Origin of the sequence: Pantoea sp. EA-12 (genome assembly GCF_030053355.1) — a bacterium.
Lineage (GTDB): Bacteria > Pseudomonadota > Gammaproteobacteria > Enterobacterales > Enterobacteriaceae > Pantoea > Pantoea vagans_C.
In genome coordinates this window covers 1-57,671 of the sequence record NZ_JASGBY010000011.1, presented here as the reverse complement: position 1 = coordinate 57,671, position 57,671 = coordinate 1, and the positions used below count along the sequence as shown (strand labels likewise).

The 57,671-nt window shown below is 52.4% G+C and carries 54 protein-coding genes and 1 tRNA gene (1 of these 55 running past the window's edge); 27 read left to right on the top strand and 28 right to left on the bottom strand.

The annotated features are described in order from the left end of the window. Positions 1–559: the 5' portion of a PTS mannose/fructose/sorbose transporter subunit IIC gene (locus QMZ30_RS16810; RefSeq protein ID WP_039335419.1), read on the bottom strand. Its footprint begins 242 nt before the window's first position; 559 of the gene's 801 nt are visible here — the first part of the coding sequence; the start codon lies at positions 557–559; the stop codon falls past the left edge of the window. Positions 560–616: 57 nt separating this feature from the next. After that, positions 617–1,582, bottom strand: coding sequence for a PTS mannose transporter subunit IIAB (manX, locus tag QMZ30_RS16805; RefSeq protein WP_283228253.1), 966 nt, complete (start codon positions 1,580–1,582; stop codon positions 617–619). Between the two features lie 511 nt (positions 1,583–2,093). Here manX and QMZ30_RS16800 point away from each other — a divergent pair. After that, on the top strand, positions 2,094–3,662 hold the full coding sequence (locus QMZ30_RS16800; protein WP_039335421.1) for a TerC family protein: 1,569 nt from the start codon (positions 2,094–2,096) through the stop codon (positions 3,660–3,662). A gap of 259 nt (positions 3,663–3,921) precedes the next feature. Here QMZ30_RS16800 and pdeD read toward each other — a convergent pair whose 3' ends face one another. From pdeD to pabB, 4 genes are all read right to left on the bottom strand, one after another. Then, positions 3,922–5,484, bottom strand: coding sequence for a cyclic di-3',5'-guanosine monophosphate phosphodiesterase PdeD (pdeD, locus tag QMZ30_RS16795; RefSeq protein WP_283228252.1), 1,563 nt, complete (start codon positions 5,482–5,484; stop codon positions 3,922–3,924). A 218-nt stretch (positions 5,485–5,702) separates the two neighbouring features. Then, positions 5,703–7,067 carry an L-serine ammonia-lyase gene (gene sdaA, locus QMZ30_RS16790; protein ID WP_283228251.1) on the bottom strand — a complete coding sequence of 455 codons (1,365 nt, stop codon included), beginning with the start codon at positions 7,065–7,067 and terminating at the stop codon, positions 5,703–5,705. Positions 7,068–7,258: 191 nt separating this feature from the next. Beyond that, a complete protein-coding gene (locus tag QMZ30_RS16785; protein ID WP_283228250.1) occupies positions 7,259–7,828 on the bottom strand; it encodes a CoA pyrophosphatase in 570 nt (189 codons plus the stop codon). Then, on the bottom strand, positions 7,829–9,187 hold the full coding sequence (pabB, locus tag QMZ30_RS16780; protein ID WP_283228249.1) for an aminodeoxychorismate synthase component 1: 1,359 nt from the start codon (positions 9,185–9,187) through the stop codon (positions 7,829–7,831). Positions 9,188–9,297: 110 nt separating this feature from the next. Between pabB and QMZ30_RS16775 the strand changes: the two genes are divergently transcribed. Then, the gene (locus QMZ30_RS16775) at positions 9,298–9,495 is read left to right on the top strand and encodes a YoaH family protein (RefSeq protein ID WP_039335427.1); all 198 of its coding nucleotides are present in this window, start codon (positions 9,298–9,300) and stop codon (positions 9,493–9,495) included. A gap of 12 nt (positions 9,496–9,507) precedes the next feature. Here the strand turns inward: QMZ30_RS16775 and QMZ30_RS16770 are convergent, their stop codons facing one another. Next, positions 9,508–9,852 carry a RidA family protein gene (locus QMZ30_RS16770; protein WP_039335429.1) on the bottom strand — a complete coding sequence of 115 codons (345 nt, stop codon included), beginning with the start codon at positions 9,850–9,852 and terminating at the stop codon, positions 9,508–9,510. 123 nt (positions 9,853–9,975) lie between these two features. Here QMZ30_RS16770 and yoaA point away from each other — a divergent pair, with 123 nt between their 5' ends. From yoaA to rnd, 5 genes are all read left to right on the top strand, one after another. Continuing rightward, positions 9,976–11,886: a DNA repair helicase YoaA gene (yoaA, locus tag QMZ30_RS16765; RefSeq protein ID WP_283228248.1), complete on the top strand. Its 1,911-nt coding sequence runs from the start codon at positions 9,976–9,978 to the stop codon at positions 11,884–11,886. Positions 11,887–11,938: 52 nt separating this feature from the next. Continuing rightward, positions 11,939–12,637, top strand: coding sequence for a tRNA (adenosine(37)-N6)-threonylcarbamoyltransferase complex dimerization subunit type 1 TsaB (gene tsaB, locus QMZ30_RS16760; RefSeq protein ID WP_283228247.1), 699 nt, complete (start codon positions 11,939–11,941; stop codon positions 12,635–12,637). A gap of 59 nt (positions 12,638–12,696) precedes the next feature. After that, positions 12,697–13,293 carry a Slp family lipoprotein gene (locus QMZ30_RS16755; protein ID WP_058969559.1) on the top strand — a complete coding sequence of 199 codons (597 nt, stop codon included), beginning with the start codon at positions 12,697–12,699 and terminating at the stop codon, positions 13,291–13,293. Positions 13,294–13,500: 207 nt separating this feature from the next. Beyond that, a complete protein-coding gene (gene fadD, locus QMZ30_RS16750) occupies positions 13,501–15,177 on the top strand; it encodes a long-chain-fatty-acid--CoA ligase FadD (protein ID WP_283228336.1) in 1,677 nt (558 codons plus the stop codon). Between the two features lie 98 nt (positions 15,178–15,275). After that, positions 15,276–16,397: a ribonuclease D gene (gene rnd / locus QMZ30_RS16745; RefSeq protein WP_283228246.1), complete on the top strand. Its 1,122-nt coding sequence runs from the start codon at positions 15,276–15,278 to the stop codon at positions 16,395–16,397. A gap of 54 nt (positions 16,398–16,451) precedes the next feature. On the opposite strand, the gene minE is transcribed toward rnd, so the two are convergent. Genes minE through minC form a run of 3 tightly spaced genes read right to left on the bottom strand, consistent with a single transcriptional unit; the run spans position 16,452 to position 18,281 of the window. Beyond that, on the bottom strand, positions 16,452–16,721 hold the full coding sequence (gene minE, locus QMZ30_RS16740) for a cell division topological specificity factor MinE (RefSeq protein ID WP_010616394.1): 270 nt from the start codon (positions 16,719–16,721) through the stop codon (positions 16,452–16,454). 3 nt (positions 16,722–16,724) lie between these two features. Next, positions 16,725–17,537 carry a septum site-determining protein MinD gene (minD, locus tag QMZ30_RS16735; RefSeq protein ID WP_034828743.1) on the bottom strand — a complete coding sequence of 271 codons (813 nt, stop codon included), beginning with the start codon at positions 17,535–17,537 and terminating at the stop codon, positions 16,725–16,727. 33 nt (positions 17,538–17,570) lie between these two features. Further along, complete coding sequence (gene minC, locus QMZ30_RS16730) at positions 17,571–18,281, bottom strand: septum site-determining protein MinC (protein WP_039335435.1); 711 nt, start codon at positions 18,279–18,281, stop codon at positions 17,571–17,573. 153 nt (positions 18,282–18,434) lie between these two features. On the opposite strand from minC, the gene QMZ30_RS16725 reads away from it, so the two are divergent. The 3 genes from QMZ30_RS16725 (at position 18,435) to ycgN (ending at position 20,150) form a co-directional block, all read left to right on the top strand. After that, complete coding sequence (locus tag QMZ30_RS16725) at positions 18,435–18,710, top strand: YcgL domain-containing protein (RefSeq protein ID WP_039335438.1); 276 nt, start codon at positions 18,435–18,437, stop codon at positions 18,708–18,710. A gap of 268 nt (positions 18,711–18,978) precedes the next feature. Continuing rightward, entirely contained in the window at positions 18,979–19,638 is a 660-nt protein-coding gene (locus tag QMZ30_RS16720; protein WP_039335439.1) for a fumarylacetoacetate hydrolase family protein, read from the top strand. Positions 19,639–19,703: 65 nt separating this feature from the next. Beyond that, positions 19,704–20,150, top strand: a complete 447-nt coding sequence (gene ycgN, locus QMZ30_RS16715) for a cysteine cluster protein YcgN (RefSeq protein ID WP_034828749.1) — start codon at positions 19,704–19,706, stop codon at positions 20,148–20,150. A 38-nt stretch (positions 20,151–20,188) separates the two neighbouring features. Here the strand turns inward: ycgN and dsbB are convergent, their stop codons facing one another. Beyond that, entirely contained in the window at positions 20,189–20,722 is a 534-nt protein-coding gene (gene dsbB, locus QMZ30_RS16710; RefSeq protein WP_283228245.1) for a disulfide bond formation protein DsbB, read from the bottom strand. Positions 20,723–21,043: 321 nt separating this feature from the next. Between dsbB and fadR the strand changes: the two genes are divergently transcribed. After that, entirely contained in the window at positions 21,044–21,763 is a 720-nt protein-coding gene (fadR, locus tag QMZ30_RS16705) for a fatty acid metabolism transcriptional regulator FadR (RefSeq protein WP_058969550.1), read from the top strand. A 37-nt stretch (positions 21,764–21,800) separates the two neighbouring features. On the opposite strand, the gene QMZ30_RS16700 is transcribed toward fadR, so the two are convergent. After that, on the bottom strand, positions 21,801–23,336 hold the full coding sequence (locus tag QMZ30_RS16700) for a SpoVR family protein (RefSeq protein WP_039335446.1): 1,536 nt from the start codon (positions 23,334–23,336) through the stop codon (positions 21,801–21,803). Positions 23,337–23,839: 503 nt separating this feature from the next. Here QMZ30_RS16700 and QMZ30_RS16695 point away from each other — a divergent pair. Continuing rightward, positions 23,840–25,141, top strand: coding sequence for a D-amino acid dehydrogenase (locus QMZ30_RS16695; protein ID WP_039335447.1), 1,302 nt, complete (start codon positions 23,840–23,842; stop codon positions 25,139–25,141). 21 nt (positions 25,142–25,162) lie between these two features. Further along, positions 25,163–26,233, top strand: coding sequence for a catabolic alanine racemase DadX (gene dadX / locus QMZ30_RS16690; protein ID WP_283228244.1), 1,071 nt, complete (start codon positions 25,163–25,165; stop codon positions 26,231–26,233). Here the strand turns inward: dadX and QMZ30_RS16685 are convergent. The 6 genes from QMZ30_RS16685 to yeaG form a co-directional block, all read right to left on the bottom strand. Continuing rightward, positions 26,226–27,419 carry a multidrug effflux MFS transporter gene (locus tag QMZ30_RS16685; RefSeq protein ID WP_283228243.1) on the bottom strand — a complete coding sequence of 398 codons (1,194 nt, stop codon included), beginning with the start codon at positions 27,417–27,419 and terminating at the stop codon, positions 26,226–26,228. The two genes, dadX and QMZ30_RS16685, sit on opposite strands and share 8 nt — an antisense overlap. A gap of 116 nt (positions 27,420–27,535) precedes the next feature. Beyond that, entirely contained in the window at positions 27,536–29,002 is a 1,467-nt protein-coding gene (wbaP, locus tag QMZ30_RS16680; RefSeq protein ID WP_283228242.1) for an undecaprenyl-phosphate galactose phosphotransferase WbaP, read from the bottom strand. 377 nt (positions 29,003–29,379) lie between these two features. Further along, positions 29,380–29,613, bottom strand: a complete 234-nt coding sequence (locus QMZ30_RS16675; protein WP_058969540.1) for a DUF1480 family protein — start codon at positions 29,611–29,613, stop codon at positions 29,380–29,382. 77 nt (positions 29,614–29,690) lie between these two features. Next, positions 29,691–31,418: a potassium/proton antiporter gene (locus QMZ30_RS16670; RefSeq protein ID WP_039335456.1), complete on the bottom strand. Its 1,728-nt coding sequence runs from the start codon at positions 31,416–31,418 to the stop codon at positions 29,691–29,693. 232 nt (positions 31,419–31,650) lie between these two features. Further along, positions 31,651–32,928 (bottom strand): YeaH/YhbH family protein, encoded by a 1,278-nt coding sequence (locus QMZ30_RS16665; protein ID WP_039335458.1) that lies wholly within the window; start codon positions 32,926–32,928, stop codon positions 31,651–31,653. 90 nt (positions 32,929–33,018) lie between these two features. Then, on the bottom strand, positions 33,019–34,953 hold the full coding sequence (gene yeaG, locus QMZ30_RS16660; protein WP_039335460.1) for a protein kinase YeaG: 1,935 nt from the start codon (positions 34,951–34,953) through the stop codon (positions 33,019–33,021). Positions 34,954–35,360: 407 nt separating this feature from the next. Between yeaG and QMZ30_RS16655 the strand changes: the two genes are divergently transcribed. Together QMZ30_RS16655 and QMZ30_RS16650 are read left to right on the top strand one after the other, a co-directional pair. Beyond that, positions 35,361–36,110: a MipA/OmpV family protein gene (locus QMZ30_RS16655; protein WP_283228241.1), complete on the top strand. Its 750-nt coding sequence runs from the start codon at positions 35,361–35,363 to the stop codon at positions 36,108–36,110. Positions 36,111–36,194: 84 nt separating this feature from the next. Further along, entirely contained in the window at positions 36,195–37,043 is an 849-nt protein-coding gene (locus QMZ30_RS16650; RefSeq protein ID WP_283228240.1) for an aldo/keto reductase, read from the top strand. A 23-nt stretch (positions 37,044–37,066) separates the two neighbouring features. Here the strand turns inward: QMZ30_RS16650 and QMZ30_RS16645 are convergent, their stop codons facing one another. Continuing rightward, entirely contained in the window at positions 37,067–37,942 is an 876-nt protein-coding gene (locus QMZ30_RS16645) for a D-hexose-6-phosphate mutarotase (protein WP_283228239.1), read from the bottom strand. A gap of 73 nt (positions 37,943–38,015) precedes the next feature. Then, the gene (gene gapA / locus QMZ30_RS16640; protein WP_039335472.1) at positions 38,016–39,014 is read right to left on the bottom strand and encodes a glyceraldehyde-3-phosphate dehydrogenase; all 999 of its coding nucleotides are present in this window, start codon (positions 39,012–39,014) and stop codon (positions 38,016–38,018) included. 338 nt (positions 39,015–39,352) lie between these two features. Between gapA and msrB the strand changes: the two genes are divergently transcribed. Both msrB and QMZ30_RS16630 read left to right on the top strand, forming a co-directional pair. Continuing rightward, entirely contained in the window at positions 39,353–39,763 is a 411-nt protein-coding gene (gene msrB / locus QMZ30_RS16635) for a peptide-methionine (R)-S-oxide reductase MsrB (protein ID WP_283228238.1), read from the top strand. A gap of 2 nt (positions 39,764–39,765) precedes the next feature. Beyond that, positions 39,766–40,047 carry a YeaC family protein gene (locus QMZ30_RS16630; RefSeq protein WP_283228237.1) on the top strand — a complete coding sequence of 94 codons (282 nt, stop codon included), beginning with the start codon at positions 39,766–39,768 and terminating at the stop codon, positions 40,045–40,047. 34 nt (positions 40,048–40,081) lie between these two features. Here QMZ30_RS16630 and pncA read toward each other — a convergent pair whose 3' ends face one another. From pncA to sppA, 3 genes are all read right to left on the bottom strand, one after another. After that, positions 40,082–40,690 carry a bifunctional nicotinamidase/pyrazinamidase gene (gene pncA, locus QMZ30_RS16625; RefSeq protein WP_039335479.1) on the bottom strand — a complete coding sequence of 203 codons (609 nt, stop codon included), beginning with the start codon at positions 40,688–40,690 and terminating at the stop codon, positions 40,082–40,084. A 16-nt stretch (positions 40,691–40,706) separates the two neighbouring features. Continuing rightward, positions 40,707–41,720 (bottom strand): asparaginase, encoded by a 1,014-nt coding sequence (gene ansA / locus QMZ30_RS16620; protein ID WP_283228236.1) that lies wholly within the window; start codon positions 41,718–41,720, stop codon positions 40,707–40,709. Between the two features lie 84 nt (positions 41,721–41,804). Further along, complete coding sequence (sppA, locus tag QMZ30_RS16615; RefSeq protein ID WP_283228235.1) at positions 41,805–43,664, bottom strand: signal peptide peptidase SppA; 1,860 nt, start codon at positions 43,662–43,664, stop codon at positions 41,805–41,807. Positions 43,665–43,833: 169 nt separating this feature from the next. On the opposite strand from sppA, the gene QMZ30_RS16610 reads away from it, so the two are divergent. The 4 genes from QMZ30_RS16610 (at position 43,834) to QMZ30_RS16595 (ending at position 47,820) form a co-directional block, all read left to right on the top strand. Beyond that, entirely contained in the window at positions 43,834–44,385 is a 552-nt protein-coding gene (locus QMZ30_RS16610) for an NAD(P)H nitroreductase (RefSeq protein WP_039335485.1), read from the top strand. 153 nt (positions 44,386–44,538) lie between these two features. Beyond that, entirely contained in the window at positions 44,539–45,582 is a 1,044-nt protein-coding gene (gene selD, locus QMZ30_RS16605) for a selenide, water dikinase SelD (protein WP_283228234.1), read from the top strand. Between the two features lie 22 nt (positions 45,583–45,604). Next, on the top strand, positions 45,605–47,527 hold the full coding sequence (locus QMZ30_RS16600) for a DNA topoisomerase III (protein WP_283228233.1): 1,923 nt from the start codon (positions 45,605–45,607) through the stop codon (positions 47,525–47,527). Beyond that, entirely contained in the window at positions 47,527–47,820 is a 294-nt protein-coding gene (locus tag QMZ30_RS16595) for a YnjH family protein (RefSeq protein ID WP_283228232.1), read from the top strand. The genes QMZ30_RS16600 and QMZ30_RS16595 overlap by 1 nt, the downstream gene beginning before the upstream one ends. A 32-nt stretch (positions 47,821–47,852) precedes the next feature. On the opposite strand, the gene xthA is transcribed toward QMZ30_RS16595, so the two are convergent. The 4 genes from xthA to QMZ30_RS16575 form a co-directional block, all read right to left on the bottom strand. Beyond that, positions 47,853–48,659, bottom strand: a complete 807-nt coding sequence (gene xthA, locus QMZ30_RS16590) for an exodeoxyribonuclease III (protein ID WP_039334589.1) — start codon at positions 48,657–48,659, stop codon at positions 47,853–47,855. 167 nt (positions 48,660–48,826) lie between these two features. Continuing rightward, a tRNA-Tyr gene (locus QMZ30_RS16585) sits at positions 48,827–48,911 on the bottom strand. A gap of 144 nt (positions 48,912–49,055) precedes the next feature. Further along, positions 49,056–49,904, bottom strand: a complete 849-nt coding sequence (purU, locus tag QMZ30_RS16580) for a formyltetrahydrofolate deformylase (RefSeq protein WP_039334733.1) — start codon at positions 49,902–49,904, stop codon at positions 49,056–49,058. Positions 49,905–49,961: 57 nt separating this feature from the next. After that, positions 49,962–50,417, bottom strand: coding sequence for a YchJ family protein (locus QMZ30_RS16575; RefSeq protein WP_283228231.1), 456 nt, complete (start codon positions 50,415–50,417; stop codon positions 49,962–49,964). 96 nt (positions 50,418–50,513) lie between these two features. Between QMZ30_RS16575 and rssA the strand changes: the two genes are divergently transcribed. The 5 genes from rssA to QMZ30_RS16550 all read left to right on the top strand — a co-directional run bounded on the left by rssA (position 50,514) and on the right by QMZ30_RS16550 (position 56,026). Continuing rightward, positions 50,514–51,419 (top strand): patatin-like phospholipase RssA, encoded by a 906-nt coding sequence (gene rssA / locus QMZ30_RS16570; protein ID WP_039334594.1) that lies wholly within the window; start codon positions 50,514–50,516, stop codon positions 51,417–51,419. 102 nt (positions 51,420–51,521) lie between these two features. Continuing rightward, positions 51,522–52,538, top strand: coding sequence for a two-component system response regulator RssB (gene rssB / locus QMZ30_RS16565; RefSeq protein ID WP_283228230.1), 1,017 nt, complete (start codon positions 51,522–51,524; stop codon positions 52,536–52,538). A 193-nt stretch (positions 52,539–52,731) separates the two neighbouring features. After that, complete coding sequence (gene galU / locus QMZ30_RS16560) at positions 52,732–53,640, top strand: UTP--glucose-1-phosphate uridylyltransferase GalU (RefSeq protein WP_034828817.1); 909 nt, start codon at positions 52,732–52,734, stop codon at positions 53,638–53,640. 23 nt (positions 53,641–53,663) lie between these two features. Continuing rightward, positions 53,664–55,007, top strand: coding sequence for a UDP-glucose dehydrogenase family protein (locus QMZ30_RS16555; protein WP_283228229.1), 1,344 nt, complete (start codon positions 53,664–53,666; stop codon positions 55,005–55,007). Positions 55,008–55,018: 11 nt separating this feature from the next. Continuing rightward, positions 55,019–56,026, top strand: coding sequence for an NAD-dependent epimerase (locus tag QMZ30_RS16550; protein WP_283228228.1), 1,008 nt, complete (start codon positions 55,019–55,021; stop codon positions 56,024–56,026). A 96-nt stretch (positions 56,027–56,122) separates the two neighbouring features. On the opposite strand, the gene hns is transcribed toward QMZ30_RS16550, so the two are convergent. Continuing rightward, complete coding sequence (gene hns, locus QMZ30_RS16545) at positions 56,123–56,530, bottom strand: histone-like nucleoid-structuring protein H-NS (RefSeq protein WP_039334602.1); 408 nt, start codon at positions 56,528–56,530, stop codon at positions 56,123–56,125. A gap of 415 nt (positions 56,531–56,945) precedes the next feature. On the opposite strand from hns, the gene tdk reads away from it, so the two are divergent. Next, the gene (tdk, locus tag QMZ30_RS16540; RefSeq protein ID WP_039334734.1) at positions 56,946–57,566 is read left to right on the top strand and encodes a thymidine kinase; all 621 of its coding nucleotides are present in this window, start codon (positions 56,946–56,948) and stop codon (positions 57,564–57,566) included. Positions 57,567–57,671 lie beyond the last annotated feature (105 nt).

Sequence of the window (57,671 nt, the reverse complement as noted above, 5' to 3'; positions counted from 1 at the left end):
CACCGGCGATATTCAGACCATTGGTGACGACTTCAGGAATAGAGTTCAGCAGTTCCTGTACCACGCTGGTGCCGACTGAAATCGCGACAATCAACGCAGGGATGGCGATACGCATCGCCTGCAACACCAGGGCTGAAACGTGGATCCAGCTGATGGCGCTCAGGTTACCTTTCTCCGCGGCCTTATCGGCAGCGTGCTGGAAGGCGACGGTAATGGTACGCACGATAATGGTCAGAACCTGACCGGCAGCAGCCAGTGGGATGGCCAGGGCAATACCGGCACCGACGCTCTGTCCACCGGCAATAACCAGAATGGTAGAGATGATGGACGCCAGAGCCGCATCGGGTGCAACCGCTGCACCGATGTTCATCCAGCCCAGTGCGATCATTTCAAGGGTACCACCGATGATGATACCGGTTTTCATGTCACCCAGGACTGCACCGATCAGGGTACAAGCCACCAGTGGACGGTGGAACTGGAACTCATCAAGAATTGAACCCATCCCGGCAATACAAGCCACAATAAATATCAGGATGATTTGTAGCGTGGTTATTTCCATTGCTTTTCTCCTCAGCAAGGTCTCAAGTATTCGCCCGCCAGCGCAGGCAAAAGCGAACTACTGATTGACCTTCGCGATCAGGTCCATCATTTTCAGCCTCGGGTCGTTCGAGACTTTACGCACTTCCAGTTCGATGCCACGTTCATTCAGCTTGCGGAAGGCAACGATATCTTTCTCATCGACGGAAACCGCATTGTTGACCTGGGTTTTACCCTGCTTGAATGCCATACCACCAATATTAACCGACTTGATATCAACGCCTTGTTCAACGATCCGTTCTACATCGGTAGGATTGGTGAACAGCAGCATCACGCGATCGCGGCCATATTTCGGGTTGTTCCACACGCGAATCATCTTATCGATGCCCACAACGTGCGCGGTGACGCCCGGCGGTGCCACTTGGGTCAACAATGTCTTACGCACGGTGTCGTTGGCGACTTCATCGCTGACGACAATGATGCGTGTGACGTTGGTCTCTTTGGTCCAGCGAGTGGCCACCTGGCCGTGAATCAGACGGTCATCAATACGGGCAAGCCCGATCTTCATATGCTCATCTGGGCCGAGTGGTTTTTGCGGTTGGGCAGGGGCTTTTGCCGCGACAGGGGCTGGTGCGGCTTGGGCAGGGGTTTCGGTCTTCAAGGCTTTTACGCCTTCCCGACCGGCTTCCACCGCAATGTGAATCAGTTCCTCCAGTGATGGGTTGTCATCACGCCCCATCAGGGTTTCAACCAGCATCGGGATGTTCACCCCGGCGATGACATCGTAACCCGGCTTGTCCACCACAATGCGGCTGGCCGCGTTGAAAGGACTGCCACCCCAGGTATCGACCAGGAACAGCACGCCCTTGGACGTGTCGAGATCGGCCAGTCGCGCCTGATACTTTTCAATTAGCGTTTCTGCATTTTCGCCGGGCACGAAATCAATCCATCCGACATTTTCCTGCTCACCCAACAACATTTCTGCTGTTTTAAGCAGCTGTTCTGCCGCCCAGCCATGTGTACCAATTACAATAGCAATGGTCACTTGCTACCTCCGTTCGCATGAGAGATTCTCTGGCTTCGCCGGGAATCATTGAGAATTACCGTTGTTGTTTCAGGTGGATCGTTTTGGTCTAAGATGAAGAAACGCATCAATAAATAATCCGAAACTGTCCGCTGCACAGCGATAAGGTCGCGATTTATTTTAGTGTGCGAAAAAATAATTTATGTGATGTTTGTCAGCTATTTCGAGCGTAACCCTGCAAAATTGCATTTAACTGCGTGATTCATGCGTTAGCGCAATTGTTTGTAAATGTAATAAAATTTTTTGACGTGGTTGATGTAACTGATACATTAGCGATCTGTTTAATATTCAGGAGTACCGGGCTTCAGCTCACCTTTATGGACCGTCACCGACGTCGCTCAACTTGTTCTCAGCGCTTTCTGGCGCATGCTTCAACGCTCTTCAGCGTGACCTCAATTGCTAACGATCTTCCGTCTCGCCCTCTGGCGCAGGCTCAGTTTCGTTCGCCCATTTGTGTTGTAAGGAGTCATTGATGGAAATTCTCTTCGACCCCTCAATTTGGGCGGGTTTACTGACGCTAATCGTGCTCGAGATCGTTCTCGGTATCGATAACCTGGTCTTTATCGCTATCCTGGCGGATAAATTGCCGCCGAAGCAGCGCGATAAAGCGCGTCTGATAGGCCTTTCCCTCGCATTAGTGATGCGACTGGGCTTACTGTCCTTGATTTCGTGGATCGTGACATTGACACGGCCCCTATTCAGCGTAGGCGATTTCAGTTTTTCCGGGCGAGATTTAATTCTGTTGTTCGGTGGTTTGTTCCTGTTATTCAAAGGAACCATGGAACTGCATGAGCGGCTGGAAAGCCGGGGCATGGACCATCAGGGCAATAAAGGGTATGCCAGCTTCTGGGCCGTGGTGATTCAGATCGTGGTGTTGGACGCCGTGTTCTCACTCGATGCGGTGATTACCGCCGTGGGTATGGTGAACCATCTGCCGGTGATGATGACCGCCGTAGTGATCGCCATGGGTGTGATGCTGTTGGCCTCTAAACCGTTGACGCGTTTTGTGAATGAGCACCCAACGGTGGTGGTATTGTGTCTGAGCTTCCTGTTGATGATTGGTTTGTCACTGGTGGCAGAAGGCTTCGGCTTCCACATTCCGAAAGGCTATCTGTACGCCGCGATTGGCTTCTCTATCGTCATTGAGTTGTTCAACCAGATTGCGCGCCGTAACTTTATTCGCCATCAGGAACATCGCCCGATGCGCGAGCGTACCGCCGAAGCCATTCTCCGTCTGATGGGTGGCCGCCGCCAGAGTCATCAGCCGGTCACCACCGAAGAAGCCGCTTTGACGCAAGCGATGCCGCAGGAAGCATTTAAAGACGAAGAGCGTTACATGATTAACGGTGTGTTGACGCTTTCTCAGCGCTCTATACGCAGCATCATGACGCCGCGCGGCAACATTTCGTGGGTCGACGTTTCGCGTCCACTGGATGAGATTCGTATTCAGTTGCTGGATACACCACACAGCCTGTTCCCGGTATGTCGGGGTGAGTTGGATGAAATCATCGGTGTGGTGCGCGCGAAAGAGCTGCTCGTGGCGCTGGAGCACGGTATGGATGTTGCGACCTTTGCCGCCAATACGCCGGCAATCGTGGTGCCTGAAACGCTGGACCCGATCAACCTGTTGGGCGTCTTGCGCCGCGCGAAAGGTAGCTTTGTCATCGTCACTAACGAGTTTGGTGTGGTGCAAGGTTTGATCACCCCGCTGGACGTACTGGAAGCGATTGCCGGTGAATTCCCGGATGAAGATGAAACCCCAGACGTGATTGCCGATGGTGATGGCTGGTTAGTGAAAGGCGGAACCGACCTGCACTCGCTGCAGCAGTTGCTGGATTATCATGAGCTGGTGAACCCGGAAGAGGACCATGCTTCCCTGGCCGGTTTACTGATCGCCCAGAAGGGCCAGCTGCCACAGCCAGGTGAAGTCATTGACTTGCCACCGCTGCATTTCCAAATCATTGAGGCTACAGACTACCGCATCGATCTGGTGCGGGTAACCAAAGACAAGCCGCATGATGATGAAGAACATGAAGCGTAGAGATTAAAATAATATCGCTACACGTAAGGCCGTCGAAAGACGGCCTTTTTTATTTTGGGGGGATGAAAGATGTTCGGCCTTTGACTCTCATTGACAACGCGCATGTTGCTTCATAAAGCCAGTAAAGGGGAATGAGGAGTAAAGCGTCCGCCGCAAGGATGCGGCGGTCGAGGCTACAGGGAGGTATTTACGCCGACTTTACGGAACATCCCCTTTACTGGCTGGAACGCACCTGACTAGACAAAATCAGCAACTTTGCTCAAGCACTTAAATGCGCCAAATGCTGTTCCAGCCACACCGGGAAATCCTCAATTGGCATCGGGCGGGCATAGTAGTAACCCTGCAAATGGTCGACACCGCGTTCACGCAAATAGTGAGCCTGCTCAGCGGTTTCAACACCCTCGGCGACCAGCGCAATATTCAAACGCTGTGCCAGGGAAATCACCATATCCGTAACCGTAGCGTTGATAGCATCGGTGCCAATGGCTGCAGTAAAAATCTTGTCAATCTTCAGCACGTCTGGCTTCAGATCCTTAAGGTAGGCAAGAGAACTGTGGCCGGTACCGAAATCGTCAATCGCCAAACGCACGCCAATTTCATGCAGTTGTGACACCACAGACTGATCAATCACCGGTAAGGCATCGCGTTCGGTCAGTTCCACCACCAGTTTCGGTAGAGGATTTGCCGGCCACCAAATACTCTGTAAGTCTTCTACAATCGCGCGGTCGCGGAAATGGCTGGCAGCAACGTTAATGGCGATATGGAAAGAAGGACACTGCGGCAAATTGGGCAACTCATCCACGACTTTTGCCAGAACAAAACGGGTCAAGGGTGCAATCAGATTTTGACGCTCAGCCAAGGGGATAAACACATCGGGCGCGATCCAGCCTTGACGAGGGTTATGCCAGCGCAACAGCAGTTCAATGCCATCGCATTCACCACTTTTTGCATTAATCAGCGGCTGGCAATACACCATAAATTCGTTTGCTGTGATGCCGTAACTGATCTGCCAGCTCAGGCTCATGCGATTAGCCGTAGCCAGCCAGACGATATAACCGATGAGCAAACTCAGCAGCACGGCAAGAGGAAGCTGTGAGGGAAGCGTATTCAATGCCAGACGGGCGGGAGAAGGTCCATACAACGTAATGCTAAACGGATAACGCAGTGAGGCCTGATCGTAGGCGACTTCGTCTTCCGATGGCACCGTGTGTTCAATCAGTGGATTACCGTATTCCAGACTCTGACCGCCCACATTGAAAATGGCACGTTCAACCCAGGGTAATTGCGGCTCCAACAGATAGTTGGTCATCAACTCAACGTTGATCACCTGCAGCAGACCATCGCGGTTATCCAGCGATTTAGGCGTCCACAGCAGCAGCACCGGAGAGCCCTTTAACAGATAGTTATCTGTGGTAAGCATCATGCGCTGGTTATTAATCGCCAGCTCAGGATAAGTCTGGCTAAAGGAAATATTGCGCGGGCCATAAATGCTGGAGCAGTAAATGCTGTCGTCCTGCACCAGCAGGATAGTGCGAACGGTCTGCAACGCCGAGATTTTCTCAATCAGCGGATAGCGCACTTGCGCACAGGGCACGCCAACCAACCCAAGGGTGTTGTTGGCTGACACATCAAGTGGCGAGAACATGCGGTCAAAGCGCTCAATGGCGCGCGAGGCGAAATTTAATGACTGCTGCTCAATACGCGACTTCTCTTCGATATAGCGAAAAGTCAGCGTAAGAATCAGAACCAGCGCTGCGATCACTAACGCAATAAGCAGGCGCTTACGGCGAAATTGACCGACAAATTGCTGGGGAATGAGCATCAGTAACCACCTTGCAAAACAAAGATTGAAGCCAAATTAACGTGTAGGTTATCGGCATAGAGGCGGCCAGGTTTAGCGTGCCCTAATAAATAATTCGGCACTAAAAAACAGCGCGGCCACTAAGGGCCGCGCGCAAATCAATGTATATGGTTTACTCACTCTGAGGTAGAGCAGGATGCAGAAAAAAGTTCAATTGGCGCTTTTTTCATCGTTAACAGTCAATCGCACTGCACCTTAATCGCCAGCCCACCACGTGAAGTCTCACGATATTTTGCATTCATATCTTTGCCGGTCTCATACATGGTCTCGATCACCTTATCCAGGGAAACGCGGGGTTCGCTGGTGCGTCGTAGCGCCATGCGTGCAGCGTTGATCGCCTTCACTGAAGCAATGGCGTTGCGTTCAATGCAGGGCACCTGCACCTGTCCCGCTACCGGGTCACAGGTCAGGCCCAGGTTATGTTCCATGCCAATTTCAGCGGCTACGCACACCTGTTCTGGACTGGCACCCAGCAACTCGGCCAGACCGGCCGCCGCCATTGAACAGGCCACGCCCACTTCACCCTGACAGCCCACTTCCGCACCGGAAATGGAAGCATTCATTTTATACAGCACGCCAATCGCACCTGAGGCGAGGAAGTAACGGACGAAAATGTCCGGTGTGACCGTCTCAATAAAGTGATCGTAGTAGGCGAGCACTGCCGGAACAATGCCACAGGCACCATTCGTCGGCGCGGTCACCACGCGTCCGCCTGCTGCGTTCTCTTCATTCACTGCCAGCGCAAACATGTTGATCCAGTCGATAACGTTCATCGGATCGTTGGAGTGCTTAGTCGAGGAGACCAGTAAACGGCGCAGTGATGCCGCACGGCGTGGCACGCGCAACGGGCCTGGCAATACCCCTTCGGTATTCAGACCCCGATCGATACAGGCTTGCATGGTCTGCCACACATTGCCGAAGTAATCGTTGATTTCGTCACGTGTATGCAAGGCCAGCTCGTTCTTCATCACCAGGCCGGAAAGGGACAACCCGGTTTCACGACAGTGGCTGAGCAACTCTTTGGCGGAGTTAAATGCGTACGGCACAGAAACCTCATCCAGTACCGATTGGCCAAAATGCTCTTCATCGACGATAAAGCCACCGCCAATGGAATAGTAGGTTTTACTAAGGATCAGCAAATCACCCGCGAAGGCAAACACCGTCATGCCGTTTTCGTGCAGCGACAGATTTTCACTGCGGAACACCATGCCCCCTTCGCGCGGGAAATCGACTTCGTGAGTCCCTTTTGCCAGCAATAACCGTTCACGCTGTTCAACGTCTTTAATAAAGGCAGGAATGCTATCGATATCGACCGTAGCGGGTTCGAAGCCGGCCAGCCCCATAATAATGGCGATATCGGTATGGTGACCTTTGCCCGTCAGCGACAATGAGCCGTAGACGTCGACTGAAACGCGCGTGACGTCCTGCAGTTTGCCTTGTTCGACCAACAGATCAACAAACTGCTTGCCCGCTTTCATCGGACCGACAGTATGTGAACTGGATGGGCCAATACCCACTTTGAACATGTCGAAAACACTAATCACCGGTGACACTCCTCACAAATCTTATTTTGCACGGCCAGAGCCGTTTATGCGGCTAATAGTAATCGCCTGCGTGCCGCAACGAACAGCTTTTCGCATGAAATAAACTAATTATAAACCACAGAAATAGTTATCCATTTACTCCGTGGTGAAAGAGAACGAATTGGTCGAGTAAGGTGAACCAGACGGGAAAATCAGGAGAGGGCGATTTGCTGGCCGAGGGCGCGGATAATACCTGCGGTCATGCCCCAGATAAAATAATCTTCATACCACGATAGCCACACCTGATGCTGGCGATGTCCGCGACGCAGCGTCATGCCACTGTAACGACTGATGCGCAACGCTTCGGCTAAGGGCATGGCAAAGGTACTTTCTACTTCATCTGGATTGATGTTCAGCGGCAATCCAGCGGGGATAACACCTACCACCGGTGTCACGGCAAAGCCCGTACTGCTGGTCACCGGCGGCAACACGCCAACGACCCTGACGTGTTTTGGCTGTATGCCCACTTCCTCTTCCGCTTCACGCAGTGCGGTAAAAACCAGTGAATCATCGGTGGCGTCCTGCATGCCGCCCGGGAAGGCCACCTGGCCTGCGTGCTTACGTAAATGCGATGAACGACGCGTCAGCAGCAAACCGGGTTCTGGTCCATCGATCACCGGGACCAGCACCGCCGCCCGTCGCCCACTGATCGCGCTTTTTGGCACGGTGATCGGAGGTTGCATGACAAAACGGTTCAGGAACTGCTCCAGGGTCAAACTCATTTAGACCTCGCCGCTCAGGCTGGGGAGGATGCGATTAACCTTGTGAAAGGTCTCCTGATATTCCAGTTCAACATCGCTGTCCGCCACGAGCCCCCCACCGGCAGCACAATAAAGCTGCTGGTTCTCGGCAATCAGCGTGCGGATCGTAATGCTGGTATCCATACGGCCGCATAAACTAATGTAACCGATGCTGCCACACCAGGCATTACGGCGCTGCGGCTCTAACTCTTCAATGATCTCCATGGCACGGATTTTCGGCGCGCCGGTGATGGATCCACCAGGGAAACAGGCACGCAGAAGGTCCGTCGCCGTGAGATGTTGCGGTAATCGGGCGCGAATGGTGCTGACCAGGTGGTGAACGGCGGGGAAAGGCTCCACCACAAACAGCTCCGGCACGCTGACACTGCCGGGCACCGCGACGCGGCCGATGTCATTGCGCAGCAAATCAACAATCATCAAGTTTTCGGCACGGTCCTTCTCGGAATGGGCGAGTTTCTCTGCTTGCAACCGATCGGCGTCAGGATCAGCAAGGCGCGGCAACGTGCCTTTAATCGGACGGGTTTCAATCTCTTGCTGCTGGAGTGAGAGAAAACGTTCCGGCGACAAGCTCATCAGTACGCTTTTTGGCAAACGAATAAACGCACTGAATGGCGCGCGATTATCACGATTCAAACGCAGAAAGGCCTGCCATTCGTCACCCTGATAGCGCGCCTGAAAACGTTGTGCCAGATTTACCTGATAGCAGTCACCCGCCTGAATGTAATCCTGTACCGCCTGAAAACGATCCGCGTACTGTTCAAAAGTCAGGTTTGACTGCCAGTCACTGGTCAGTGCAAAGGTTTTGGGCTGCGGTACGGCTTGCGCTTGTAGCCAACGCCAGCGTTGTTCGGCATTCACCAGTGAAATAAGGGTTAGGGTGCGCAGTTGATGATCAGCAATCAGTGCCCAGTCATAAATGCCCACAGCCATATCCGGCGTAGTGAGATCCTGCTCGGCACGTTGTGGCAGCGTCTCAAAGCGTCGTCCGAGATCATAGCCAAACAGGCCCAGTGCACCGCCCTGGAAAGGCAGCTCGGGGTGACTTTCAGGCTTAATGCCCAGCTCATCACACTGCTGCTGTACCAGCTGCAGCGGGTCGTCGGCAGAGAGCAGCACTTTACCGTCACAGTCGATCTCAGTGATGTCGCCACGCGTGGTCAGGGTAGCGCGCGGATCGGCGGTCAGAATATCAAAGCGATTATCTGCATGTTCGGCATGACCGGAAGTGAGCAACATCGCCCATGGACGATGGGCCAGGGCAGAAAAACGGTGCAATAACGTATCCGGGGTATACTTCAGGCTAAGCGTGTGTACGGTCATCGGGCAAATTAATCCAGCAAGCAAGTGCGTAGCCTGGCATATTTTTTTGTGGCTGGCACCTGTTTGTTCCGCATGGAATAATGCGCCCCTTTTCGCACCAGGAGTGAATCATGTTTACAGGTCTTCCGGCTTTATCTCATGAACAGCAGCAACAAGCGGTTGAACGTATCCAGGAATTGATGGCAGGCGGTATGGCGAGTGGCCAGGCGATTGCGCAGGTGGCGCAGGAGATCCGCCAAACTTATCAAGGTGAAGGTATTCGGGCGCTTTTCGAAGACGATGAGTCAGAAGAAGAAGCCGACGAGTAACGCCCGAACAAATTACAGTGCGGCGATGATCTTGATTTCGACTTTATATTTCGGGTTCATCAGGCCCGCCTGCACGGTGCAGCGTACCGGTGCATTACCCGGTGATACCCAGGCATCCCATGCACGATTCATCGCCGGGAAATCCGCTTTGTCGACCAGGAAGATGGTGGCATCGAGGATTTTGCTCTTATCTGATCCGACACGAGTCAGAATCGCGTCAATCACCGCCAGCGCATTGGCGGTTTGCGCTTCCGCATCTTCATCCAGATTTTCTGGCACGCTGGTGTAATACACGGTTTCGTTATGTACGACGGCTTCGGACATACGATGTTCGGGATCGATACGCGTAATGGTCATGGTGTTCTCCTATAAATTCGCTGCGCTAGCCTGCCATAACCCATGGGCCGCTGTCATCTGTTGTGGTCGCCTCACGGGAATCCTGACATAATTACAGTGTTTTTGGGCAATCGGTGAGGATGTGTGGCAGACGATTTTGCAACTGATGGCGCGCTAGCGCAGGCGATTCCGGGGTTTAAACCTCGAGCAGCACAGCGTGAAATGGCGCAGGCCGTCACGGAAGCGGTGGGCAATGGCGGAGAGCTGGTGGTTGAAGCCGGCACCGGTACCGGGAAAACCTATGCCTATCTGGCACCTGCATTGCGCGCTAAGAAAAAGGTCATCGTCTCTACTGGCTCCAAAGCGTTACAGGATCAGCTCTACAACCGCGACTTGCCCACCATTGCGCGGGCACTCAAATTCAGCGGCAAAACCGCGTTACTGAAAGGGCGCTCTAACTATTTATGTCTTGAGCGCCTTGAGCAGCAAAATCAAACGGGTGGCGATCTTACCGTGCAGGCACTGGGCGATCTGATCAACGTGCGCAGTTGGTCATCGCAAACCGTTGATGGCGATGTCAGCAGTTGCACCGACGTGGCGGAAGACAGCCCCATCTGGCCTTTTGTCACCAGCACCAACGATAACTGTCTCGGCAGCGACTGCCCGTTGTATAAAGATTGTTTCGTGGTGAAAGCCCGTAAAAAGGCCATGGACGCGGATGTGGTGGTGGTGAACCACCATCTGTTCCTGGCCGATTTAGTGGTAAAAGAGGGCGGTTTCGGTGAGTTGATACCGGAGGCGGATGTCATGATCTTCGATGAAGCCCACCAGTTACCCGACATCGCCAGCCAGTATTTTGGCCAGCAGCTTTCCAGCCGCCAGCTTCAGGATCTCGCCAAAGACATCATCATTGCCTACCGCACTGAAGTGCGCGATGTTCAGCAATTGCAGAAATCGGCTGACCGCCTCGCACAGTGCGCTCAGGATTTTCGTCTTACCTTGGGTGAACCCGGTTTTCGTGGCAATCTGCGCGATCTGCTCAGCGATAACAACATCATGCGTATGTTTACGCTGCTGGATGATGCGCTGGAGCTATGTTACGACGTCATCAAATTGTCTTTAGGACGCTCGGCGCTGTTGGATGCGGCCTTTGAGCGCGCTGCGCTGTATCGCACACGTCTGAAACGGCTGCGTGCCATTGATGAACCCGGGTTCAGTTACTGGTATGAGTGTACCAGTCGCCATTTCACGTTGGCACTGACCCCATTATCCGTCGCGGAACGTTTTCGTGAAGTGATGGATAACCGCAAAGCGGCCTGGGTATTTACCTCCGCTACACTCGCCGTCAATGAGCAAATGAGCCACTTCTCCAGTCGTCTTGGCGTCGATAAAGCGAAAACGCTGATCCTCGATAGCCCATTCGATTATGCACAGCAGGCGTTGTTGTGCGTGCCGCGTAATATGCCTGAACCTAATCAGCCCGGCGGTGCGCGTCAGCTTGCGCGCATGATGAAACCCTTGATCGATGCCAATAAAGGCCGCTGTTTCTTCCTGTGCACCTCACACAAAATGATGCGAGAACTGGCCGCAGAATTTCGCGCTTCCATGACCTTGCCGGTGTTGCTGCAAGGTGAAACCAGCAAAGGGCAGTTGCTGAAGCAATTCCTTGACGCTGGGAATGCGCTGCTGGTGGCGACCAGCAGTTTTTGGGAGGGCGTCGATGTACGCGGTGATGCGCTGTCATTAGTGATTATCGATAAGCTGCCGTTCACCTCACCCGAGGATCCGCTGCTGAAAGCGCGCATGGAGGATTGCCGTGTGCGCGGCGGCGATCCCTTCAATGATGTGCAACTGCCGGACGCGGTGATCACCCTGAAACAGGGGGTGGGCCGTTTGATTCGTGATACCGAAGATCGCGGCGTCTTGGTGATTTGCGATCAGCGTCTGGTTTCTCGTCCTTATGGCGGGTTGTTTCTCAACAGCTTGCCACCCACGCCGCGTACCCGCGATCTCCTCCGCGCTATTGAATTTGTTCGTCGGGCAGAGAATCAGTAATTTGTGCCAGGCTATGTTAAGATGCGCGCCATTTTGACTCTCAGAGGTTGTTATGTCCGCCCGAATTTTAGCCCTGGACACGGCGACAGAAGCCTGTTCTGCAGCGTTGCTTAACCAGCAGCAGATCGATGCCCGTTTCGAAATCGCCCCGCGCGATCATACCCAACGCATATTACCTCTGGTGCAGGAGTTGTTGCAGTTACAGCAACTGGACCTGACGGCGCTTGACGCGTTAGCGTTCGGACGCGGTCCGGGCAGTTTTACCGGCGTGCGTATTGGCATTGGTATTGCCCAAGGGCTGGCATTAGGTGCGAACTTGCCGATGATTGGCATCTCCTCACTCGCCACCATGGCGCAAGGTGCATGGCGCTTGACGGGCGCCAAGCGCGTGCTGGCAGCTATTGATGCGCGCATGGGAGAAGTGTACTGGGCAGAATATCAGCGTGATGAAAATGGTGAATGGCTGGGTGCAGAAACTGAAGCCGTGCTCAAGCCCGAAGCGGCAGAGGCACGCATCGCGCAGTTGAGCGGTGAATGGGCAACAGTCGGCACGGGCTGGCAGGCTTATCCCCATCTGCTGAATGGCTCGGCGGCTAAGTTAATCACCACCGACATCACACTGCCTGCTGCGGAAGACATGTTGCCGCTGGCGCAATGTGCCTTACTGCGCGGTGAAACTGTCGCGGTAGAGCATGCGGAACCGGTTTATTTGCGTAATGAAGTGGCATGGAAAAAGTTGCCTGGCCGCTAAGCGATACGCAACTATTCCGTCACCGCTCAGTCTAACTGAGAAATAACAGGAGAAGTGCTATGCCAATGAGTCGTAAAGGGATGTCTGGCGCTCTGTTAGCCTGCGCGTTACTGCTGAGCGGTTGCGTTTCGGTGCCAGATTCCATTAAAGGGAGTTCTCAGCTTCCACAGCAAGATTTATTACGCGTGATGAATGCTCCACAGTTGTATGTCGGGCAGGAGTCGCGTTTTGGTGGGAAAGTGGTAAAAGTGACGAATCTGACCGGTTTAACCCGCCTGGAGATTGCCACTCAGCCGCTGGATGACAGCGCGCGTCCTCAACTGGGCGCTGCTTCTGTTGGCCGGATCTTTGCCGACATCCGTGGATTTGTCGATCCCGTTGACCTGAACAATCAATACGTCACGGTGCTGGGAAATATCAAAGGCGTTGAAAAAGGTGAAATTGGCAAAGCCAGTTATAACTTTGTGGTAGTGGATGTGCGTGGCTATCAACGTTGGCACCTAACACAGCAAGTGATGACACCGCCTCAACCGATAGATCCATGGATTTGGTATGGTCCGACGCGTCGTCACCCGGGTTACTGGGGGCCTAATCCCTATTGGGGGATGAACATGAACACCGGCCCAGCGCAGGTGCAAACTATCCTTACCGAATAACCCATTATTATTAGATAACGGCCCGGTCGCGGCGCTCGCGACCGGGCTTTTTTATTGGCAGCGCAACCGATGCGCGAAATTTAGTGATGGGCTTCGCAACCTGAAAATGCCGAAACAGGCAAACTGGTACAATCAGTTAAAATATTGTTAACAACACTGATTGCAGAGGCGGCGATGGCTACGCAACAAGAATATCGGGGTGACTCTTTGAATAAGGTTTGGCTCAAACGCTATCCAGCAGACGTACCTGCGGAAATTAATGCGGACCGTTATACCTCTTTGGTCGAGCTTTTCGAGCACGCAGCATTGCAGTACGCCGATCAAACGGCGTTCATTAATATGGGCCAGCCGATGACCTATCGTCAGCTGGATAAGCAGAGCCGCGATTTTGCCGCCTGGCTACAGCAAGGTTTAGGGCTTAAACAGGGCGATCGAGTGGCACTGATGATGCCGAACCTGCTGCAGTATCCGGTGGCGCTGTTCGGCGTATTACGTGCCGGCATGGTGGTGGTGAACGTTAATCCACTTTATACGCCGCGCGAACTCAAACATCAGTTAAATGACAGCGGTGCCAGCGCCATTGTGATTGTCTCTAACTTTGCCCATACCCTGGAAAAAGTGGTCGCGGAGACGCCGATCAAGCACGTGATGCTGACGCGCATGGGCGACCAACTCGCCCCTGTGAAAGCCACGCTGGTTAACTTCGTGGTGAAATACGTTAAGAAGCTGGTGCCAAAATACCATCTGCCGGGGGCGGTTCCGTTCCGTCACGCATTGCAGCAGGGTGCGCAGATGCGCTACCAGCGTCCAACCGTGACCAATAACGATTTGGCCTTCCTGCAATATACCGGTGGCACCACCGGTGTGGCGAAAGGGGCCATGCTCACCCATGGCAACATGCAGGCCAATCTGGAGCAAACCAAAGCGACTTACGGCAAATTGCTACGGGCGGGTAAAGAAAATGTGGTAACGGCGCTGCCGCTTTACCACATTTTTGCGCTGACGGTTAACGGCTTGCTGTTCCTTGACCTGGGGGGGACGAATCTGTTGATCACCAACCCGCGCGACATCCCGGGATTTGTTAAAGAGCTGAGTAAGTTCCCCTTCACGGCCATTACCGGTGTGAATACGCTGTTTAATGCGTTGCTGAATGATGACAATTTCAACAAGCTGGATTTCTCCACGCTGCGGTTGTCTGCAGGCGGGGGCATGGCGGTGCAGAAAGCGGTGGCCGAGCGTTGGGAAAAACTCACTGGGCATTATCTGCTGGAAGGCTACGGCTTGACGGAGTGTTCGCCGCTGGTTTCTGTTAACCCTTATGACATTACCTGCCACACCGGCAGTATCGGCCTGCCTGTGCCTTCTACGGACGTACGCATTGTTGATGATGAAGATAACGATGTGGCGCCCGGTGAACCCGGTGAACTCTGTATTCGTGGGCCACAAGTGATGGTGGGCTACTGGCAGCGGCCGGATGCGACGGAAGAAGTGCTAAAAAATGGCTGGCTGCATACCGGTGATGTTGTTACCGTTGATAGCGAAGGCTTCATTCGCATCGTTGACCGTAAGAAAGACATGATTCTGGTGTCGGGCTTTAACGTGTATCCTAACGAAATCGAAGATGTCCTGATGCAGCATCCCAAAGTCCGAGAAGCCGCGGCGATTGGGGTACCCAGCGATCTCTCAGGCGAAGCCGTGAAAGTGTGCATCGTCAAAAAGGATCCTTCGCTGTCGAAAGAAGAGGTGCTGGATCATTGCCGTCGCCAGCTCACTGGCTATAAAGTGCCGAAGATTATCGAGTTTCGTGACGAGCTGCCAAAGACCAACGTGGGCAAAATTTTGCGCCGCGAACTGCGGGACGAGGCGAAGCGAGAAGGGCAGTAATCTGCTTTTTTCCTTAGGTTAACGCCGGCTCAGTCCGGCGTTTTTATTGCTTTTAACATGGAGCGCTGCGCGAAGTGTGTCGCAGCGAGAATGAATACGTGAATTACACTTTGATCGACCAAGACAGTCAGCTGGCGGCCGTGTGCGAACAGGCGCTTAAGCATGATGCGGTAGCGCTGGATACTGAGTTTGTGCGTACCCGCACTTACTATCCACAGTTGGGCCTGATCCAACTGTTTGATGGTGAACAACTGGTTCTTATCGATCCACTGAATATCAACGACTGGACGCCGTTTATCGCGCTGTTGCAAAACAAGCAGGTGTCCAAGTTCCTGCATGCGGGTGGCGAAGACCTCGAAGTGTTCCTGCACCGTTTTAACTGCCTGCCTGACCCGATGGTGGATACCCAGATCCTGGCAGCCTTTGCCGGACAACCGCTGTCATGGGGTTTTGCCTCTATGGTGAATCACTTTAATCAAATCGAGCTGGATAAAAGTGAAGCCCGAACCGACTGGTTGGCGCGTCCGCTGACAGAGCGTCAATGTACGTATGCGGCGGCGGATGTGGCGTATTTACTGCCAATTGCGCATCAACTGGTGGAGCAAACTGAAGCTGCGGGCAATATGGCGGCGGCACTGAGTGAGTGCGATAACCTGTGCCAGCGTCGCCTGGATGTGCTGAAACCCGAAGATGCGTGGCGCGACTTCACCAATGCATGGCAACTGCGCCCGCGTCAGCTGGCGGCGTTACAGCGCCTGGCCGCGTGGCGTTTGACCATTGCCCGTCAAAAAGACATGGCAGTAAACTTTGTGGTGCGCGAAGAGAATCTATGGAAAGTGGCTCGCTTTATGCCGGGAAGTTTAGGCGAACTGGATCATCTGGGTCTTAACGGTCACGAAATTCGTTTTCATGGCAAAGCCATGGTTGCTCTGGTGGCTGAGGCACAAGTGCAGGATGAAGCAACATTACCGCCACCTTTGCCTAATCTGATCGACCATCCGCATTACAAACAGGCATTTAAGGCAATTAAAGCCTTGGTGGTGCAGGTCAGTGAAGAGACCGGTTTTAGTCAGGAGTTACTGGCTTCGCGTCGTCAGATCAACCAAGTGCTGAGCGTGTATTGGGGCTTAAAGAGTGGCTGCCGCACACCGGAACTGCTGACCGGCTGGCGAGGAGAGTTACTTCAGGCACGTATCGACGAGATCCTGCAGGCGCTGTAAGCGCTGCATTTTCCCCTGCGCACGACGCAGGGGAAAATCAGGAACCTGCTGCTGTCATTTAGGAACGTCTTCCGTCTCCGGCAACGTGACGTTCAGTTCCAGGATGGAGATATCGTCCCCTTTCTGATCCAACTGAACGGTCACCATATCCGGGTCTATTTTCACGTACTTACAGATCACTTCCAAAATATCGCGCTTGAGCTGCGGCAGGTAATGGGGCTCACTGTCGCCCCTTCTGCGCTCGGCCACGATAATCTGCAGCCTTTCCTTGGCTATATTGGCTGTGTTCTTCTTACGGGATAAAAAGAAATCAAGTAATGCCATTGGTTATCCCCCGAACAGGCGTTTCAGGAAACCCTTCTTCTCTTCTTCAATAAAGCGGAAGGGGCGTTCTTCGCCAAGCAGGCGATCTACGGTATCAGCGTAAGCTTTACCGGCGTCAGAGTTAGCGTCGAGGATCACTGGCTCACCTTGGTTAGAGGCACGCAGCACAGATTGATCTTCTGGGATCACACCGACCAGTGGAATACGCAGAATTTCCAGCACGTCTTCCATGCTCAGCATGTCGCCACGGGTTACGCGGCCCGGGTTGTAACGGGTCAGCAGCAGGTGCTCTTTCACCGGGTCCTGGCTGTTTTCTGCACGACGTGATTTGGACGAAATAATGCCGAGAATACGGTCTGAGTCACGTACGGAAGAGACTTCCGGGTTGGTAGTAATGATTGCTTCGTCGGCGAAGTACAGAGCCATCAGCGCACCGGTTTCGATACCTGCTGGCGAATCGCAAACGATGAAATCAAACTCCATCGCGGCCAGGTCGTTCAGCACTTTCTCCACGCCTTCGCGGGTCAGTGCATCTTTGTCGCGCGTTTGTGAAGCAGGCAGAATGTAGAGCTGCTCAGTGCGCTTATCTCGAATCAGCGCCTGGTTCAGCGTGGCGTCACCCTGAATGACGTTGACGAAATCATAGACCACACGGCGTTCACAGCCCATGATCAAGTCAAGGTTACGCAGACCGATATCAAAATCGATCACAACAGTCTTTTTGCCCTTTTGCGCTAACCCTGTGGCGATGGCCGCGCTTGACGTGGTCTTGCCAACGCCCCCTTTACCCGATGTAACTACAATGATGCGTGCCATAAATGTTGATTTCCTTAACGAAAGAAAAGGGGCCTAATAAAGTGTCTGGATGGTGAGCGCGCCTTCTTTAAGACACAGGCGCGCGGCTTTACCAAAGAATTCCGCCGGGATTTGATCCATGATCCAGTATTCACCGGCAATAGAAACCAACTCGGCTGCGAGGTTGGTGCAAAAAATTTGGCTGTCACGTGCGCCGCTGGCTCCGGCCAGCGCACGGCCACGCATCATGCCGTAAATATGAATGTTGCCGTCGGCAACCAGTTCGGCACCGGCGCTGACGCTATTGGTGACGATAAGGTCAGCATTGCGTGCGTAAATCTGCTGACCAGAACGTACCGGTGTGTTGATGATGCGGGTTTTGCCGGCACCTTCAACCACTGGAGCAGCAACCGGTAACGCGGTTTCTGCCACGGGCGCTTCTGCGCGTTTACGATTCTCTTTGCCTTCTGACAGCACGGGCAAACCGGCGCGTGCAATCATTTTTTTCAGGGCTTCATCTTTGCAACCGCTGACACCGACAATGCGCAAACCTGTCGCGATGACGGCTTGCTGCATCTGCTTCCAGTTAATGTCGCCGTTCAAAGCAGAGACATTAAGCACCACCGGGGCATTCTGCAAAAACGCAGGGGCCTGATCGATTTTGTCCTGCAGTGCCTGACGAATCACCTCGGGTTGCGAATGGTGCAGATGAACGACTGACAGGGTAAAACTGCTTCCCTTGAATTCGATTGGCGTTTGCGACATCTGTCCTGACTCAGTCCTGTTTTACGACCCTAAGATGTCCAGCGATAAAATCGTCATTAACATCAAACGGTCAATATTCGAAGTTCTGCAAGCATGTTATAGTTACTGCTATATTCAGGCAAGTGACGCCATCGGTTAATTCGAGTAAAAAATATGTTTTGTGTGATCTATAGAAGCCCGCAACGCGACCAGACTTATCTTTATGTTGAAAAAAAAGACGATTTTTCGCGCGTTCCTGAAGAGTTGTTGCGTGGCTTTGGTAAACCCAAGCTGGCGATGGTGCTGTCGCTGGACAAACGCGACAAACTGGCTAATGCTGATATCAATAAAGTTAAGCAAGGATTGAGCGATAACGGCTATTATTTACAGATCCCACCGCCGGTCGAAAATCTGCTCAACATTCATCGCGAACTGGGTAAAAAAGATTAATTCGGATTCATCTGTAAATATATCCTGTAAATATCCTCAGTGTTATTTGCATTAATTAATTGCCCGCGCAAAAGCTTAATTGCGGGCATTTAATCCTACATGTCTTCGCCGTTTCTGGTGAACAATTAACGACTTTTGACAATTTCCGCCACGCCTGACGCGATAAAACCGCTAATATAATCCTCCTCAGCATGCCGCGTTCCGGCACTGAACCTGACTCATCCGCCAGCACAGCTGGCATCAAACACAACACAAGCAGGGGAAAAGCATGTATCAGCATCGTAACTGGCAAGGCGCTTTGTTGGATTATCCCGTCAGCAAAGTGGTTTGCGTGGGCAGCAACTATGCGAAGCATATCAAGGAAATGGGCAGTGCAACGCCAACTGAGCCAGTCGTCTTTATCAAACCAGAAACCGCCGTGTGTGATTTGCGCCAGCCACTCTCCATTCCGGATAACTTCGGCGAAGTGCATCACGAAGTCGAGCTGGCGGTGTTAATTGGTTCGACGTTGAAGCAGGCGACCGAAGAGCATGTGGCAAAAGCGATTGCCGGCTACGGCGTGGCGCTGGATTTAACGCTGCGTGATGTACAAGCAGGCTTAAAGAAAGCGGGCCAGCCGTGGGAAAAATCCAAAGGGTTCGATAACTCATGCCCGCTGTCAGGCTTTATCCCAGTGGCTGAATTCAGTGGCGATCCGCAAGATACTGAGTTGAAACTGGTGGTCAATGGCGAAGTGCGTCAGCACGGTTCCACCGCCGATATGATCCATAAAATCCTGCCGTTGATTGCCTACATGAGCCAGTATTTCACGCTGCGCGCAGGTGATGTGGTGCTGACTGGCACCCCTGAAGGCGTGGGCCCAATGCGTTCTGGCGATAAACTTGAAATCTCGCTAGCCGGTCACGGTATTACCACGCGCGTACTGTAAAACTTGCATCACCGCACCTGAACCTTTATAAGGTGCGGTCTTGTTGCACAACCCGGACCGCCATTATGACTGAACAACCTTTCTGGCAAACAAAACGCCTTGACCAAATGGACGACGCAGAGTGGGAATCGCTGTGTGACGGCTGCGGCCAGTGCTGCCTGAACAAGTTGCAGGATGCGGACACCGACGAAATTTACTTTACCAACGTTGCCTGCAATCAACTGAACATCAAAACCTGTCAGTGCCGTAACTACGAGCGCCGCTTTGAGTATGAAGAAGATTGCATCAAGCTGACGCGCGAAAACCTCACCACCTTTAACTGGTTACCGCGTACCTGTGCCTACCGCCTGTTAGGCGAGGGTGGCACACTACCGGCCTGGCATCCGCTGGTGGCGGGTTCGAAGAAGGCGATGCATGCGCAGCGTATTTCTGTGCGCTATATCGCGGTGCGGGAAAGTGAAGTGCGCGACTGGGAAGACCATATTATCGATCGACCCGATCGTAACGGATAAGAAAAACAGGCAGCCTTGGCTGCCTGTTTCATTTGGGCTTAACGACCGAAAAGATCGCGACGTTTAGGTTTTAACGGTTGTGCGATTAACACCAATGCCCCCACCAGCAGGTAAGCCGCGAAGATCACAATCATCCACTGCGGCATGCTCCATGTCAGGAAGGTCCAGCTACGTTCAGCGCAATCGCCACTCGCAACAAACACTGACGGCAACCACTTATCCAGTGGCAGCCAGCTTGGGAAACGGGCAGCGAAATCACAGGTCACAAACGGATTAGGATGAAGCTGAATGTTGGTGTGCTCAATGGAAAGCATCAAACCTTTGTAGGCACTGTAGAGCCAAATCAGGATCGCTGCCCAACGCACGGGCAAGCTTTTAGGGGCAAACGCGCCGACAATGCCTGCGCCCATCACGCCAAATAAGGCACAACGTTCATAAATGCACATCACACAGGGTTTTAGCCCCATGACGTGTTGAAAAAACAGTGCGGTGAGTTCAAAAGCCAGAGCTGTAAGAGCCAACAATAACCATGCTCCGCGACCTCGTGAGCATTGATTTAAATATCGCAACATATTGCTTATCCTGTAACCGTTAATGCTTCGCAGTGTAAACCAAAAGCGTAACCGTGCCAGCCAGGTAAGGGGAAAAAATCATGTACAAAAATGACTTAAGCCTGATCCAGGCCAAAAATAATGGCATTTTCTCCCCACGTAAGAAGTGACACGTGGACACTACAACGCAAACGAGTGCGTTTTTACCGTCACCACGAGGATGACAAGACTGAATTTTTGCGCCAGCGCGCGCTTTTAATCAGTTGTCAGGCTATTTACGCTATAGCCCCTCTGGTATGATGAGTGCCATTACGACAAAGAAAGCAATGAGAAATAAATGCTATGGTGATTAAGGCGCAAAGCCCCGCAGGATTTGCTGAAGAGTATATTATTGAAAGCATCTGGAACAGTCGTTTTCCGCCGGGGTCGATCCTACCTGCCGAACGTGAGCTTTCTGAACTGATTGGCGTCACCCGTACCACGCTACGAGAAGTACTACAGCGTCTGGCACGTGATGGTTGGCTGACCATTCAACATGGTAAACCGACGCGCGTGAATGATTTCTGGGAAACCTCAGGTTTAAACATCCTGGAAACCCTGGCCCGCCTTGATCATGATAGCGTGCCCCAGTTGATTGATAACCTGCTGTCAGTGCGAACCAATATCGCGTCGATCTTTATCAGCCGCGCACTGCGCCACCATCCTGATAAAGCGCGCGAAGTGTTAGAAAGCGCGTTAGCGGAAGAGGATAAGGCAGAAGCCTACACCGAACTGGATTATCGTGTGTTTCGTGGTTTAGCGTTTGCTTCGGGCAACCCCATTTATGGTTTGATCCTTAATGGGCTGAAAGGGCTGTATACCCGCGTTGGACGCCACTATTTCTCCAACCCAGAGGCGCGTCAGCAGGCACGCAATTTCTACCGCCAACTGGCAGACTTGTGCAGCGTTAATCCGACGCAGGATCAGATTGTGGATTGCGTGCGCGAATATGGACGTCGCAGCGGCGAGATTTGGCACAGTATGCAGAAGAGCATGCCGGACGATTTAGCCAGCAAGCGATAAAAAAAACCGGACCTCATCAGTCCGGTTTTTTTATGCCTTACAAGGCGGGGCCGCGAGTCGGCGCGCGATCAAGCAGTTCGACGCTACCATCCTCATTCTGCTGTTCCAGAATGACATCGAAGCCCCACAAGCGATTCACATGCTTCAGCACTTCCTTGCGGCTTTTGTCGAGTGGTGCACGCTGTTGTGGCACATAGCGCAGCGTCAGCGAACGGTCACCACGCAGATCGACGTTGTACACCTGAATGTTCGGTTCAAGATTGCTGAGGTTGTACTGCGCCGACAACTGCTGTCGTATCGCGCGGTAACCGGCCTCATCATGAATCGCGGCAATTTCCAGGAAATTATTGCGATCGTCATCCATTACCGTAAACAAACGGAAATCACGCATCACTTTCGGCGACAGGAACTGACTAATGAAGCTCTCATCTTTGAATTCACGCATGGCAAAATGCAGCGTCTTCAGCCAGTCAGAACCCGCGATGTCTGGGAACCAGTAACGATCTTCCTCCGTCGGTGACTGGCAGATACGTTTGATGTCCTGGAACATGGCAAAGCCAAGTGCGTACGGGTTGATGCCGTTATACCACTGGCTATTATACGGCGGTTGATACACCACATTAGTGTGACTGTGCAGGAACTCCATCATAAAGCGTTCCGACACCTTACCTTCGTCATACAGGTGATTCAGGATGGTGTAATGCCAGAAGGTTGCCCACCCTTCGTTCATCACCTGGGTCTGTTTTTGCGGGTAAAAATACTGGCTGACCTTGCGTACAATACGCAGCACTTCACGCTGCCAGGACTCCAGCAACGGAGCATTCTTTTCCATAAAGTACAGCAAATTTTCCTGCGGCTCAGACGGGTAACGTGAGGCCTCAACGTGCACCGACTCCTTCTCTTTACGCGGCAGGGTACGCCACAGGGTATTCACCTGGCTTTGCAGATACTCTTCACGGCTTTTCTGTCGGGCCTTCTCTTCCTGCAGTGAGATTTTTTGCGGGCGTTTATAGCGATCCACGCCGTAGTTCATCAACGCATGGCAGGAGTCGAGCAGACGTTCGACCTCCTCGACGCCGAATCGCTCTTCGCAGTCGGAGATGTAATTACGTGCAAACAGCAGGTAATCGACAATGGAGCTGGCATCGGTCCAACTGCGGAATAAATAGTTATTTTTGAAGAAAGAGTTGTGGCCGTAACACGCGTGCGCCATCACCAGCGCCTGCATGGTCATAGTGTTCTCTTCCATCAAATAGGCGATACACGGATTGGAATTGATTACTATTTCGTAAGCCAGCCCCTGCTGGCCATGCTTGTAGCGCTGTTCAGTTTCAATGAATTTCTTCCCGAACGACCAGTGTGCATAGTTGATCGGCATCCCTACGCTGGAGTAGGCATCCATCATTTGTTCGGAGGTGATCACTTCGATTTGATGCGGATAGGTATCAAGCCCGTAGCTTTTCGCCACGCGGTCGATCTCTGCCAGATAGACATCAAGCAATTCGAATGTCCAGTCTGGCCCATCACTGAGTCGTTTACTGCTCCGGGTTGGCTCGTCAAAGATTGTCGTCATAGCGCACCTCTGTTTTGCAAGCGGCAGGCAACGGATTGTCACCTGTCACGATCGTTTAAGGCTTCATCCTGAGAAAGACGGCCCAAAAAAACTGAGCGAACACTTCAATGATAGTCCACTGTCGCTTATCCGAAACCGGAACTCAAACGAATTCTTTTTGGCACAAAATCATTCAAAATTCGCTGCTTAAGGTTTTGCTAATGACAAATGCGGGTTTTGATTTTAACGGCAGGATAAAATGCTGTTTATAAGTGCATTATATGACTGTGGCGCTTTGTCCTGAAAAAAGATAAAAGCACTGCCGTCCGCATAATAAATCGCTGGTTAATGGTTTTATGGCATAAAAAATCCTGATTTTTGCACTGCCTCATGATTTATGTGTGCAGGAACGTGAAAAACATGTGAAATGTATCTGTCGAATGTAAGATTAAATCAGTCGTCTGGTTATGCTAATGCAGGCGGTATTCATAGTTGATTATGCTTTTTGCCGCGACGAGGGGCTTATGCGCGTAGTGATTCTTGGAAGTGGGGTTGTCGGGGTGGCGAGTGCCTGGTATCTGGCACAGGCGGGACATGAGGTCACGGTGATCGATCGCCAGCCCGCTGCCGCGCTGGAGACCAGTGCCGGTAACGCCGGGCAGATCTCCCCCGGCTATGCTGCGCCTTGGGCGGCACCGGGTGTGCCCTTGAAGGCTGTTAAATGGATGTTCCAGCGTCACGCGCCTCTGGCGGTTCGCCTCGATGGCAGTAAATTCCAGCTGGAGTGGATGTGGAATATGCTGCGCAATTGCGATATGCGTCACTATCAAGAGAACAAAGGTCGCATGGTGCGGATTGCGGAATACAGCCGTGATTGCCTGAAAACCCTGCGCGCCACCACTGGCATTGCCTATGAAGGTCGACAAGGCGGTACACTGCAACTCTTCCGCACGCAGCAGCAGTTCGACAGTGCCAGCAAAGATATCGCCGTGTTGAAAGACGCTGGCGTGCCTTACGAGCTGCTGGAAGCACACCAGCTTCACAGTGTTGAACCGGCGTTAGCTGCCACCGCCCACAAACTCACTGGCGGTTTGCGTCTGCCGAATGATGAAACCGGTGACTGCCAACTCTTCACCCAACGCTTAGCGGATATGGCCGCCGCCGCAGGCGTGACCTTCCGCTACAACATGGAAGTGGATCAGTTGCTGCGCGAAGGTAATCGGATCTACGGCGTGAAGTGTGGCGACGAAGTGATTAAAGCCGATGCCTACGTGGTGGCCTTTGGTTCCTATTCGACTGCGCTGCTCAAAGATATTATCGCCATCCCGGTTTATCCGCTGAAAGGCTACTCACTCACCATCCCGATTAAGAATCCTGAGGCCGCACCGGTTTCCACTATTCTCGATGAGACCTACAAAGTGGCGGTAACGCGCTTCGACGATCGTATCCGCGTCGGTGGTATGGCGGAAATTGTTGGTTTTAACACCAAACTGACGCCAGCACGACGTGAAACGCTGGAGATGGTGGTCAGCGATCTTTATCCTGAAGGCGGTTTTGTTGAACAGGCCACGTTCTGGACCGGATTGCGCCCTATGACGCCAGACGGTACGCCGATTGTTGGGCGCACGCCGCTCTCCAATCTCTATCTCAATACCGGTCACGGTACGCTGGGATGGACCATGGCCTGTGGTTCCGGTCAGCTGTTGGCCGATTTGATTTCTGGCCAGAAACCGGCAATTGCTGCAGACGATCTCTCCGTGCTGCGCTATCTGCCAGGTTTCGAAGCCCATTCGTCGCCGTTGCGCAACGCTAACGCAGCGCGTTAAGACTTCAGGGAGAGCATACGCATGTCACGTCCTATTGGCGCCACCATCAATCAACAGGCGCTGAGCCACAATCTGACGATTGTTCGTCAGGCGGCACCACAGTCGCGAATCTGGTCGGTGGTGAAAGCCAACGCTTACGGACACGGAATCACCCGCGTTTGGCAGAGCCTGGCGCAGACTGATGGTTTCGCGTTGCTGAACATGGAAGAAGCGATTCTGCTGCGCGAGCAGGGCTGGAAAAAGCCGATCCTGCTGCTGGAAGGTTTTTTCCATGCGGAAGATCTAACGCTGATTGATCGTTACCGTCTGACCACCAGCGTGCACAGTAACTGGCAAATCCAGGCGCTGGCCAAAGCCACGCTCTCAGCACCGATTGATATCTATCTGAAGATCAACAGCGGCATGAACCGCCTGGGTTTCCGACCTGAACAGGCCCATGCGGCGTGGCAAAAACTGCGTGAACTGCCAAATGTTGGCGAGATGACGCTGATGGCGCACTTCGCCGATGCGGAAAATCCAGAAGGTTTGATTGAGCCAATGAAGCGGGTAGAGCTGGCAGCAGAAGGTCTCAACTGCCCACGTTCTCTTTCCAACTCGGCAGCAACGTTGTGGCATCCGGAAGCGCATTTTGACTGGGTACGGCCGGGCATCATTCTGTATGGTGCCTCACCAAGCGGTGACTGGCAGGATATTGCCAGCACCGGCTTGCAACCGGTGATGACGCTGAGCAGTGAGATTATTGGCGTACAGCAACTTACTGCCGGTGACGGGGTGGGCTACGGCTATCGTTACCATGCCTCAGCTGCGCAGCGTATTGGTATTGTTGCCTGTGGCTACGCTGATGGTTATCCACGACATGCGCCAACGGGCACGCCCGTGTCTGTTGAGGGTATTCGCACCCAAACGCTGGGCGCGATTTCCATGGATATGATGATGATTGATCTTGAACCTTGTCCGCAGGCGGGAATCGGCTCGAAAGTGGAGCTGTGGGGCAATCAGGTGAAAATCGATGAAGTCGCGAAAGCCGCGGGAACGGTGGGCTACGAGCTGATGTGTGCGCTCGCGCCCCGCGTGCCGGTTAGCGTTATTTAAGCGCGGTCACACTGCCGTGCATTTTCTTACTGCAGCGCCAGGCAATCAGAGCCAGCGCTGCACCTAATAACATCATCAATGCCAGTGCTGATTTCTCCGCGACCGGTAATGCGACAATGATTAGACTGCCGCCTGCTCCACATGCCATCTGAATAAAGCCCTGTAAAGCAGCTGCCACACCGGCCTGCTGTTGATACGGCTCCAGCGCATAGCTGGTGGCAGGTCCGACCGTAAAGGCTAAGCCCGCTACCGAGACGGCTACTGGAATCATGTATAACGCCCAGTGAGTCTGCCATGCAGCAGGGAATAGATGCATTCCAGCCACCAGTAAGATGGCGCCCACCAACATGGTGAAAAAGCCCATCGCCAGACAGAAAGGCCGCCCGGCTTTACGGATGGTTTTATTCACAAACGCACTGACCAACATGATCCAGAAACCGTTGGCACCAAAGGCAAACGAGAACTGCAGCGGCGTGAGGCCACCTTCGGTCATCAAAACATGCGGCGCGAGCGAAACATACGTCAGCACCATGCCCAGTGCACCGGCATTCGCAAAGGCAAACGCGAGGAAGCGCGGTTTGCGCGCAATCGCGGCATACTGTGCCAGCGGTAAACCTTTAACTCGCAGGGTATCCGCAGGGCGTGTTTCCGGCAGGAAGAACAGCACTATCACGCCAATCGCCGCGGCATAACTGCACAGGAACCAGAACGGTGCACGCCAGCCGTAGGCTTCGGCAAGGATACCGCCGAGCAGCGGAGCCAGCGCCGGAACAATATTTAACGCGCCATTGAGAAAACCATAGGCGCGCGCGGCCTCATCGCCGCTTAAACGGTCGCGTACCCCACTAAAGGCGACAACCGCACTGCAACATACGGCACATCCCTGAATGAGTCGTGCCAGGAAGAAGATGGGCCACGCTGTGGCCGTCGCCGCAATGGCGCTGCCGATGATATAGAGCGCCAGCCCAATTAGAGCGATCGGCTTACGTCCATAATTATCGACCAAAGGCCCAGTGACCAACTGACCTATGCCCATCACCAGCAAAAACAGGGGAATAGTGGTCTGAATCAAACTGACCGGGCTGTTAAGGCCTTCAGCAATTTGCGGAAGTGTAGGGAGATAAAGATCAATGCCAAGCGGCGCCAGCAGCACCAGGCTTAAAAGTAGCAGGGTAAATTTTTGCATTACGAACCAGAAACAACCTGTTAAACAAGCGGGAAGGGTAAAGAGTTAGCAGAGAAAAGGGAAGGAATAAAAAAAGAGATGTCTGCCGCTCGCGCACAGACATCGCCTCGGGGGGATTAGTAAGCGCCGTCGCGACGCAAGACTACGCCAGCCGTTTTAAACAGAATGGCGATATCAGTCCACAGTGCCCAGTTTTTCACATACCAGGAGTCGAAATAGACGCGGGTATCGTAGTCAATATCGTTACGTCCACTAACCTGCCAAAGGCCGGTCATGCCCGGTTTTGCCATCAGATAATAATCCACATCACCTGCATAGCGTTCCAGTTCAGCTTCAATCACCGGACGCGGACCGACCAGACTCATTTCGCCGCGAATCACATTCCACAGTTGCGGCAGTTCATCCATGCTGGTTTTACGTAAGAAGCCACCAATTTTGGTGATGCGTGGGTCATTCTTCAGTTTGAAATCACGATCCCATTCCGCACGTGCTTCCTCGCTGGTCGCCAGTAGATTCTGCAACACTTCTTGCGAGTTGGTGACCATCGAGCGGAATTTCAGGCATTTAAATTTCTCGCCATCCTGTCCAACACGTTCGTGACCATAAATCGCATTTCCCCCATCGCGTTTCACCATGGCGCACAGCAGGCCGAACACCGGAGCAAGGAACAGCAGCAACAGGGATGCCACCACAATATCGAAGGCTCGCTTGAGGAAACGAGATGAACGCTTGGCCAGGTTGTTGCTGACGCGCAAGATCATCACTTCATGGCTGAAGATGAAGGACATATCCGTGCCATACAGGGGCACGCCGCGCAGAGTAGGGATAACGGAAATTGAACGGCATTTCATTTTGGACAGGAACTTCAGCCATTTATCGCGCACCACTTGCTGTTCAAATTCAGTAGCGACGATAAATTGCGTGTTGTCACGGTCCATGGTTTGCCAGTTGATATCTTTCCAGGTAATCACCGGCACGCCATTAACATTGTCAGGACGGTTTTCATCTTCCAGTGAAATGAACGCCTGCACGTTATAGCCAAGGATCTCTTCACTCTGCAACGCAGCGTAAGCTTCCATGGCATTTTTACCCGAACCAATAATGATGGTTTCTTTCTGCCATTGACCCGCACGGTTTATGGCGCGTTTCACCACGGCACGCATCAGTGGCAACAGCAACAGCGCGTAAGTCCAGCTAAACACCCACACCATGCGCGAGAAATCCCATTTGGAGAAGGCGATCAGTGCCAAATCCAGCAGTGAGAACACGAACAGGGTTTTAACAATTTCTTTTAACTCGAACCAGAAGGGTTTGCGATAAGTGTAATGACGCATACGCACCCAGAACCAGGCTGTGCAAAGAACCGATAGCCCGAGTTGTGCGATAAAGCGATATTCGATTTGCTGCGGCGGAATAAAGGTGTCCAGTTCTCCCCAAATACCCTGAACGGTGGCCGCAGATAAGAACAATGCCAAATTTAATGCAATTAAATCTGAGAAACTTAAAGCGACTTTCGCGATGAGATTTTTACGCAGTCCGCTCCATGAGCGGGTTGCATTATTCATTACCAATGTACTTGCCATAAAACCTGCTCTCTTTTCTTAAGTAAAAGATGGCCTGACCAGAATCAAGTACGCGCTCAGGTGTGGTCCGCTGAAATAGGAAAGAATTTATTTTTCAGCGCGATATGAATCAAAACTGCCACAAGCGCTGCACCGAAAGGACCGTTTGAGACGTGAATTGCGTCACAAAAAGCTGCAGCAACGTTTAAGAGTATGCAGGAGTTATTTGACAGAGTTAATATGGAAATAGTCTGAAAAGGAAATAAATGACTAAAGAAATTATGAGCTAGCGAATTGAATTATAAGGTTAAAAGTAAAAAATCCGACGATAGAACGCTTCATTTTAAGACTGCTTTTAGGAATGACCGCCAAACGAAGCGGATGGCGGTATGGAAAAATCAGGCAGGTTTTTTTAATACCCAGCGGTCTTGCTGCTTGTCATAGTGTCCGATCGCCAGATCGATGGGTTCGCCATCAATCCACGCCGGCACACTTGTGTCATGATCCCAGCCGTCGAGTTGGTAACTCAGGCCGGGGTTGGTATTGCAGGGAATGCTGACGGTCTCTAAATTTTCAGCATTCAGTTCTGCATCAACGATCTCGTAACGACCAATCTTTACCACGTGTCCCATCCTATTCTCCCGTTTCTGCTGGGTGGAATAGTGATCATAGTCGCTCACGCGCAGTTTGGGGGCCAAAGCGCTTCGGATTACTCTTTGTCTTCCATGACGCGCACACCAATTTTGACGATTTGGTTATCTTCTTTTTCGGCAACGGTCCAGGTCAGTTGATTCCACTCCACCTGGTCACCCACCACCGGCGTGCTGCCAAGTAACCCCATAACGAGTTGGCCGAGTGACTGCTGATCGTTGGTCTCTTCGTCTAACTCTAAACCGTAAATCTGCGCCACATCGCGCAATCGTGCCTCGGCATCCAGAATGAAGTCTCCGAAGAAGCGTTGGTCGAGGGCTACAGGCGGTGACTGACTAAACATTTTGCCTAATGCGGGTAAATCTCGTTCGCGACCAATCACGCACAACACGTCGCCCTCTTTGAGACGCGTGCTGCCATTCGGATGCATCAGCGCATTGTCGCGGAACAGCGCAGCGATGCGCGTCTCACGTGGCATCTGCAGGTCACGCAGCGCTGCACCGACACACCACTTGTCTGCACCAAGCTGATAGACAAACTGCTCCCACGGGTTTTCCGGATGGATATCCAGCCCCACACGGCTAATCGGCGAAGCGGTAGGGGGCACCACGACTTTGGCGCGTTTAGCGGCATAACCGAGAGACGTGCCCTGCAGCATTAATGAAACTAACACCACGAAGAAGGCGATGTTGAAGTAGAGCTTGGAATTTTCCATGCCCGCCATCATCGGGAACACCGCAAGGATGATCGGCACCGCGCCGCGTAACCCCACCCAACTGATGAAGATACGCTCACGTCCGGTAAACCCTTTGAATGGCAGCAGACCGACCAAAATAGAAAGCGGGCGCGCCACCAGAATCAGCCACAGTGACAGAATCATCGCGGGTACCGCGATGTGCCACAAATCAGAAGGGGTGACCAACAAACCGAGTACGATAAACATGCCAATCTGACTAAGCCATGCCATTCCATCGAAGGTTTGCAGAATGCCGTGACGGTTGCGGATTGGGCTATTGCCTAACAGGAAGCCACAAAGGTAAACAGCCAGAATGCCGCTGCCTTCCATCACCGTGGTCAATGCAAATACAATGATGCCGCCGCTGACGGCCAGCAGAGGATATAAACCCTGTGCCAGATTAATGCGGTTAATTAACTGCTGCAGTGCCCAGCCGCCGCCCAATCCCAGCACAATGCCAAGACCAAACTGCTGCACCAGGTGCACCACAAACATCCAGCTTAAACCGGTCTGGCCCTGCTGAATCATGTCGATCAGTGTGATGGTGAGGAACACTGCCATCGGATCGTTACTGCCCGATTCAATTTCCAGCGTTGAGCTGACACGCTCATTAAGCCCTTTATCGCCCAGCAGCGAGAATACGGCTGCGGCGTCGGTAGAGCCAATGATGGCGCCAATCAGGAAACCTTGCATCAAATCGAGCTTAAACAGCCAGGCAGCCGCCACACCGGTTAAGCCCGCGGTGATCATCACGCCAACGGTGGCTAATGACAACGCTGGACCCAGAGCGACCTTGAACGAACTGGCTTTGGTCCGCATGCCGCCATCCAACAGAATGATGGCCAGCGCAAGGTTGGAGACCAGGTAGGCCACGGGATAATTATCAAAGGCGATGCCGCCGATACCGTCAACACCCGCCAGCATGCCAAGCGCGAGGAATATCACCAAAATCGGGATGCCAAGACGAGATGAGAACGAACTCAGAAGAATACTTGCTGCAACCAGCACGGAACCAATAATGAACAAACTGTAAATCATGCTGGCATTCAACGGCGTTCTCCTGCGCTAACGGACGGATAAAACAAACTGCGGGGATAATCACACAGACAAGCTGAAAAGATAATGCCTTATCAATAGCTTGTCAGCGCTTAATTCAACATTTTTTCAATCTACCGAGCACTATCCCATAGATGGTTAAGTTTGTGTGAAAAATCAGCGGGAGTTTCAGGTAAATGAGAGGGGGAGCGGAAAAGAAAAAGCCGGTCAGTGACCGGCTGGGATATCAGGCTTCAGCAACCTGTTTGTGGAAAAGTTCTCTAAATACCGGATAGATGTCTTCGGGCTCACGGATGTGCTGAATCGCGAAGTTATCGAACATCGCCTGCAGATGTTCATACTCACGCCATAGCGTTTGATGCGCACGGCGGGTGATTTCGATATAGCTGTAATAACGTACTACCGGCAAAATATGCTTGGCGAGAATCTCGTGGCACAGGGGAGAATCGTCCGCCCAGTTATCGCCATCCGACGCCTGCGCCGCGTAAATATTCCACTGTGCTGGGTCATAGCGCTCTTTCACCACCTCATCCATCAGCTTCAGCGCACTGGACACGATGGTGCCGCCGGTTTCCTGCGAGTAGAAGAACTCCTGCTCATCCACTTCTTTCGCCTGCGTGTGGTGACGGATGTAAACCACCTCGACATTTTTATAGGTCCGGCTCAGGAACAGATAGAGCAGAATATAAAAACGCTTGGCCATGTCTTTGGTGGCCTGGTCCATCGACCCGGACACGTCCATCAGGCAGAACATGACTGCCTGGCTGGAGGGTTCCGGCCGTTTTTCAAAGTTTTTGTAGCGCAGATCGAAAGTGTCAATAAAGGGCACACGCTCAATACGCGCACGTAACTCGGCAATCTCTTTACGCAGGCGCTCTTCTTCCAGCAATTGCGCCGGCTCACTGTTTTCTACTTCAGTCAGGGTGGCTTCCAGCTCATGCAGCATACGACGCTTACCAGCGGTCATCGCCGTGCGGCGTGCCAGTGAGTTTTGCAGTGAGCGGACCACACTGATGTTGGCGGGTACCCCATTCGAGGTGAAGCCAGCACGATGTGTCTTGTATTCATTCAACTGCCGATGCTGATTTTTTTTCAGGTTAGGCAGGGCCAGGTCCTCAAACAGCAGGTCAAGATATTCATCTTTTGAAATCTGGAAGACGAATTCATCCTGGCCTTCACCGTCCTGGCTGGCATTGCCTTGACCACTGCCTCCGCCGCCACCGCCACCTTGCGGACGTTCAATGCGGTCATTCTGCACAAAATGGTCGTTCCCAGGGTGAACACGATGGCGACTGCCGCCGCGCCCCTGGTGGAAAATCGGCTCATTGATGTCATCAATAGGAATCGAGACCGATTCGCCGCTCTCCACGTCGGTGACCGAACGCTTGTTGATGGCCTCGGAGATCGACTGCTTGATTTGCGACTTGTAACGGCGCAGAAAGCGCTGCCGATTGACGGCGCTTTTGTTTTTACCGTTCAGACGCCGATCGATGAAATAGGCCATAAAACTCCCCCAAACTACAGCGCAAGCCAGGCCGGAATATTCCGGCCTCCTGTTACGGCGCCGCAGCGCCGCATAGCTTACAGGTAACGATTATGACGATTTACGCACGCGCAGATACCATTCACACAGCAGGCGCACCTGCTTGCGGGTATAGCCTTTCTCCATCATGCGGTCGACAAAATCATCGTGTTTTTTCTGTTCGTCCGTTGAGGTCTTGGTATTGAACGAAATCACCGGCAACAGCTCTTCGGTGTTTGAGAACATTTTCTTCTCAATGACCGTGCGCAGTTTTTCGTAACTGGTCCAGTTAGGATTACGTCCACTATTCTGCGCGCGAGCACGCAGCACAAAGTTGACGATCTCGTTACGGAAATCTTTCGGGTTACTGATCCCGGCAGGTTTCTCAATCTTTTCCAGCTCGGCGTTCAGTGATTCGCGGTCAAATAGCTGTCCGGTATCGGGATCGCGATACTCTTGATCCTGAATCCAGAAATCAGCGTAGGTGACATAGCGGTCAAAGATGTTCTGACCATATTCGGAGTAAGATTCCAGATAAGCCGTCTGAATCTCTTTACCAATAAACTCGGCATATTTCGGGATCAGATAGCCTTTCAGGTGCTCAAGGTACTTCTCAGCCAGATCCTGCGGGAACTGCTCACGCTCAATCTGTTGCTCCAGCACGTAGAACAGGTGTACCGGGTTGGCGGCCACTTCAGCGTGGTCAAAGTTAAAGACGCGCGACAGAATCTTAAAGGCAAAACGGGTCGATAGACCGTTCATGCCTTCATCTACACCCGCGTAGTCATGATATTCCTGCCAGGATTTCGCTTTCGGATCGGTATCTTTCAGGCTCTCACCGTCATATACGCGCATTTTGGAATAGATGCTGGAGTTTTCCGGATCTTTCAGGCGAGACAGGATCGAGAAACGTGCCAGAGTTTCCAGTGTGCCTGGGGCGCAAGGTGCGGTGGTCAACTCACTGTGATTAAGCAGCTTGTCGTAAATTTTGATCTCTTCCGACACACGCAAGCAGTACGGCACTTTGACGATGTATACGCGGTCAAGGAAGGCTTCGTTGTTCTTATTATTGCGGAACGTCACCCACTCAGATTCGTTGGAGTGCGCCAGGATGATGCCATTAAACGGCAGGGCAGAGATGCCCTCAGTACCGTTATAGTTACCTTCCTGAGTGGCGGTCAGCAGCGGATGCAGCACTTTAATCGGTGCTTTGAACATCTCAACAAATTCCATGATGCCTTGGTTTGCCCGGCACAGTGCGCCAGAGTAGCCGTAAGCATCCGGATCGTTTTGCGCGTGGTTTTCCAGTTTGCGAATGTCGACTTTACCGACCAGCGCAGAGATATCCTGGTTGTTCTCATCACCCGGTTCCGTTTTGGCAATGGCGACCTGTTCCAGAATAGAAGGCCAGACCTTCACTACTTTAAAACGGGTGATATCGCCACCAAAGTCATGCAGGCGTTTCGCCGCCCACGGAGACATAATGGTGCCCAGGTAACGCCGCGGTACGCCATACTCTTTTTCCAGAATATTGGCATCTTCCTGCGGGTTGAACAGGCAAAGTGGATGGTCATTCACCGGGCTACGTTCGCCTTCGGCACTCAGCACGTAAATCGGAACGCGCTGCATTAACGCTTTCAAGCGCTCGGCGAGGGAAGACTTACCGCCACCGACCGGTCCCAGTAAATAGAGGATTTGTTTCTTCTCTTCCAGGCCTTGCGCAGCATGTTTCAGGTAAGAGACGATCTGTTCAATCGCTTCCTCCATACCGTAAAACTCTTCGAAGGCGGGATAGCGCCCCATGACGCGGTTAGAGAAGATTCTGGAAAGGCGTGGCTCTTGCGCCGTATCAACCATTACTGGCTCACCGATAGCCATCAATAGTCGTTCTGCAGCGTTGGCGTATGCACTGCGATCCTGCTTACAGACAGCAAGGAACTCCTGCAGTGTGAACTCTTCGTCCTTGGCAGCTTCATAGCGCTGACGATAGTGATCGAATATATTCATAGCGATGCCCGTCCTTTCGTTTTTAGCACAGGTAAAGGAGCGAAATTAGATACGTTTGCAGCTCCCGGAAGATATTCTTTATTGAGTACAGCAACCCTTATGCCAACCTGACGTTTTTTTATCGGGATACACAATTCTTATGGTTACTCTGCTCGAACTAAAAGTCTCGTCTTACTTTTAACTGTAGAAGGCATTCAGAAAACCTGCAGCCACTTTTCACCTTATTTAGCGATATATCAATAACAAAGTCTCATAAGCGCTAAGGCAATCCGTTGGTACGTGCTGGCTGATGAAATGCCTCAGACAATTCCGCTGGGGTGATAAACATCCCTGATTTAACATTAACCCAAAGCAAAAAATTGGTTAGACTCTGCGTGTGATTGTTATATTTATGGACTGAATAAATTGTGAACCATTTCAAACTTAAAGCGCTTGCTCTCGCTGTTCCTTGTTATTTTGCGGCGTTCAGCACTCATGCAGAACCCTTATCTCTTGGTGCCTCGGTTATTTATGCCCAATCGCCATACCGTGGTGGACAGGACCGTTATCTGCCGATTCCTGTCATCAACTATGAGGGCGAAAACTTCTGGTTCCGCAGTCTGCAAGGCGGTTACTACCTGTGGAAAGACCCGCAGAACCAGCTGTCTCTAACAGTGCTGGGCTCACCGCAGCAGTATGATCCAAAAGACAACGATCTGGGCGATATGAAAGCGCTGGACAAGCGCCGCATGACCCTGATGGCGGGCGCCAGTTATCGTCATGTTGCTGACTGGGGCATCGTGCGCACCGTACTGCTCGGCGATGTGCTGAACAACAGCAACGGCATGATCTGGGATCTTACCTATCTGTATCGCTTCGATTTTGGCGCATTCAGCCTGACGCCGGGTATCGGTGCGATGTGGAACAGCGCCAATCAGAACCGTTATTACTATGGTGTTTCATCGCATGAGAGCGCCAGAACGGGCATCGCGCAGTATCAGCCGGACGACAGCTGGTCGCCTTATGTTGAAATGAATGCCAGCTATCAGATCAGTGATAGCTGGAACGCCAGTTTCTCTGGGCGTTATACCCGTTTTGACAGTGAAATCAAAGACAGCCCAATGGTCGATAAGAGCGGGCAGTTCACGGTCTGGACCGGTATTAGCTACAGCTTCTGATGATTTGAATAAACGCCTCGCCAAGAGGCGTTTTTTTTACATTGCACCAATACAGTGCCCACAAATGGCGCAACCGGAGGCGTAATGAAAACCATTCAGTTTCGTGATGAATCACCTTTACCTGCTATTGGACAAGGCACCTGGTACATGGGCGAAAATGCTGCGCAACGCAATGCCGAAGTCGGCGCACTGCAGGCGGGTTTGGAGCTTGGCCTCAAACTGATTGATACCGCCGAGATGTACGCAGAAGGCGGCGCAGAGGAGGTTGTGGGTGAGGCATTGCGCGGGCGCCGCGAGCAAGCCTGGTTGGTGTCAAAGGTCTATCCGTGGAACGCAGGTGAAATCGATGCCATTGAGGCCTGTGAACGCAGTTTGCGGCGCTTGCAGACCGATTACCTTGATCTCTACCTGCTGCACTGGCGCGGCAATGTGCCGCTGGAAGAGACGGTGCGCGCCATGGAGACGTTGCAACAGCAGGGTAAAATTCGCCATTGGGGCGTGTCGAACTTCGATACCGAAGATATGCAAGAGTTGTGGGGTGAAGCGGGCGGAGAGGGCTGCTTAACCAATCAGGTGCTTTATCATCTGGCATCTCGTGGCATTGAATATGATCTGCTGCCAACTTGTCAGCAGCGTAGCGTGCCGATTATGGCCTATTGCCCGCTGGCACAAGCGGGACGCTTACGCCAGTCCCTGTTTGATGAGCCGCATCTCCAGCAGATTGCACAACAGAAGGGCATCAGTGTGGCGCAACTGCTGTTGGCATGGGTTATTCGCGACCAGGGTATTATCGCGATTCCTAAAGCCAGCAGCATCAAGCATGTGAAGGAAAATGCCGCCGCCCTGTACGTTACGTTAACGGCAGAGGAGTTGACGATTATCGACCGGGCGTTTCCGGCACCGCAGCACAAGACCGGATTGGATGTGGTGTAGCGGCGCGAGCGCGCCGCACAGAGTTATTTGTTACGCACGCGCAGCGTGGTACCGAGACGTGCAGGGGATTCACCGGCGCTTTTCATCGGCTTATTAATGCGCGCTGTCTCCACGCAAACCATGGTTTTGTAGCCTTCGTTCGGCATATCCGCCATGCTGCATGACAGTTCCGGGCCCGGATTCCAGGTGACAACGTCACTTTGATAGTGATGATACACTTCGATTTGACGCTTGCCGCCTTTATCGTGGATCACGCTGCAATCTTCTGCAGCGGTGTGAATACGATCCACGCGGTCGGGATAGGTTTGTTTACCATCATCGGAATGGCCCACGGCATTCGCGTTCACTTTATCAACGTAGCTGTTGCCCAAGCCACTCACTTCAACCTGCGCGATATCGGCAATCTGGAAGTAGGTATGCAGCGCGGCAGTGGCTTCATAGTCGCCCCAGGCTTCAAGCTCGATTTCGCAATGTTCGGCGATACGGAAGCGGGCGAGCAGGGTGAAGTCGTGTGGCCAGAGCTTTTTAGTTTGGGCATTACTCTCCAGCGTGAAGGTCAACATCACCGCATCTTCGTTTTCATCGTGCGCGGTGAGCGTCCATGGTTGATTACGTGCAAAGCCATGCGCCGGCTCGCCAGCCGGGCCAAACCACGGCCAGCAGACAGGTACGCCACCGCGAATTGCCTTGCCCGTAGTGAAGGGCGTCTTCTCACTGAGCCAGATAACCGGTTGCTGCCCACTCGGTTGCCAGGAGAGCAGATGAGCGCCTTGCAGTGCGATGGCGGCACGCACCTTAGGATGGCTGATCACCACTATCGGCAGATCCCCCAGTTGGCGCTGTGACAGGTAAGGGGTGATCTGATTCACCACCGGCAAAGCATAAATTTTATCTTGCATCGTCAGACCTTCTCTTCTTCCAAATGAAAAAAAAGGGGCGACCGAAGTCACCCCTTGTCTTTTCGCCAGTTGCTTACTTAGCAGCAACCAGTGCAATCAGATCCAGAACTTTGTGTGAGTAACCAGTTTCGTTGTCGTACCATGAAACCAGTTTCACGAAGTTGTCGTTCAGTGCGATACCAGCTTTAGCATCGAATACTGAAGTCAGGGTTTCGCCGTTGAAGTCGGTAGAGACGACGTCGTCTTCGATGTAACCCAGAACGCCTTTCATCTTGCCTTCAGATTCGGCTTTGATAACGGCACAGATTTCTTTGTAAGTTGCTGGTTTTTCCAGACGAACAGTCAGGTCAACAACAGACACGTTCGGGGTAGGAACACGGAACGCCATACCCGTCAGTTTACCGTTCAGCTCTGGCAGAACCACGCCAACTGCTTTCGCAGCACCGGTAGATGAAGGGATGATGTTCTGAGCTGCGCCACGGCCGCCGCGCCAGTCTTTGTGAGACGGGCCATCAACAGTTTTCTGCGTTGCGGTAGTTGCGTGAACGGTGGTCATCAGGCCTTCAACGATACCGAAGTGATCGTTGATAACTTTAGCCAGTGGAGCCAGGCAGTTAGTGGTGCAGGATGCGTTAGAAACGATATCCTGACCTTGGTATTTGTCGAAGTTTGCACCGCGAACAAACATTGGGGTCGCATCTTTAGATGGACCAGTCAGAACAACTTTCTTCGCGCCAGCCTGAATGTGTTTACGAGCGGTTTCGTCGGTCAGGAAGATACCGGTTGCTTCAGCAACAACGTCAACACCCACTTCATCCCATTTCAGGTTAGCCGGGTCTTTCTCAGCGGTAACACGGATTTTCTTGCCGTTAACAATCAGCGCGCCGTCTTTAACTTCTACGGTGCCGTCGAAACGACCGTGCGTAGAGTCATATTTCAGCATATAAGCCATGTAATCCGCGTCGAGCAGGTCGTTGATTGCAACGATTTCGATGTCAGAACGCTGCTGTGCAGCACGGAAAACGATGCGACCGATACGGCCAAAACCGTTGATACCTACTTTGATAGTCATATATTCCACCAGCTATTTGTTAGTGAATAAAAGGTTGGCTGTAAAATTACAAAAACCTTACCAGGCGTCAAGCGGAATCGTGTCAATTGTTGCGACAGGTCAATTCCAACGCCAGGAATAATTCGTTGCGCAATCGCTTACGCAGCACCCTTATTGCGCGCCTATGTTACGCCGAATACCGACCGAAAAGGGATGACTTTTGCAAAGGGTGATCGACGTCACAATTTTGCGCTGTGGCAGTCGTGTCGAATGGGTTCGCACGAAAAAAGACCATGAAGATGTTGTTCGTTTGTTAGAATACTAGTCGATTTTTACAGAATGACACTCCGGAACTCAAAATGGCTAAAGACACCGCACCCGAGGCAAAAATCGCGCAGCTTTCAGAGATGCAGCGTTATGTCACTCAGCATCGCGGCACGGAACCGCCTTTCAGTGGCGCACTGCTGCATAACAAGCAGGAAGGCATTTACCACTGCTTAGTGTGCAATTCACCTCTGTTTCTCTCCGACTCCAAATACGATTCAGGCTGTGGCTGGCCAAGCTTTTATCAGCCTTACAGCGATGAGGCTATCCGTTATCTGGAAGATGATTCGCATGGCATGCACCGTGTGGAAATTCGTTGTGGCAATTGCGATGCGCATCTCGGCCACGTCTTCCCGGATGGCCCACAGCCTACCGGTGAGCGCTATTGCGTTAACTCCGCATCGCTAAGCTTCAGCGATGAGCAGGGCAATCAGCAAGAGGGCTGAGCATGAAACAAGAACTGGAAGCGATGCTGGCAGCGATGACGCCGGAAGTGTACGAGCGTTTGGCCAGTGCCGTGGAAACCGGCAAATGGCCGGATGGTGTGGCGTTAACGCCGGAACAGCGTGAAAACTGTCTGCAGCTGGTGATGCTGTGGCAGGCGCGTCATAACGACGATCCACAACATATGACCATCGGCAAGGGTGGTGAAATGGTGATGAAGTCGAAAAAGCAGTTGAAGGAAGATTTCGGCATTGAACCGGATGTGACACGCATCAACCTGCACTGACAGGCAAATGGGCTGGTTTTCACCAGCCCATTTTTCAGATTATTACCGCACCCTGTGCTTCCATTTGGGCGATGGCAATTTCACTGTCATCGGGATTGAGGTTCACCCCACGGCAACCCTCTTTGACCACTTCAACGTTGTAGCCCAATTCCAGCGCATCCAGCACGCTGTACTTCACGCAGTAATCGGTGGCAAGACCCAGCACCACCAGGTCGCTGATGTTCCGTTCACGTAGCCAGCTGTCCAGCTCAGTTTTACGGCGATGGCCGTTGTCAAAGAATGCGCTGTAACTGTCCACCTCGACGTCACCGCCTTTGTGGAACACCGCGTCAATCAGGCTACGGTCAAGATCGGGATGAAAATCGGCACCGACCGAGTTTTCAACCCCATGATCGGGCCACCAGATCTGTGCCAGACCGTTTAATTCACCCAAGGTGTAAACCGGTTCGCCTGATACTGAGGCGAAGCTGCCATGATTGGCTGGGTGCCAGTCCTGTAATGCCACAACGCATTCACCCCGATCACGGAATTCACGTGCGTAACGATTGGCAACGGCAACCGTTTGATCACCTTCACGCACCGCCATAGGGCCGCCGGGGCAAAAATCGTTCTGAATATCGATGATTATCAATGCCCGCTTCATTACATCTCGCTCCGTATCAGTCGTCGGTCAATTCGCCGCGTAAATTCTGTTGCATTTTGGCACGAATTTCAGCGCTGGTGAGATTTTGGCTCAACAAAAAGTGCAGTTTTGTTAACGTAGCCTCAACGGTGAGGTCAAAACCACTAATAACGCCTGCATGCTCAAGGGCGTTACCGGTGGCATAGCCGCCCATATTCACTTTGCCCGACATGCACTGCGTGAGGTTCACTACCACAATGCCGCGATCGCTGGCCTGATGAAGCTCAGCTAAAAACTCGGCGTTTTGCGGCGCATTCCCCACGCCATAGGAGCGAAGAATCAATGCTTTCACCGGCTGGCGCAGGAAATTGCGCACCACATCCGCGGAGATGCCCGGATAAATAGTGACCACACCGATGGGTTGCGGCGTAATGGGATGCACGATCAGGTCGCCTTTGCCTTGCGGTGCCGCAGGGGTATTCAGCTTGCGAATGTGAATACCGGCTTCCAGTAGCGGTGACAGGTTAGGTGAAGCAAACGCATTAAAGCCATCGGCGTGGGCTTTGGTGGTTCGGTTGCCGCGGAACAGCGTGTTGTTAAAGAACAGCGCGACTTCACTAATGGGATAATTCGCCGCGACATACAACGAATTGAGCAGGTTCTGTTGGCCATCTGAGCGCAGCTCAGCCAATGGAATCTGTGAACCGGTAACAATGACGGGTTTGGACAGGTTTTCCAGCATGAACGATAACGCCGAGGCGGTAAACGCCATAGTGTCGGTGCCATGCAGGATCACGAAGCCATCATACTGGTCATAGTTCTGCTTGATGTCGTCAGCAATCGATTGCCAATCCGCTGGCGTCATGTCTGACGAGTCCATCAAAGGATGATATTCGTGGATGGTAAAATTCGGCATCTCAGGCCGATGGAACTCTGGCATGTTCGCCAGTTGCTGCTGCAGATGGCCGGAAACCGGAATGTAGCCCTGAGCAGAGCGTTGCATACCGATGGTACCGCCCGTGTAGGCTACGTAGATGTTTTTCTTTTGCATGAGGAACTCAGACTTGCCGTAAAACGCGCAGTATAAGGGGATTAACAGCGAAAAGCAGCCCGACCAGCGGCCGGGCTGTAAAGATTAACGTACGTTGCCGCAGTTCAGGCAGAACGCGTAACGATTTTGTGGATCGTTAAGGTTATTCATCAAGCCTGGCTGATCTTTCACTGCGCTCATCACATCCAGCATTGGCGCAGGCAGCCACACTTTAAGTGCAGCAGGCAGCATGGCTTGAGCCGACGCGTTCATCTGATTGAGCAGCAAATCGATCATGCCTGGATCATCCTGATACCAGCTCAGTTGTGGCTTAGCGACTTTTGCCAACTCGGCAGCTTTCGCCACGGCGTCGTCAAAATCACCCAGTGCATCGACTAAGCCATTGGCTTTCGCATCGCTACCTGTCCAGACGTGACCTTGCGCGATAGCATTGATCTGCTCAGGTGTCTTATGGCGCGATGTCGCCACCAGGCCAACAAAGTTGCGATAACCGTTCTCAATGGTCAGTTGCATCAATTGCTGCACTTCAGTCGGCAAGGCTTTGGTGGTCGCCACGTCAGCCAGCGGGGAAGTGGCGACGCCGTCGGTGTGCACACCAATGCTGCTCAGGCTGTTCTCGACGGTGTTGATCACCCCGAAAATGCCGATCGATCCGGTGAGCGTGCTCGGTGCTGCCACGATGTAATCCGCTGGCGTTGAGATCCAATAGCCGCCTGAAGCCGCCATACCGCCCATGGAAACCACCACCGGTTTGCCGGCATCATGCGCGGCGGCGAGCTCTTCACGAATGGCTTCTGAGGCGGAAACGCTGCCGCCTGGGCTGTTCACGCGCAGTACAATGGCTTTGATTTTCGGATCGAGGCGTGCATCACGAATCTGTGACGCGGTGGTATCGCCGCCCACGTTGCCCGCCGTCTCTTCTCCATCCATGATGGCGCCGCTGGCGAAGATCACGGCAATATTGCCATCCTGATCCTGCTGCGGTTGTTTCACGGTGTAATCATAAATGCTGACGTTGCGATAATCGTTATTGGCCTTATCCCAACCGAAGGTTTTTACCAACTCCTGGTCAGCGGCAGCACGGCTATCCAGCACATCCACCAGCTTATTGTTCAGCGCATACTTGGCGGTATCGCCATCGACAGCCTGCAAACCACTAATGATGCCTGCCGCGCCTGGGAAGAGTTGGTCTGGCGTGATCTGGCGGTTAGCGGCAACGGTGTTCAGGTAGTTCTGCCACAGCTGACCTATCCAACGACCATCGGCATCACGGGCTTCGGGTGACATATCATCACGCAGGAAGGGCTCAACAGCGGATTTATAGGTCCCGACGCGGAAGACATGTGAGTTGACCTTTAACTTCTCCAGCAAGGATTTGTAATAGAGGCCGTTGGTGGCGAAGCCGTGCAGATCAACGGTACCTTGCGGTGACAGGTAGATTTTGGTTGCATAGCTGGCGATGTAATATTGCGCCTGGCTGTAGCTGTCACCAATCGCATATATGGGTTTGCCCGCATCGCGGAATTCACGCAGTGCTTTGCCCACATACTGCAGCGACGGTTGATCGCCCCCAGCGAAGTCACGCAAATCCAGCACTATGCCGGTAATGTTCTTGTCGGTTTTCGCTTGGCGAATCGCGTCTACCACATCGAACAACGAGTTTTCCTGTAAGCGGTCGCTGCTGGCACCCAACAGCTGACGACTGATGCGGCTCAGGCGATTGCTGACGGAAGGCTTATCCACCAGTACACCGCTTAAATCAACTTTCAGCGCACCTTGTTGCACGGGCTCACTGCTGCTGGCGCTGGAAAGCTGTAACCAGATGCCAACGCCAGCCAGAATCAGAACAATAAGGAATAAATTAAGAATAAATTCCCGAATGAAATTTAACACCCGCCAGCTCCAGCGGAACAGACCGGCAATAATTCGCCACAATGTGCGCATAAACTCTCCATATTCACGTAACAGGGCAGTCGCCACGCGCTCTGCCCCGATGTTGGCTTCATCCTAAAGAGCGGCGTGCGAAATGTCAGCAGGAAATCGCGCCAGACTGTTACAAAAGATAGCGCTGTGCCAGGATTAGCCGACGCTTTTTATTCACGGGAGAATAATCATGGATGCATTGGATTTATTAGTTAACCGTCGTTCAGCATCACGCCTTGCAGAACCGGCACCCGCAGGTGAGGCGCTGCAAAACATTTTGCATGCAGGATTACGCGCGCCAGATCACGGCACACTGCAGCCCTGGCGTTTCATCATTGTTGAGAATGAGGGTCGTGAACGTTTCGCTAAGCTGCTGGAGCAGGCAGCGCGTGACACTCATCAGGATGATAAAGCCATCGAAAAGGCGGCATCGGCCCCATTCAGAGCGCCGATGATCATTACTGTGGTGGCGCGCTGTGAAGAACATGCCAAAGTGCCGCACTGGGAACAGTTGGTGTCAGCGGGCTGCGCGGTGATGGCGATGCAGATGGCGGCAGTAGCGCAGGGCTTTAACGGTATCTGGCGCAGCGGCCCCTGGACCGATAATGTGGCTGTTCGTGAAGCCTTTGGCTGCCGTGAGCAAGACGCGATTGTGGGTTTCCTTTACCTCGGCACGCCACAGCTTAAAGCCAACACCACCGTGGTGGCACCCGATACGGCACAATTTGTCAGTTATTTCTGACAGACAACAGCGGGTTTCTGCTGCAGGGTGAGCGCGGTTGCAAAGATTGCACACCGCGTGTGCGAAAGATCGAGGTTAGGTCGCGCAACACTTACCACCGGCTGGCAGCCAGGCTAACATAACGCCTTCTGTAAAGCGCATAAGGAACCCGCCATGAGTGAACCGCTTCGTTTGACGCAATACAGCCATGGGGCTGGCTGCGGCTGCAAAATATCTCCGCAGGTGCTGGAAACCATTCTGCGCAGTGAGCTGACGCCTTTTCACGATCCGCAACTTCTGGTGGGTAACGAAACTCGCGATGATGCCGCCGTCTACGATCTGGGTAACGGTACGGCGGTGGTCAGCACCACCGATTTTTTCATGCCTATCGTTGACGATCCCTACACATTTGGCCGCATCGCGGCCACCAATGCCATCAGTGATATCTATGCCATGGGCGGTAAACCGATCATGGCGATTGCGATCCTCGGATGGCCGATAAACATCCTCAGCCCTGAGGTGGCGCAACAGGTGATTGAAGGTGGACGAGCGGCGTGCCAGGCGGCAGGTATTGCACTGGCGGGTGGGCACTCTATTGATGCGCCAGAACCGATCTTTGGTCTGGCTGTCACCGGTATCGTTGACGTGGCGCGCGTGAAGAAGAACAGCGCGGCGTTGGCGGGTTGTCAGTTGTTCCTGACCAAGCCACTGGGCATTGGTATCCTGACCACCGCAGAGAAAAAAGGGCTGCTGCGTCCCGAACATCAGACGCTGGCGGCAGAGGTGATGTGTCAGCTGAATAGCGCTGGCGCAGAGTTTGCGAAACTGGCCGGCGTCAGTGCCATGACGGACGTCACCGGGTTTGGTTTGCTGGGCCACCTGAATGAAATTTGCCAGGGTTCTGGCTTACGAGCGGAAGTCGTGGTCGCGCAGGTTCCTCGGTTACCTGGCGTGGATGATTACATCGCGTTAGGCGCGGTGCCTGGCGGTACTGAGCGCAATTTCGCCAGCTATGGTGCGCATATTTCCCCAATGGATCAGGCCACGCGAGCATTACTGTGCGACCCACAAACTTCAGGTGGGCTGCTGGTGGCGGTGCAACCCAGCGAGGTGGGCGTTTTCCAGCGTTGTGCTGCATTAGCTGGCGTGCAGGCGACAGCAATAGGCGCGCTGTTTGCTGTTGACCATGCTCATCCACTCATTACAGTCGTGAACTGACGTTAAAGGATCGACGCCACACATGCGTTTGTTTATTGCCGAAAAACCCAGTCTGGCGCGTGCCATTGCTGATGTCCTGCCAAAACCGCATCGTCGCGGTGATGGTTTTATTGCCTGTGGCAATGACCAGATGGTGACCTGGTGTGTTGGTCATCTGCTTGAACAGGCGCAGCCAGACAGCTATGACAGCCGTTATGCCCGCTGGAATCTGGCTGATCTGCCGATCATCCCGGAAAAGTGGCGCCTGCAGCCGCGTCCCTCGGTGGCGAAGCAGCTCAAGGTGATCGAAGGCTTGCTGCAACAGGCAACGGAAGTGGTCCACGCCGGTGACCCGGACCGTGAAGGCCAGTTGCTGGTGGATGAAGTGCTGGATTATTTGAAGTTGCCGCCGGAAAAACGGCAGAAAGTTCAACGCTGCCTGATCAACGATCTTAACCCGGCAGCAGTGGAGCGTGCGGTGGGGCGTTTGCGTGAAAACCGTGAGTTCATCCCGCTGTGTGTCTCTGCGCTGGCCCGTGCCCGCGCGGACTGGCTCTACGGCATCAATATGACGCGTGCCTGGACACTACTGGGGCGTAATGCCGGTTACGATGGTGTCTTATCGGTGGGGCGCGTGCAGACACCCGTGCTGGGGCTGGTAGTGCGTCGTGATGAAGAGATCGAGAACTTTATCCCGAAAGATTATTTTGAAGTGAAGGCGCACATCGTCACGCCGAAAGATGAGCGCTTTATTGCCACCTGGGTGCCCAGTGATGCCTGTGAACCCTGGCAGGATGATGAAGGCCGCCTGCTGCATCGCCCATTGGCCGATCACGTATTAGAGCGTATCAATGGCAAGCCGGCGCTGGTGACTGGCTACAACGATAAACGCGAGTCGGATACGGCGCCGCTGCCGTTTTCACTCTCCAGCCTGCAAATCGAGGCGGCTAAGCGCTTTGGTTTGAGTGCACAGAACGTTTTGGATTGCTGTCAGCGTTTGTATGAGACCCACAAGCTGATTACCTATCCCCGTTCTGACAGTCGCTATTTACCGGATGAACACTTTGCGGGCCGCCACGCGGTGCTGAACGCCATTCAGACGCATCAACCCAACCTGACGCCGCCAGCGGACTTCAATCCCGATCAGAAAAATCGCTGCTGGGACGATAAAAAAGTCGATGCGCACCACGCCATCATTCCCACGGCGCGTGCCAGTAAAGTCAATCTGACGGAAAACGAAGCCAACATTTACGGTTTAGTGGCGCGTCAGTATCTGATGCAATTTTGCCCTGATGCGATATTCCGTAAATGCGTCATTGACCTCGATATTGGCGGCGGTAAGTTTATCGCCAAAGCCCGTTTTCTGGCTGAAGCCGGATGGCGCGCTTTGCTGGGCAGCAAAGAGCGGGATGAAGAGAATGATGGAACGCCGCTGCCGGTAGTGAGTAAAGGCGATGAGCTGTTGTGTGAGCGCGGTGAAGTGTTGGCGAAACAGACACAACCGCCGCGTCCCTTCACGGATGCCACGCTGTTATCCGCGATGACTGGCATCGCGCGCTTCGTACAGGATAAAGAATTAAAGAAAGTGCTGCGAGCGACCGATGGTTTAGGAACGGAAGCGACGCGCGCGGGCATTATCGAATTGTTGTTCCGTCGAACATTTCTGGTCAAAAAAGGCCGCTATATTCATTCAACGGAAGCGGGAAGGGCGTTGATTCATGCCTTACCTGAGATGGCGGCGCGACCGGACATGACAGCGCATTGGGAATCAACATTGACTCGCATCAGTGAGAAAGCCTGCCGCTACGATGAGTTTATGCAGCCGCTGGTCAGCACCTTGATTGGGTTGATTGGCGAAGCGCGCCAGCGACCGTCATTACAGTCGTTTAGAGGGATTGCGGCACCTGCGGCAAAACGTAAAGCGAAACCGAAATCGACCCGGCGTAAAACCAAGGAGACAGAGTGATGCGTTATGCTCTCGTAGTGCTGAGCCTGATGTTGATGTGCAGCACGGCTGCGCAAGCCAACCGCCAGCCGGAAAGAAGCATGGGAAATACTGATGTGGTGGTGGATATGCCACCGGAAGTCTGGACGCAAGGACAGAACACTCAGCAGAGCAACTGCATGCAGTGCTGTACCTATGAAAACCGCAGTTATTCGGAAGGTGCAGTAGTGAAAGCAGAGGGTGTGCTGTTGCAATGCGGGCGCGATGAGAAGGTACTGGGAACCAACCCGCTGATCTGGAAAATCATCAAATAAAAGCGCGTGGCGTTAAGCGCCACGCGGTTTCATCACAGCTTAAACGTTGACCACACTGGCGCGTGATCCGACGGTTTTTCCATGCTGCGGATGTCGTAATCGATCCCACTTTCAATGCAACGCGAGGCCAGCGGCTGGCTGGCCAGCAGCAGATCGATACGCAGACCGCGGTTGTCATCGAATCCTTTAGAACGGTAATCGAACCACGAGAAGCGATCGTTGGTATCGGGGTATTTGTCACGCCAGGTATCAACCAAGCCCCAGTTCATCAGGCGATCCATCCACTCACGCTCTTCTGGCAGGAATGAACATTTACCGGTGCGCAACCAGCGTTTGCGGTTGTCTTCGCCAATGCCAATATCCAGATCGGTGCTGCTGATGTTCATGTCACCCATGATCAGCACCGGTTTGTCGACGGCCAGCTGCTGCTCAAGATAATCTTGCAGATCGCGATAAAACTTCTCTTTCGCCGGGAATTTGGTCGGGTGGTCGCGGCTCTCACCTTGCGGGAAATAGCCGTTAATCACGGTAATGTCGCCGATTGGACTCGGGATTTCCGCCATGATTAAGCGGCGTTGTGAATCTTCGTCATCACCGGGAAAACCACGGCGTACAGAGACAGGTTGCTGCTTGGTGAGCAGCGCCACACCGTAATGGCCTTTCTGGCCGTGATAAAAGACGTTGTAACCCAGTTTGCTGACATCTTCGAGCGGGAACATGTCGTCATGAACTTTGGTTTCTTGCAGGCCGATAACGTCCGGCTGATGCTGCTCAACCAGCGCTTCAAGCTGATGAGGGCGAGCGCGCAAGCCGTTGATGTTGAAAGAGATGAATTTCATTTCGCTGCCATTTTTATCCGCAAAAGTATGCCGGGATGGTAACGAGTTTTCGCTTAAAAGTCATGAATTGAATCGGAAGGTAGCAACGATTGAAGCGAGAGGGAAAGTGCAGGAACAATGGTAACGGGGGAAGTATGAGTTTAGGTTGGGTTTGGGTTTGTCTGAAATGGTGGCGGGAGAAGGATTCGAACCTTCGAAGTCGATGACGGCAGATTTACAGTCTGCTCCCTTTGGCCGCTCGGGAATCCCGCCACTGGCCTGAATTAAAGTGCCTGAAAGCGGGGCGCATCATACCAAATGCGCTCTGACTGTAAAGCGCTGAACACGAAATTATGAATCGTTTGACCACTTTTCACGCGTGGCGCTGAAGAGTTGCACAATTCAGCGCCGCACAGATTAAAGAATGATGGTGCGGTTGCCGTAAACGAACACGCGCTGACCCAGCACTTTATACAGTGCACGGCTCAATACGTTCTTCTCAACATCACGTCCAGCACGCATCATCTCTTCTGCGGTATAGCTGTGATCGACATTGATGACGTCCTGCATAATGATTGGACCTTCATCAAGGTTATCATTCACATAGTGTGCCGTTGCGCCAATGATCTTCACGCCGCGCTCATACGCCTGATGGTAAGGACGAGCGCCGATGAAAGCGGGCAGGAATGAGTGGTGAATATTGATGATCTGATTCGGGTAACGCTGCACAAAGGCCGGCGTCAGCACACGCATATATTTCGCTAAAACGACGTAATCCGGTTGGTAACGATCGATTTCGTCACCCATACGATTGTCGTGTTCTTCACGGGTTAATCCTTCGTGGCTCACCAGCACGAACGGAATATCGAAGCGCTCGACCAGTGAACGCAAAGTTTCATGGTTACCGATGACCGCAGCGATCTCCATATCGAGACCACCAAAGGCGCTTTTCATCAGCAAATCACCCAGGCAGTGAGCTTCTTTGGTGACCAGAATCACCACGCGGCGGCGTCCTGCGCTCTGCAGTTCACGCACCGAGCCAGCTGGCAGCGCGCTGTCGAGATCGGCCAGCAAGGTGTTGTCGTTGAAAATCCCTTCAAGCTCTGTGCGCATGAAAAAGCGCCCGGTACGGTGATCGACAAACTCGTTGTTCTGCACAATGTTGAGTTCGTGCTTGTAGCAAATGTTGGTGATCTTAGCGATCAGGCCTTTTGCATCAGGGCAAATGGTTCGTAAAACTTTTCGTTGCGTGTTTGGCGCTTGCATCTCGATCAGAGTCCTGTCAAAGCGATGAATGGTAAAGCCGTTGTGCATCTGTCCAGATTAACCACAACATTTTTTGTATTTTTTATCGGAGCCACAAGGACAGCGATCGTTACGCCCTAATTCCGGCGTTGTACCGTCTACATAGTACCAGCGTTGATCCTCACGAAGAAAGCGTGAACATTCATAGATGGCTGAAGTCCGCTCTTTTTCGCGGTATCGCGCAAAAAAGGTCACAAAGGCTTCATTAACATGGTTTCCATTAATACAACGGGTTACATTCAGACCCAGCCATTCGGTGTTGGAAAAACTTTCGGATAATAGCGTCTCAAGGTCTGCCACGCGCTGACTGGAGTGCCAGGTCGATGCCAGATAGGCGGCATTCTTCTCAACATAGGCGGTATAACGTGACCGCATCAATTGTTCAGCGCTGGCGGGGATATCATGGCCACTCAGAAAGGGTTGGCAACATGAGCTATACTGCTTTCCGCTGCAGCAGGGGCACTTTTCGGACACGTCATCTCCTGTAAGTGATTAAACTAAATTAACGTGTGCGCTATGGTAGCCGACTGCTGAGTGTGATGCTACGTACCAGATGAATCACGAGGTGCGATGAGAAAGGTAAGAATTGGGCTGGCGCTGGGTTCAGGTGCTGCCAAAGGCTGGGCGCACATTGGTGTTATCAATGCTTTAGAGCGCGCCGGGATTGAAGTTGACGTGGTCGCTGGCTGTTCTGTCGGTGCTTTAGTGGGATCAGCGTACGTCAATGGCCGACTTGGTCTGATGGAGAAATGGGTCAGTGCATTCCGTTATTGGGATGTCATCCGCTTAATGGATCTCTCCTGGCAGCGCGGGGGATTGTTACGCGGCGACCGCGTGTTTAGCCATATTCGCCAACTGATCCCCAACGAATTTATTGAAGGGTGCGACAAACCCTTTGGCGTGGTTGCGTCAAATTTAAGTACCGGGCGTGAGCTATGGTTAACGGAGGGGGATCTCCACCAGGCGGTTCGCGCGTCATGCAGCATGCCAGGTCTGTTACCTCCGGTTAGCTACAATGGTTACTGGCTGGTGGATGGGGCGGTGGTAAATCCGGTGCCGATTTCGCTCACGCGCGCACTTGGCGCAGATATTGTCATCGCGGTTGACCTTCAACATGACGCGCATTTGATGCAGCAAGATCTGTTGTCGGTCACGCCACAAAGCGGTGAGGAAGAAGCCGCCGCAGAAGCGTTAAGTTGGGGCAAGAAGCTGCGCCAGCGAATTTTGGGATTGACGCATCGCCGGGCCAATCAAACACCGGGCGCGATGGAGATCATGTCAACCTCGATCCAGATTCTGGAAAACCGTTTGAAGCGTAATCGTATGGCAGGGGATCCGCCGGATGTCCTGATCCAACCGTTTTGTCCGCAGATATCCACACTGGATTTTCATCGTGCAGAAGAAGCCATCGCGGCAGGTAAAGCCGCTGTTGAGAAAAAAATGGATGAACTATTACCGCTGGTCCGTGGCAGATAATCAGGTTGTTCATTCACAGCTTTTGCGACTTCAGTCAATTCTGAAAGGCGCAACTGCGTTTTATGAACCACTATTGAAATATCTGGTACACAGGGGGAGAGAATGGAAAAGCCACTAATCGGCAAAAAAATACTCATTGTCGAAGATGAGGTCGTTTTCCGTTCATTACTGGACAACATGCTGGCGGGTCTGGGCGCCAGTACGCAGGAAGCCGGCGATGGCCTGGATGGCTTAACGCTGCTGTCGGCGCAGGCGGTGGATCTGGTCATTTGTGATTTGGAAATGCCGCGTATGGGCGGCATTCAGTTTGTTGAGCGTATCCGCAGTCGCGGCAATAGCGTACCTATCTTGATCATTTCCGCCACGCAGAATATGGCCGACATTGCGCATGTGCTGCGGCTTGGTGTGCAGGATGTGTTGCTTAAACCGCTTAAAAACCTCGAACGTTTCCGTGAGGCGGTTTATGAGTGCCTTTATCCTTCGATGTTTACCTCAAAAGTTGAAGAAGATGAACAGTTGTTCCAGGACTGGGACGCGCTGGTCCGCGATCCGTTAGCTGCGTCTAAACTGCTCAAACAGTTACAGCCTCCGGTGCAGCAAACCATAGCCAACTGCCGAATTAATTATCGTCAACTGACGATGGCGGAGCAGCCGGGTCTGGTGCTGGATATCGCTGCGCTATCGGATAAGGATCTTGCCTTCTACTGCCTCGACGTCACCCGAGCGGGTGATAACGGCGTACTGGCGGCATTGCTGTTGCGCGCGTTGTTCAACGGACTGCTGCAGGAACAACTTTCTGGACAGAATCAACGTCTGCCAGAACTGAACGGCTTGCTCAGGCAGGTCAACATGCTGCTACGTCAGGCCAATCTCAGTGGCCAATTCCCACTACTGGTGGGCTACTACCATCGTCAGTTGAAAAACCTGATTCTGGTCTCTGCTGGTCTCAACGCGACGTTGCACATCAACACCCACCAGATTCAACTCAGTAATGGCGTGCCGCTTGGTACTATGGGCAGCACGCACCTCAATCAAATCAGTCAACGTGCCGATGCCTGGCAATGCCATGTTTGGGGCGCGGGCGGCAGGCTCCGCCTGATGCTTTCGGCTGAAGAATAAGCGGTCGGATTTATATTTTTCTCGGGTTGGAGACAGGGCCAAGGGTAAGCTTTACACTTGGGTAATAGTCTTAAATTCCGCGGATTAACTCCATCCAGGATAAATCCGTCTGATAGTAACTGATATACTCATTTCGTTTTTAAACCGACATATCAAGTATTAACTTGAACGGCCTATTAAGAGAGGTATTTAGATGTCTGCCTATAAGTCTAAAGTAAAAAAAGCGGTAATCCCGGTTGCGGGTCTGGGTACGCGTATGCTGCCTGCTACCAAAGCTATTCCAAAAGAGATGTTACCGCTGGTCGATAAGCCGCTGATCCAATATGTCGTGAATGAGTGTATTGCTGCGGGCATTAATGAGATTGTGCTGGTCACCCACTCATCTAAAAACGCCATCGAAAACCATTTTGATACCAGCTTCGAACTGGAATCTATGCTGGAAAAACGCGTTAAGCGTCAGTTGCTGGATGAAATCCAGTCTATCTGCCCACCACACGTCACCATCATGCAGGTTCGTCAGGGTATTGCAAAAGGCCTGGGCCACGCAGTGATGTGTGCACATCCACTGGTGGGTGATGAGCCAGTTGCGGTCATCCTGCCGGATGTCATTATTGATGAATACGAATCCGATCCTACTAAAGACAACCTGGCAGAAATGCTGGCGCGTTACGAAGAAAGCGGCCGTAGTCAAATCATGGTTGAGCCAGTAGCCGATGTGACCGCTTACGGTGTGGTTGACTGCAAAGGTGCCGACCTTGCCCCAGGCCAGAGCGCGCCAATGGTGGGTGTTGTTGAGAAGCCGAAAGCGTCTGAAGCACCTTCCAACCTTGCGGTTGTTGGTCGTTATGTGCTGTCAGCGGATATCTGGCCGCTGTTGGCAAAAACCCCTCCGGGCGCAGGTGGCGAAGTTCAGTTGACTGACTCCATCGCCATGCTGATGGAAAAAGAGACCGTAGAAGCTTACCACCTGACCGGTGTGAGCCATGACTGCGGTAACAAACTGGGTTATATGCAAGCTTTTGTTGAGTACGGTGTACGTCATCCGGTGCTGGGTAAAGACTTTACTCAATGGCTCGAAGGCGCGGTAGGCAACAAAAAGTAATTCATTAAACACAGGATAATTCAATGAAAGTCACTGTATTTGGTATCGGCTATGTCGGTCTGGTTCAGGCTGCAGTGTTAGCTGAAGTCGGACATGACGTTCTCTGTATTGATGTCGATGAAAAGAAAGTCGAAAACCTGAAAAAAGGCCATATTCCGATTTTCGAACCGGGTCTGACGCCGCTGGTGATGTCTAACTATGAAGCGGGCCGCCTGAAGTTCAGCACCAATGCAGAAGAGGGTGTTAACCACGGCGTGATGCAATTTATTGCAGTGGGAACCCCGCCGGATGAAGACGGTTCTGCCGATCTGAAATATGTGACTGCAGTTGCGCGCACCATTGCCGCGCACATGAGCGATCATAAAGTGGTTATCGACAAATCCACAGTGCCTGTCGGTACGGCGGATCGCGTGCGTGCAGTGATGACAGAAACGCTGCAAAAACGTGATGCTAACATCCCGTTTGATGTGGTTTCTAACCCTGAATTCCTCAAGGAAGGGGCTGCAGTAAACGATTGTATGCGTCCTGAGCGTATTGTCGTGGGTACCGATAACGATGAAGTGGTTGAGTTGCTGCGTGAACTCTATGAACCGTTCAATCGTAATCACGACCGTATGATTTTGATGGATATCCGCAGTGCAGAGCTGACCAAGTACGCAGCAAACTGCATGCTGGCCACCAAAATCAGCTTTATGAACGAGATCTCAAACTTGGCAGAACGTCTGGGAGCCGACGTTGAGAAAGTGCGCCAGGGGATTGGTTCGGATTCACGCATTGGTTACCACTTCATCTACCCTGGCTGTGGCTACGGTGGTTCGTGCTTCCCGAAAGACGTGCAGGCGCTGATTCGTACGGCTGAGTCTATTGGTTACACGCCGCGCCTGTTACAGGCGGTAGAAGATGTGAACGACTCGCAGAAGAACAAACTGCCAAGCTTTATCAAGCGCCATTTTGGCGACGATTTGCGTGGCAAGACGTTTGCACTGTGGGGACTGGCCTTCAAACCCAATACGGACGACATGCGTGAAGCCTCCAGCCGTGTGCTGATGGAAACGCTGTGGGAAGCGGGTGCGACTATTCAGGCATTTGACCCAGAAGCGATGGAAGAAGCCCAACGCATCTATGGTCATCGTGATGATCTGAAGCTGACGGGCACGAAAGAAGCTGCACTTCAGGGCGCAGATGGCTTAGTTATCTGTACTGAATGGCAGAATTTCCGTGCGCCAGATTTCGACGTAATCAAAACCGCGTTAAAACAACCCGTGATTTTTGATGGTCGTAACCTGTATGATCCGGAACGTATCAGCAAACGCGGCTTTACTTATTATGCAATCGGCCGCGGAGCGTCAATCCAAATCGTAGAATAAATGAGGGAAGTATGAAGTTTCTGGTCACCGGCGCGGCAGGTTTTATTGGATTTCACGTTAGTCAGCGTTTGCTGGCCGCCGGTCACCAGGTTGTCGGCATTGACAACCTGAATGACTATTATGACGTCAGCCTTAAACAGGCCCGCCTGGATCAGATCCTTCAGCACCCTGAGTTTATTTTCAGCAAAATGGACCTGGCAGACCGCCAGGCCATTTCTTCTCTGTTTACCCAGCACGGCTTTGAGCGCGTTATTCATTTGGGAGCCCAGGCAGGGGTGCGTTATTCCATTGAAAACCCTCACGCCTATGCAGATGCCAATTTAATTGGCCACCTGAATATTCTGGAAGGCTGTCGTCACCATAAAATCGGCCACATGCTTTATGCGTCATCCAGTTCCGTGTATGGACTGAATCGTAAAATGCCTTTTTCAACTGATGACTCAGTTGACCATCCTATTTCATTGTATGCGGCGACCAAAAAAGCTAACGAATTGATGTCGCATACCTATTCGCATTTGTATCAGTTACCTACCACCGGATTACGCTTCTTCACTGTTTATGGTCCATGGGGCCGCCCGGATATGGCGCTATTTAAGTTCACGCGTGCCATGCTGGCAGGTGAGCAAATTGATGTATATAACCGCGGGCAAATGACGCGTGACTTTACCTACATTGATGATATCGCCGAAGCGATTGTGCGCCTGCAAAACGTTATTCCGCAGGCAGACGAAAGCTGGACCGTAGAAGAGGGCTCTCCTGCATCAAGTTCTGCACCTTATCGCGTCTACAATATTGGAAATAGCCAGCCAACCAGCCTGATGACCTATATCGAATCACTGGAGAAAGCGTTGGGTATTGAGGCAAACAAAAACATGCTGCCTATGCAACCGGGTGATGTGCCTGGCACCAGTGCCGATACGCAGCCGTTGTATGAGGCGATTAATTTCCGCCCGCAAACTGGGGTAGAGATTGGCGTACAAAACTTCGTGGATTGGTATCGCGATTTTTACCAGCAATAGCGCAGCATAAAAAAGGAAGCCAGTGGCTTCCTTTTTCTTACCCGGTGTAAAGTGAAACAGCGTTATTGCCTTTCACAATGCGAAGCTCTGGTGTGATTACAGCAGGAAATCGTCCAGTTGTTTGCCTTGTTCTTCAATGGCTTTTTTAATCACTGCTGGCGTGCGGCCCTGGCCAGTCCAGGTACGGTTTTCACCGTTTTCATCAACATAGGAATATTTCGCTGGACGCGCAGCACGCTTGGCTTTACCTGGTGCTTTGGTCTCAGATAGCGCCTGCAGCAGTTCGTTTGGATCGATACCATCAGCAATCAGCATTTCACGGTATTGTTCCAGCTTGCGACTACGTTCTGCATTTTCCGCCTGTGCATGCGTCTCTTCTTCACGACGCTCATTCACCACAACTTCGAGTTTTTCCAGCATCTCTTCCAGTGTTTCCAGAGAGCATTCCCGAGCTTGCGCGCGCAATGTACGGATATTATTAAGAATTTTAAGTGCTTCGCTCATTGTCCTAATCTCAAAATATAATAAATGGGAGTTGTTCTGCCGACTCATAATAGTGGGGCAAAAAAATAACTGCAATAGCCAGATTAAAATGTAAAACGTAAAGTAAAAGTCAGGAATGCCATTTTAAAGCGACCTGCAAAATATATTTAACTTTCTCTGTTTTTTTACCACCTTGATTTTCCCTGCTTCACAACAGTGCAATGCTCTAATCCTTACACTTCGCGGTAATAAAGTTGAATAAAATGTCAGCACGCGATGTTCTTTGTCAAAACGTGCGGTTTAAGGCTGATGCTGAATCACTTAGTCATTAATGGCGTTAATTTGAACAAACGATAAAAATAATGCATCGCTACAGGATCGTGTGTTTATGGTAGACTGCGCGACATCTGAATTGCGATGCGATGAGATTTTGCACATGGCTCAACTTTATTTTTATTACTCTGCAATGAATGCGGGTAAATCAACGGCTTTGCTACAGTCCTCCTATAACTACCAAGAGCGTGGTATGCGGACATTAGTGTATACCGCAGAGATAGATGACCGCTTTGGTGCGGGTAAGGTCAGTTCACGTATTGGTCTTTCGTCTCCCGCTTTTTTATATAACGCTCAAACGAAACTAGACCAGCAAATAGCGGATGAACACGCGAAGCAACCGGTTCATTGTGTTCTGGTTGATGAAAGCCAGTTCCTGACGCGTGAACAAGTGAGATCCTTGTCTGATGTGGTCGACAATATGGATATTCCGGTATTGTGTTATGGACTGCGCACCGATTTTCGTGGAGAACTCTTCGTGGGAAGCCAATATTTGCTGGCGTGGGCGGATAAACTGGTTGAGCTAAAAACCATCTGCCACTGTGGTCGTAAAGCCAGTATGGTGCTGCGCCTGGATGCCAATGGAAAACCGTTCAGCGAAGGTGAGCAGGTGGTCATTGGTGGCAACGAACGCTATATTTCGGTGTGCCGTAAACACTATAAGCAAGCGATAGATGAAGGTTCGTTGAAAGCCATTTACGGCTCGCACTCCTCTCCGGTTTGAGAATGCCAGCATAAAAAAACCCGCCGCAGCGCTGAGGGATCCCCACTAAATCAGCGCTAATAAACCAACACCATATTTTGGTAGGTTTTGGCGAGGTGGTTAAGA

Bases quoted from the DNA above. Each gene is read 5' to 3' on its own strand.
- QMZ30_RS16800 (WP_039335421.1), top strand. From the start codon at position 2,094: ATGGAAATTCTCTTCGACCCCTCAATTTGGGCGGGTTTACTGACGCTA.
- pdeD (WP_283228252.1), bottom strand. From the start codon at position 5,484: ATGCTCATTCCCCAGCAATTTGTCGGTCAATTTCGCCGTAAGCGCCTG.
- QMZ30_RS16785 (WP_283228250.1), bottom strand. From the start codon at position 7,828: ATGAGTTTGACCCTGGAGCAGTTCCTGAACCGTTTTGTCATGCAACCT.
- pabB (WP_283228249.1), bottom strand. From the start codon at position 9,187: ATGACCGTACACACGCTTAGCCTGAAGTATACCCCGGATACGTTATTG.
- QMZ30_RS16775 (WP_039335427.1), top strand. From the start codon at position 9,298: ATGTTTACAGGTCTTCCGGCTTTATCTCATGAACAGCAGCAACAAGCG.
- QMZ30_RS16770 (WP_039335429.1), bottom strand. From the start codon at position 9,852: ATGACCATTACGCGTATCGATCCCGAACATCGTATGTCCGAAGCCGTC.
- tsaB (WP_283228247.1), top strand. From the start codon at position 11,939: ATGTCCGCCCGAATTTTAGCCCTGGACACGGCGACAGAAGCCTGTTCT.
- QMZ30_RS16755 (WP_058969559.1), top strand. From the start codon at position 12,697: ATGCCAATGAGTCGTAAAGGGATGTCTGGCGCTCTGTTAGCCTGCGCG.
- minE (WP_010616394.1), bottom strand. From the start codon at position 16,721: ATGGCATTACTTGATTTCTTTTTATCCCGTAAGAAGAACACAGCCAAT.
- minD (WP_034828743.1), bottom strand. From the start codon at position 17,537: ATGGCACGCATCATTGTAGTTACATCGGGTAAAGGGGGCGTTGGCAAG.
- minC (WP_039335435.1), bottom strand. From the start codon at position 18,281: ATGTCGCAAACGCCAATCGAATTCAAGGGAAGCAGTTTTACCCTGTCA.
- QMZ30_RS16725 (WP_039335438.1), top strand. From the start codon at position 18,435: ATGTTTTGTGTGATCTATAGAAGCCCGCAACGCGACCAGACTTATCTT.
- QMZ30_RS16720 (WP_039335439.1), top strand. From the start codon at position 18,979: ATGTATCAGCATCGTAACTGGCAAGGCGCTTTGTTGGATTATCCCGTC.
- ycgN (WP_034828749.1), top strand. From the start codon at position 19,704: ATGACTGAACAACCTTTCTGGCAAACAAAACGCCTTGACCAAATGGAC.
- dsbB (WP_283228245.1), bottom strand. From the start codon at position 20,722: ATGTTGCGATATTTAAATCAATGCTCACGAGGTCGCGGAGCATGGTTA.
- fadR (WP_058969550.1), top strand. From the start codon at position 21,044: ATGGTGATTAAGGCGCAAAGCCCCGCAGGATTTGCTGAAGAGTATATT.
- QMZ30_RS16700 (WP_039335446.1), bottom strand. From the start codon at position 23,336: ATGACGACAATCTTTGACGAGCCAACCCGGAGCAGTAAACGACTCAGT.
- QMZ30_RS16695 (WP_039335447.1), top strand. From the start codon at position 23,840: ATGCGCGTAGTGATTCTTGGAAGTGGGGTTGTCGGGGTGGCGAGTGCC.
- dadX (WP_283228244.1), top strand. From the start codon at position 25,163: ATGTCACGTCCTATTGGCGCCACCATCAATCAACAGGCGCTGAGCCAC.
- QMZ30_RS16685 (WP_283228243.1), bottom strand. From the start codon at position 27,419: ATGCAAAAATTTACCCTGCTACTTTTAAGCCTGGTGCTGCTGGCGCCG.
- wbaP (WP_283228242.1), bottom strand. From the start codon at position 29,002: ATGGCAAGTACATTGGTAATGAATAATGCAACCCGCTCATGGAGCGGA.
- QMZ30_RS16675 (WP_058969540.1), bottom strand. From the start codon at position 29,613: ATGGGACACGTGGTAAAGATTGGTCGTTACGAGATCGTTGATGCAGAA.
- QMZ30_RS16665 (WP_039335458.1), bottom strand. From the start codon at position 32,928: ATGGCCTATTTCATCGATCGGCGTCTGAACGGTAAAAACAAAAGCGCC.
- yeaG (WP_039335460.1), bottom strand. From the start codon at position 34,953: ATGAATATATTCGATCACTATCGTCAGCGCTATGAAGCTGCCAAGGAC.
- QMZ30_RS16650 (WP_283228240.1), top strand. From the start codon at position 36,195: ATGAAAACCATTCAGTTTCGTGATGAATCACCTTTACCTGCTATTGGA.
- QMZ30_RS16645 (WP_283228239.1), bottom strand. From the start codon at position 37,942: ATGCAAGATAAAATTTATGCTTTGCCGGTGGTGAATCAGATCACCCCT.
- gapA (WP_039335472.1), bottom strand. From the start codon at position 39,014: ATGACTATCAAAGTAGGTATCAACGGTTTTGGCCGTATCGGTCGCATC.
- msrB (WP_283228238.1), top strand. From the start codon at position 39,353: ATGGCTAAAGACACCGCACCCGAGGCAAAAATCGCGCAGCTTTCAGAG.
- QMZ30_RS16630 (WP_283228237.1), top strand. From the start codon at position 39,766: ATGAAACAAGAACTGGAAGCGATGCTGGCAGCGATGACGCCGGAAGTG.
- pncA (WP_039335479.1), bottom strand. From the start codon at position 40,690: ATGAAGCGGGCATTGATAATCATCGATATTCAGAACGATTTTTGCCCC.
- ansA (WP_283228236.1), bottom strand. From the start codon at position 41,720: ATGCAAAAGAAAAACATCTACGTAGCCTACACGGGCGGTACCATCGGT.
- sppA (WP_283228235.1), bottom strand. From the start codon at position 43,664: ATGCGCACATTGTGGCGAATTATTGCCGGTCTGTTCCGCTGGAGCTGG.
- QMZ30_RS16610 (WP_039335485.1), top strand. From the start codon at position 43,834: ATGGATGCATTGGATTTATTAGTTAACCGTCGTTCAGCATCACGCCTT.
- selD (WP_283228234.1), top strand. From the start codon at position 44,539: ATGAGTGAACCGCTTCGTTTGACGCAATACAGCCATGGGGCTGGCTGC.
- QMZ30_RS16600 (WP_283228233.1), top strand. From the start codon at position 45,605: ATGCGTTTGTTTATTGCCGAAAAACCCAGTCTGGCGCGTGCCATTGCT.
- QMZ30_RS16595 (WP_283228232.1), top strand. From the start codon at position 47,527: ATGCGTTATGCTCTCGTAGTGCTGAGCCTGATGTTGATGTGCAGCACG.
- xthA (WP_039334589.1), bottom strand. From the start codon at position 48,659: ATGAAATTCATCTCTTTCAACATCAACGGCTTGCGCGCTCGCCCTCAT.
- purU (WP_039334733.1), bottom strand. From the start codon at position 49,904: ATGCAAGCGCCAAACACGCAACGAAAAGTTTTACGAACCATTTGCCCT.
- rssA (WP_039334594.1), top strand. From the start codon at position 50,514: ATGAGAAAGGTAAGAATTGGGCTGGCGCTGGGTTCAGGTGCTGCCAAA.
- rssB (WP_283228230.1), top strand. From the start codon at position 51,522: ATGGAAAAGCCACTAATCGGCAAAAAAATACTCATTGTCGAAGATGAG.
- galU (WP_034828817.1), top strand. From the start codon at position 52,732: ATGTCTGCCTATAAGTCTAAAGTAAAAAAAGCGGTAATCCCGGTTGCG.
- QMZ30_RS16555 (WP_283228229.1), top strand. From the start codon at position 53,664: ATGAAAGTCACTGTATTTGGTATCGGCTATGTCGGTCTGGTTCAGGCT.
- QMZ30_RS16550 (WP_283228228.1), top strand. From the start codon at position 55,019: ATGAAGTTTCTGGTCACCGGCGCGGCAGGTTTTATTGGATTTCACGTT.
- hns (WP_039334602.1), bottom strand. From the start codon at position 56,530: ATGAGCGAAGCACTTAAAATTCTTAATAATATCCGTACATTGCGCGCG.
- tdk (WP_039334734.1), top strand. From the start codon at position 56,946: ATGGCTCAACTTTATTTTTATTACTCTGCAATGAATGCGGGTAAATCA.